Below are 57671 nucleotides of genomic sequence, written 5' to 3'. Positions count from 1 at the left end.
GGGATATAAGCGACTTCTTCTAAAGAAGTGAATCCCTCATCAACCATCTGGATCGCCAAATCATCATCGATATCTAATCCATTAACGAAGATATCAATCAGCTTTTGCGATTCTTCTTGCTGCTTAGCTTCTGCATCTTCGCTGGTCATTACATTCAAAGACCAACCAGTCAGAGTAGACGCTAAACGAACGTTTTGACCATTACGGCCAATCGCTTGTGCTAAATTATCACTCTTGACGGCAACATCCATAGAATGCGCATCTTCATCAATGACAATAGAGTCCACTTCTGCAGGTGCCATTGCGTTGATCACTAGCTGAGCTGGGTTATCATCCCAAAGTACGATATCAACACGTTCGCCATTCATCTCGTTAGAGACTGCTTGAACTCGCGCACCACGCATACCGACACAAGCACCGATTGGGTCAATACGGCGGTCATTCGTTTTAACAGCAATTTTGGCACGTAAACCAGGATCACGTGCAGCACCACGAATTTCGATAACTTCTTCAGCGATTTCTGGCACTTCAAGGCGGAACAACTCGATCATGAATGCTGGCGCGTTACGAGACAGAATTAATTGCGCACCACGACTGTCATCGCGAATTTCAAGCAACAATGCACGGATACGGTCATTCATTCTGAAACTTTCACGAGCGATCAATTGATCTTTTGGTAATGACGCTTCCGCGTTTTCACCAAGATCAATAATCAAGCTATCACGAGTCACTTTTTTGACCTGACCATGAACAAGCTTGCCAACTTTTTCCGTGTACAACGCCACCATTTTAGCGCGTTCAGCTTCACGTACCTTTTGTACGATAACTTGTTTAGCTGTTTGGGCAGCAATACGACCAAATACTTCAGACTCAACTTCTTCTTCGTAAATCTCGCCAATAGGCACACCAAGATTTTGTTCTTCAGAATCATCAATTGTTAATTCGAATGCTGGAGCGGAATAATCTTCATCTGCAACAATATGCCATTGACGGTAAGTTTTGTAATCACCTGTACGCTGATCAATAGAGACGCGAATTAATGCGTCTTCTTCAAAACGGCGTTTGGCAGCACTAGCTAAAGCAATTTCAACGGCTTCGAAAATAACTTGTTTCGGAACATCTTTCTCGTTGGAAACGGCTTCCACTACCAAAAGAATTTCTTTGCTCATCCTTTTAGCCTCTCTTCAAGGTTAATTTTTAAAATTGTGGAACAACATTTGCTTTATCGATCAAATCGATAGGCAATAAGTATTCTTCTTGATCTACGCGAATAACAATATCTTCGCTTTCGATCCCCATTAGTTGCCCTTTAAACTTACGTCGCCCATCAAAAGGCACACGCAAGCGCAAAGAAACAATAGAACCGATATAAGCCTGATATTGAGCCAAACTGAATAAAGGCCGATCTAAACCTGGTGACGATACCTCTAGGTTGTACTCCCCAGTAATTGGGTCTTCAACATCTAGAATAGAACTAACTTGACGGCTAACTCGGGCGCAATCTTCTACGTCAATCCCTTTTTCAGCATCCGTTTCGATATAAATACGAAGCACAGAATCTTTACCTAAAGATAAATATTCCATCCCCCAAAACTCAAACCCTAAACCTTCAACGACTGGTCGAATAAGTTCTTCTAAAATCGTATATTTTGCTGACAATCGTTTTCTCCGAAAACCAATTTTGTAAAACGCAGAAACAAAAAACGGGCTCAAGGCCCATTTTCATTTATAAACAGTAACAGTACAGATAACAAAAAACCCCATATAGGGGTTCTCAGCACTCTGCTCAAATAAAACTGAGAGAGCATCCTTCATAAAGAAGGTCGTCAATCCTGACACTAAACACTAAGAACAAACTGGTGCGGATACCTAAACTAGGAAAACCATGAGAAGAATATCTTTTAAAAAAGAAACTCAAATCTCGACAAACCAGATTGCTCTGCATCAATATTCCGACATCATACACAAAATACGACATCAATTCAAGATTGGTGCGGATGGGGGGACTCGAACCCCCACGAGCATAGCTCACCACCCCCTCAAGGTGGCGCGTCTACCAATTCCGCCACATCCGCAAAGCACTACACAGCTAACACAAACACTTTCAAAACCAGTATAACTAAATATTACTCAGTTACAGGTAGATCAGATGATGTTTTTTTCTTATCACCTAACTCTGGTAAACCTATAGTTTCTTCAACTTGAGGAGCTGAAGGAACAAAATCAAGCGCACCTGAAACACTTTTTGCTTGTTCACTGGCAAAAAAAGCCAGACCAAAACTAGTCAAAAAGAAAATCAATGCAAACACTGCGGTCATTTTCCCAAAGAAACTACCACCACCTTGACTCCCAAATACTGTCTGGGACGCACCACCACCAAAAGAGGCGCCAGCGTCCGCACCTTTGCCTTGCTGCAACAAAACCAACGCGATAATAACTACCGCCGCCAGTACATGCAAAACTAAAATTAGTGCTTCCATCAATTAACCTGCTGTTTTTACAATCGCGATAAATTCTTTTGCATCAAGAGATGCACCACCAACAAGAGCACCATCTACATCAGGCATTTGAAACAAAGCCGAGCTGGTTGATGCCTTAACACTTCCACCATATAGAATCTGCACTTTCTGAGAAACAGATTCCGATGTTTTGGCCAAAAAGGCCCGAATAGATTTATGAACATCTTGTGCTTGTTCTGCACTTGCGGACAAACCTGTCCCTATTGCCCATACCGGCTCATAAGCAATAACCATCTGCTCAAATGAAGCGATACCAACAACATCAACAACAGCCTGAAGTTGCTGTTCACATACTTCTAGCGTCTTGCCTGACTCTCGCTCAGCCAATGTTTCACCGATACATAACATTGGAGTCAAACCAAAATCTAAAACTGCTTTTACTTTAGAAGCTATAAGCTCATTTGTTTCACCATAAAGAGAACGCCTCTCTGAATGACCAAGCAACACATACTTAACCCCAAAGTCGCCCAACATAGAAGTAGATACTTCACCTGTAAAGGCACCTTTCACTTCTTGACTAACATTCTGCGCAGCTAAAACTATACTACTAGCAGATATCAATTCATCAACTTGCGACAAATAGGGAAAAGATGGAGCAACAACCACTTCAGAGCTAGAACCATCCATCTCAAGCAAACCGTTAATCAGTGAAACAATAGACTCTTTCGAGCCATTCATTTTCCAGTTACCAGCTACTATTTTCTGACGAATCATATCCTAACCCCTAAATTCGAGGCGCCCATTCTATGGAATGGGCGCTTTGGTTTCAAGTATTTATTGTTATTCAATACATAAAATTCATTTTATGTATTTGCTTTAGCGGAAACTACAGAATTAACTTCTTCAACTAAATAATCAACAAGCTCATCTACAGTGTCATTATCTCGACCCTCGACCATAACTCGAATCAAAGGTTCAGTACCAGAAGCCCGAAGCAATACACGGCCCAAGCCGTTCAAACGCTCATTTGCTACAGCAATTGCCTTCTGCAAAGCTGGCTCTTCATTTGGAATAAAACGCTTGGCCACACGAATATTTTTCAACTTTTGAGGAAATTTAACCAAGCCAACCAAGAGCTCATCAAGCGCCTTACCCTCTTCAACCATGGCACGAAGCACCTGAAGCGCAGCAATGATACCATCGCCTGTCGTAGTAATTGAGCGACATACGATATGCCCAGATGGCTCACCACCCAACACCCAACCATGCTGCATCAATTTTTCATTGACGTACCTATCTCCAACCGCAGCGCGACTAAAGCCAATACCCGTTTCAGAGAAAGCCAATTCCAAGCCGAAGTTACTCATCAGAGTACCAACAACACCACCACTAAAACGCCCAGTACGCATAAGATGATTAGCGATAATATACAGAATATCATCACCATCGCGCACCACACCGTGACGATCAACTAATATCAAGCGGTCACCATCACCATCTAGCGCGATACCAAGATCAGCTTCTTCAGCTAAAACATTTTTACGTAACAACTCTGGCTTAGTCGCACCACTAAACTCATTGATATTCAATCCATCAGGATTAACACCAATCGATATAACTTCCGCACCCAGCTCGGAAAACACACGAGGAGCAACGTGATAGGTAGCACCATCAGCACAATCGACAACGATTTTAAGACCGCTTAACTGCAAACCAATAGGGAACGTACCCTTACAATATTCAATGTAACGCCCTGCAGCATCATCAATACGCTTTGCACGCCCGATAAGACTAGATTCAACCACTACCATTGGCTGCTCAAGAAAATACTCAATGCGCTCTTCTATCTCATCAGAAATCTTTCCACCTTCGGCAGAAAAAAACTTAATACCATTGTCAGTATAAGGATTATGAGACGCACTAATAACAATGCCAGCACTCGCACGGAATGTTCGAGTCAAATAAGCAATCGCAGGCGTTGGCATAGGGCCAACTAAACGCACATCCGCACCGGCCGCAACAATGCCAGACTCAAGCGCAGACTCAAACATGTAACCAGAAATACGAGTATCTTTACCTATCAGAATCTTCTTATCATTTTCCTTAAAAACTTGGCCAGCCGCCCAACCAAGCTTAAGCATAAACTCTGGCGTAATTGGCGTCGTACCGACTTTCCCACGAATTCCATCTGTACCAAAATACTTACGCATTAAATCTCTCTCTCAATACGAGACATTAACGCCAACATTTCAACATGCGGCCTAACATCATGAACTCTAAAAATACGAGCACCCTTCAAATAAGCAGAAGCATTTGCTCCCATAGTGCCATATAAGCGCTCTTCAACCGGCAAACCTAAAGCTTCTCCTATCATAGTCTTTCTCGAAAGACCGACAAGAACTTCAAACCCCAGACCTTTAAACACTTCAGTATGCTTCAGCAGCGATAAATTATGCGCCAGCGTTTTCCCAAACCCAATACCTGGGTCCAAAATAAGGCGAGACCGAGAAATACCAACCGACTCACACTCAACAACCCTAGACATCAAATAACTCAAAACGTCATCAACCACCGATACATAATCAGGTCGATCCTGCATTGTTTGCGGCACACCTTTCATATGCATCAAACAAATAGGCAAATCAGTTTCGGCAGCGGCCTGCAAAGCACCATCACGCTCAAGCGCCCTAACATCATTTATAAACCCCATCCCTAAAAGAGCAGCCCCATGAATTACCTCCGTTGTACTAGTATCTACAGACACAACGATATCGAAGCGTTTTTTTATTGCTTCAACAATAGGCAACACACGATCCAGTTCTTGCTGAATAGAAACAGGCGCGGCACCAGGGCGAGTCGACTCACCACCAACATCTATAATGCTAGCACCCTCTTTAATCATCTTTTCAGCCTGACGCAAAGCAGCATCTAATGAATTAAAAGCACCACCATCCGAAAACGAGTCAGGAGTAATATTTAGTATCCCCATTACATGAGGAAGGGACAAGTCTAGCGACTTGTCCCCAAAAGGCATTAACGACATGAAAAAACCATATCAAAAAATTAACAGTTCGACGTTATTCACCTGCTGGTTTAGGTGAAGCTTGACCAGAAGTAGAGTCAAGATCATCTGACTCTGCCTCACTTTCAGAAGAACCATCACCAGATGAAGCAACAACTTCGTCATTCACTTTATCTGCATCATCACCTTTAGGAGTGTTAGCACTAGGATCAGACCAACCTTCAGGAGGAGATGGCTTTTTACCGTCCATAATCTCTTTGATTTGCTTAGCATCAATTGTCTCATACTGCATCAATGCTTCCGCCATAACATCTAGCTTAGGACGATTTTCAACCAATATCGTTGTCGCTTTTGAATAACAACGACTAATAATATCTTGAACCTCAGCATCTATAATCTTGCCAGTTTCAGGCGAGAAATAGTTTGCCTTACTTCCAGTTGGCCCAGAAATATAGCCACCATTATTATCATCTTCTTCATAGGCGAATGGACCAAGTTTTTCAGACAAACCCCATTTAGTTACCATGTTACGAGCAATACTTGTTGCGCGCTCAATATCATTTGAGGCACCGGTCGAAACACCATCAAAGCCATGAATCATTTCTTCAGCAATACGACCGCCATACAAACTACACACCTGACTTTCAAGACCACGCTTACTAATACTGTATTTATCTTCTTCAGGTAAATACATAGTGACACCTAGTGCACGACCACGAGGAATAATAGATACCTTATAAACTGGATCATGCTCAGGCATTAAATAACCAATAATAGTATGGCCAGCTTCATGGTAGGCAGTATTAAGCTTTTCTTTATCACTCATCACCATGGTTTTACGTTCAGCACCCATGAGGATTTTATCTTTTGCTAGCTCAAGCTGCTCCATATTTACCAATCGACGATTAGAACGAGCAGCAAACAATGCCGCTTCATTAACTAGGTTAGCCAAATCAGCACCAGAGAAACCAGGCGTACCACGGGCAATGTTCTTTGGTTCTACGTCATCATCACAAGGCACTTTACGCAAATGCACTTTTAGAATTTGTTCACGACCACGAATATCAGGTAAGCCTACTTGTACTTGACGGTCAAAACGACCAGGACGAAGCAAAGCTGGATCTAATACGTCCGGACGGTTTGTCGCAGCAATAACAATAATACCTTCGTTACCCTCGAAACCATCCATTTCAACCAACAGTTGGTTCAATGTCTGCTCACGCTCATCGTTACCACCGCCCATACCGGAACCACGATTACGACCAACAGCATCAATCTCATCGATAAAGATGATACATGGCGCATGTTTTTTCGCTTGCTCAAACATGTCACGGACACGAGACGCACCAACACCAACAAACATTTCAACGAAGTCAGAACCAGAAATAGTAAAGAACGGCACTTTTGCTTCGCCAGCAATTGCTTTAGCCAACAAAGTTTTACCTGTACCTGGAGGCCCACACATTAAGATACCACGAGGTATTTTACCACCAAGGCGCTGAAACTTACTCGGCTCGCGAAGAAAATCCACCAATTCTGAGGTGTCTTCTTTTGCTTCGTCACAACCAGCAACATCTGCAAACGTTGTTTTAATCTGATCTTCAGGCAAAAGGCGTGCTTTGGATTTACCAAAAGACATTGGACCGCCCTTGCCACCACCACCGCCTTGCATTTGGCGCATGAAAAACATGAAGATGGCAAGAATAAGAAGAATAGGAAAACTGGCAACTAATAGTTGAGTCCAAATACTTTGCTGTTCAGGCATACGCCCTTCAACAACCACATTATTGCTAAGCAAATCATCCATTATTTTTGGATCAGCTGCCGCAGGACGCACAGTATCAAAGGTGTCACCACTAGTTCGGCTGCCGCTAATGGTATAACCATCAACAACTACTTTCGCTATACGGCCATCTTGGACTTCTTTCACAAACTCGGAATAAGAAATTCGATTTGTGTCAGATGTCGTATTAAAGTTATTAAACACAGTTAGTAGTACAGCAGCTATAACCAACCACAACAGTATATTTTTCAGCATATCGTTCAAGAGCACACCTCTTAACGGTTATTTTAAATGTCTCTGGTAATCATACCAGAACATATCCCATTAACCTTTATATTGTCTTCCTAATAAGTAAACTTCGCGACTTCTTGCTCGCGATGCATCTGGTTTACGCGTCACAACAGATTCAAATTGAACCCGCATGGTTTTGAGGTATTCTTCAAACCCCTCACCTTGAAACACCTTCACCAGAAAATTTCCGCCTGGACGTAACACTTGAGCCGCCATATCCAAGGCAAGTTCTACAAGATACATAGCCTGAGGCTGATCAGAAGAACTGTTACCACTCATATTGGGGGCCATATCTGAAATTACAAGATCTGCTTTTTTATCTCCAATTTCAGCTAAGATTGCCTCGTATACTTCTTGCTCAGTAAAATCCCCCTGAACAAAACTCACACCAGGCAAAGGTGCCATTTCCAAAATATCTGAAGCAACAATAGTCCCGTTATCACCCACAAGCTTTGCCGCCACTTGAGACCAACCACCAGGAGCTGCACCAAGATCAACAACGCGCATCGCTGGCTTAAACAACCTGTCCTTATCGTTAATCTCTATCAGCTTATAACTCGCTCTAGAGCGATAGCCATCTTGTTGGGATTTTTTGACATACGGATCGTCAAAATGTTCCTTCATCCAATTATTACTACTTTTTGATCTTGCCACGTTTTCATCATACCTAAATCAGTCAATATTCCGCTATAATATCGCTTAACCTCTAAAGCCTCCAATAAAGAGGGTCAACTAATATGAGAAATTTTTACTATGAGCATTACAAACGCCCAAAAAAAGCAATATCGCCTAATCGGCCACGCACTTAATCCTGTGGTTATGATTGCGGGCAACGGCTTAACAGAAAACGTTCTTACTGAAATCGATCGTGCTCTTGAAGATCACGAATTGATTAAAATACGCATTAGCATTACGGATCGCGAAGTTCGCACCGCATTGATTGAAGAAATCAATAAAATAATGAAGTCTGAAACCGTACAAACCATTGGTAAAGTAGCGCTTTTCTACCGTGCAGCCTTAAAACCAAATCCAAAGCTGTCCAACCTACTTCGTTAAAACAAAACTTAGAGATAGTCTTTTTTGTTTAAAAAACAGACTATCTCTAAACTCTTCAAAATTACGGCCGATACCTTTGACAGCTAACAAAGGAGTCGTACCATGCTATTTATAGAGGCGTTAAATAGAGCAAGCACTCAACCGAACGAGAAAAAGTTGATTTCTAGAGCCAAATATCGCCCTATAATCAGCAATAAAGACTCTGTCGACTTAAGTTCTGCTGCGCACCAAGTAAAGGAAATACATCTAGATAGCCAAAACAAATCACCACTCACTGCATCAACAAGTGTTTTTGCCAACCTTATTGAGCATGTATTGAGTCATCTTATAAACAGTAATGCGCATCTACATTCTCCAGAAGAACTTAATTTAGACACAAAAGACTGGAAACTCTTTCTACAAGTCCCTCCGATGACAAAAGAGAAGGACAACAAATCAGTAGAGTATGTTGCACCAGAAGTGTTACAGCGACCACCAGCCAAACAGCTAATATTCCATATCCCAGTAAAACCGTCTTACGGTATTCCTGTAGAGATGACCGTATTATTGTCGCCTCATAATGGCTCACCGGAAGCACCAAGCATTTTTTACACGTCCCCTAAAGAAAATTGGCTACCAGTATTACGCACACCCTATCCACCAGAATTTCTCGAGCAACAAATAACTCATTATCACATACTGCTTGATCAAGATGGCGAACCAGACCAACTGTCACCACTCTATACACACATAAATCAAAGTAGAGTAATGGGCGAAGACTCTTTTTCACCTCAAACTTTTGGCTTACGGATTTGGAGAGCAAAGAACAACACTTTAACACCTGTTGTTTTAGGAGATAGTCAGATTGGCTTATTGTTTGTTGGCCATTTCAAACCGATTGAAGGCAACCCAATTAGCGAAGAAGAAAGAGCCCGACAGGCAAGCAACCTTTATACAAAGGCGTAAAGTCGCATTTCATGCAATAAAAAACCCTTCATACAATTCGCATGAAGGGTTTATTTCTTTATCGAAGAACTTAATTAACGTTTAAGGCCGAGAGCTAAACACTAAAGCTCGCACCACAACCACAGGTAGATGTGGCGTTAGGGTTTTGCACCACGAAGCGCGAGCCTTCTAAGTTTTCTTTATAGTCCACTTCCGATCCAACAAGATATTGGAAACTTAACGGATCAACAACCAAAGTGACTCCGTTACGCTTTACTTCTGTATCGTCCTCTTGATGTTCTTCATCAAAAGTAAAACCATACTGAAAGCCGGAACAACCGCCCCCCGTCACATAAACACGCAACATGAGCCGATCATTTTCTTCTTCTTCAATTAAAGATTGCAGCTTTGCAGCTGCTGCGTCTGTAAATTCAATAGGATCAATCGATTCAACCATGCTCATTCCAATACCACTAAAACCATTTCGATAAATGAATTATCCACTTATCCGAGTAATTTAGTCAAGTATTGATCAATGTTCACGGGTTGAGTGGAATCGAACTTGGGGCCATTTTTCTTCTGCCATCATCAAATTCACTCGAGTTGGTGCCAAATACGTCAAATGACCGCCACCATCAATCGCTAAGTTGTCACGACACTTATTCTTAAATTCTTCAAATTTCTTAGCATCGTCACACTCAACCCAACGAGCCGAGTTGACGTTTACCGCTTCATAGATACATTCCACTTTGTATTCGTCTTTCAAACGGTACGCGACAACTTCATATTGCAGCTGACCAACTGCACCAACAATAAGTTCATTGTTGCGTTGAGGCATAAATAGCTGGGTAGAACCTTCTTCAGAAAGCTGCTGTAAACCTTTTTGCAAAGCTTTCATTTTCATCGGATCTTTTAAGCGTACACGGCGGAATAACTCAGGCGCAAAGTGAGGAATACCAGTGAACTTTAAATCTTCCCCTTCCGTGAAAGTGTCACCTATCTGGATCGTGCCATGGTTATGCAAACCAATAATATCACCAGAGAAAGCTTCTTCAACACCCTCACGATCACCCGCTGTAAAAGACACCGCATCCGTCACTTTAATATCTTTACCAATACGGCAATGACGCATTTTCATACCACGATTATAAGTCCCTGAACACACTCGCATAAACGCAATACGGTCACGGTGTTTAGGGTCCATGTTGGCCTGAATTTTAAAAATAAAGCCGGAAAATTTTTCTTCCTTTGCTTCAACTTTGCGGGTATTAGTTTCGCGGTCAATAGGAGCTGGCGCCCATTCCACAAAGCCATCTAACATTTCACGAACACCAAAGTTAGAAAGTGCTGTACCAAAAAACACTGGCGTCAATTCACCAGCTAAATACGCATCAAGCTCGAATTCATGGCTCGCACCACGAACCAATTCGATTTCATCGACATAAGCAGCCCAATCATCACCAAGCAATTCTTTTGCCTTATCAGACTGTAGACCTTCGATTCGAATATCGTCCATCAAGGTATGGCCGCGACCACGAACAAATACATGAATCGTATCGGTATAAAGGTTATAAACACCTTTAAAGAAATCACTCATCCCAATCGGCCAAGTAATCGGTGCGGCAGCGATTTTTAGGACTTCTTCTACTTCATCTAACAATTCAATCGGATCGCGAATATCGCGGTCCATTTTGTTGATGAAAGTCAAAATAGGCGTATCACGTAAACGACAAACGTCCATCAACTTGATAGTACGGTCCTCTACACCTTTTGCACCGTCAATAATCATCAATACAGAGTCAACTGCGGTTAGCGTACGGTAAGTATCTTCCGAGAAGTCTTCATGCCCAGGTGTATCAAGCAAGTTTACGATGCGATCTTTGTATGGGAACTGCATCACAGAAGAGGTAATCGAGATACCACGCTGCTTCTCCATCGCCATCCAATCCGATGTCGCATGCTTATCACCTTTGCGGCCTTTTACAGAGCCAGCCGTTTGGATAAGCTGACCAAGCAGCAAAAGCTTTTCAGTGATGGTTGTTTTACCGGCGTCAGGGTGGGAGATGATAGCAAATGTGCGTCTATCGCTTACTTCATTAAGAAAATTCTGGTCTGCCATTAAAGTGTTCTTTTAGGTTATACGCGGGCTCTAAAACACTCGACATAAAAGCCAGTGCTCAACCCCGTTATGTTAATCGTGATTTCGTTGGCGACTATTTTCGCTGATCTCGGCTTTATAAACAATCAATGCCTATGGAATTAATCACTATTTAAACTTTCAGTCACTAACACCCTAAAATAACCATCCAATACAACCCACCGCCATGCACACAAACACAATCACCGAAAACATCAAAGGGCGAAGAGGGAAAAATCAACACCCCCTTACAAATGATTTGCATTATTATTAACAACAGCAATAAAATAACCATCTCTCTGAGTATAAGTGCAAACACTCAAATACAGTTTTAATCACTTTCAAGCTTCGATTTAAAGAATGGTAGAGCCTTAAGAATGATAGAGTCTAAAGAACTGCAGTTTAGTATCGGTGACCGTTCACTATTAACAAACTTTTCAATGACCTTTGAGGCGGGAAAAATCTACGCTTTAGTTGGCCATAATGGGTCCGGCAAATCTACCCTTTTAAAACTACTTGCTCAGCAACAAAAACCAACAGCTGGCAACATTTTACTAAATCATCAGTCTATTGCTTCATGGTCTCAAAAAAAGTTTGCTCAGCAAGTGGCGTATCTTCCTCAACAAACACCGTCTACAGATAGCCTTTCTGGAAGAGATCTTGTCAGCTTTGGTCGCTATCCTTGGCATGGTTTACTCGGACGACTAAACAAAGAAGATCAACAATATATTGACGAGGCAATGGAACTAACAGATACAGCAGGCTATGCCGATCGGTTGGTTGACACCTTATCTGGGGGCGAGCGTCAGCGTTTATGGCTAGCCATGTTACTAGCCCAACGGACACAATATCTCTTACTGGATGAGCCCCTTTCGGCACTGGATATCGCACACCAAGTTGACATGCTCAACCTCATCAAAAGTCTCAGTAAAAATCTCAATTTAGGCGTTATTATCGTTATCCACGACATTAATATGGCTGCGCGTTTTTGCGATCACATTGTGGCTCTCCACAGTGGTGAAATGATTGCTTCAGGCTCTGTAGACAGCATTTTTAATCAAGACCAATTGCAAAAAATCTATGGTATCAAGATGCATATATCTGAACATCCAGCCGGCTATCCAGTTGCTATGCCTTACTGATGGGAAAAGATTTTATAAAGATGAAACACTCAAAAATTTTAATCATATTTTTTGCTTTTTTTGCATCTAACATTCTTCACGCAGAACAAACAAAGCCACTTAGAGTAATGTCGATTGACTGGACTCAAACCGAAACCTTGATTGCTCTTGGCATAAAGCCTATTGCAATGGCGCAACAATCTGGTTACGAAGCTTGGGTTAAAGCTCCAGCCATTCCAAGCACAACTGCAGATGTAGGATTGAGAACACAACCAAATCTAGAAAGACTATCGGAGCTCAAGCCAGACAAAATTTTCATTTCACCTATGTTTACTTCACTTATTCCTAAGCTTTCCCATATCGCCCCTGTTACTAACATCACACTCTATAAGCAAGACAACATCTCTTGGGATGGTTTTAAGACCTTCACTCGTAGGCTTGGCGACGAGACAAATGCACAGGCAGAAGCAGAAACACTGATTTCCTCCTCAGAAAAAAAACTCGCCGATCTCGCGGGTCAAATAGCAAAAGACACACCACCACTACTGATGGTCCAATTTATGGACAGTAGGCATGTTCGAGTGTTTGGTGCAAACAGCATGTATAAAGTTGCAGCGAACAAAATCGGTTTAGAAACCGCTTGGAAAGAAAAGACCAACGCATGGGGATTTACTCTGGTAGGCATAGACAAGCTGATGAACACCAAAAGTCAAATCATAATAATTAAACCAATACCTGTTGGTGCTGCAGAAAACTTACAGCAAGATCTTTTTTGGCAATATTTAGTAAAACAATCAGGCCAACCAGCTTTAATAGTCGAGCCTGCATGGAGTTTTGGCGCTATCCCTTCCACAGTTCGTTTTGCAGAGTTACTCACCAACACCTTAAGCAATAAGGAGAAGCAATAATGCGAGTTTTCCCTATTAGCTTTATCGCCATATTAACCGCCTGTGTTGCATTGTTTATGGGTTGGCAGCTATCTCTTAATGATTCTTTCTTACATAACCTAACCAGTTTATTACAGCCAAACTGGCTCTCTGATAACTCAATAAAGCTCCATTTAACCTGGTGGCCTCGCCTCTTTACTACCTTAATTTGTGGTGCGGCATTAGCGACCGCGGGACTTTTAATGCAGCAAGTATTAAGAAACCCATTAGCCTCACCAACCACTCTTGGCGTCGCAAGTGGTGCTAGCTTTAGCTTGATGATGGCCACACTCTATGCGCCATGGCTAATTGAACTATCGCACAGTTTAGTTGCAATGACCGGCGGTTTAATGGCCATGGGGATTGTTTTCGCACTTTCTTGGCGTCGTGCTCTTTCGCCTACAATTGTGGTTATCTCTGGACTAATTCTTAACCTTTACTTTGGCGCTTTCAGCTCTGTCCTACTCATAATGAACCAAGAAAAATTAGCAGGATTGATGATATGGGGAGCTGGATCATTAACACAAACAGGCTGGGGAAATGTTGCCTACTTGGCGCCTAGAATTTTTGCACTTATTCTTATCGCATTTCTCTTCGTCAAACCATTAACGCTCTTACAACTGTCGGAATCTGGCGCGAAAAGCCTTGGTGTCTCACTCGCTAAGTTGAGAGTTATTTGTCTAGGGCTTGCGGTGTTATTAACCTCTTTGGTAGTTGCCACCGTAGGTATAATAGGCTTCATTGGACTAGCAGCACCGGCCATTACACGCCTAATTGGCGTTCATAGATTACTACCAAAATTTCTCGTTTCTATGCTAATTGGTGCACTTTTATTAACCCTAACTGATTTGGCTATACAACGCTTACCTGGCCTTATGTCAATCATGATTCCAACTGGAGCAGCAACCGCCGCTCTCGGCGCTCCACTCATGTTGTGGCTACTACCAAAACTGGCAATGCGTAGCCAAACACATACTGAGACGATTTTAACTCGCCATAGCGAACAAGGACGATATCTCAGCAAATACACCATCTGGATTGCTCTTGGCATTGTTTTTACAGGACTGTTTATTTTTTCAAGTTTATCTATTGGAAATAATGGCTGGAGCTGGATATTCACTACTCACAACTGGTCTGTATTGGAATGGCGACTTCCTCGATTATTAGCCGCCATTTTAGCAGGCGCCATGTTGGCGACTGCAGGAACCATTATTCAACGCCTAAGTGGTAACCCTATGGCAAGTCCAGAAGTGATTGGCATCAGCTCTGGAACCGCACTCGGTGTGATAGTCGTACTATTTTCAGGTCTTAGTTCAAGCTTAACAGGGATGTATATTGGTGGCTTCATTGGCGCTCTATGTGCTGTGGGCTTAATCATATTACTTAACCGAAAATCCGGTTTCCAACCAGAAAAAGTACTATTAACGGGTGTTGCAATAACCGCATTAATGAGTGCGGTACAAAGCATTGTTTTGGCTGGTGGCGACCCAAGAAGCTATCAATTACTTGCCTGGTTAGCTGGCACGACATATTACGTTACGACTGACGCGCTCATTCCACTTACCACTGTGACAATAATCTTAATCGCGATTGGTTTTATCTGCCACCGTTGGCTGGATATTCTACCTTTAGGTGAAGCTAGCACACGCGCTTTAGGTATCAACGTCTCGCGATCAAGAATGCTGCTATTATTGCTAGTTTCAGGATTAACAGTCAGTGCAACATTAGTTGTCGGTCCACTTAGCTTCATCGGCCTAATGGCACCGCACTTGGCTCGTTTATTAGGATTTAGCCGAGCCAAAGAGCACTTGGTAGCCTCGATTATGGTTGGCAGTACGCTAATGCTTTTCTCTGATTGGCTTGGTCGTCAGATACTTTACCCTCAAGACATTCCAACGGGCATGGTCGCCTCTATTATCGGCGGACTCTATTTGATGTGGGGATTACGCCGACTTTAAAACATCTGATATAAAAAATTGAGAATAAACCACTCAATAAATGAGAATAATAATACAAATCACATTCTTTCTAAATAGAGACGCTATGAACTTATTCCACCAGCTAGCCAACAATCAACTAAAAACACTATCTCTTGTCGTGTTACTTAGTATTGCTAGCGCATTACTTACTCTCGGTGTCATCGCATTTATCCAATACAAATTATTAAATGCAAATAACCTAACTCCAAATGTAATGTGGCAATTTTTATTGCTTTTAGTGGTATTACTAGCCATAGCAACTTGGGCTCAAATTGCACTGCATAAATTAGGGCATCAATTTGTCTATCTAAAACGCTGCCAGCTCATCAAACAATTGATCAATACAGACATTGAGCAAGTCGATAATATTGGTAGTGCTCGCCTACTCGCCTCACTAAGTACTGATATCCGCAATGTCACTGTGGGATTTGTTCACCTTCCCCAGCTTATTTATGGCGTTGTACTGTCTATCGCAGCAATGGGCTATCTTGCCTTTTTATCGATTCCGCTCTTTGGTATCAGCTTACTCATACTTTCTCTTACAGGATTAATTGGCTTTAGTCTCGTGAGTAAAATCACCTTTTATATCAAGCAAGTTCGCGAATATGACGATAGATTATATAAGGATTATCAAGCAATTATTGACGGTCGCAAAGAGCTCACGCTCAACCCACATAAAGCAAAACGCTACTTTCATCAAGAGTTTGCCCCCAATGCGCAACATTATCGCCACCAAATAACTCAAGCTGATACGTTTAATGGCTTTGCCGCCAACATTGCAAACACCTTAATTTTAGCTCTAGTTGGTTTGAATTATTACGCCGCACTAGGACTTGGTTGGGCCAGCGTTGAAGTCGCTTCATCCTTCGCTCTTGTAATTCTTTTTATGCGCGCCCCTTTAATGACGGCAATCGCTTCTTTACCTACCTTGATTACTGCGAATGTTTCAATCAAGAAACTCGAATCTTTGGCGCTTAATAAAAATACTGAGTTTATTCAACAACAAAAAGCACCTCACCCATTCAAAACACTAAGCCTGCAACAAGTCACTTATCAATATAAAACAGATTCATCAGATAAGGCATTCCAAGTTGGTCCAATCAACTTCTCCATTAAGCAAGGAGAGACCATCTTTATTGTTGGTGGTAATGGTAGCGGAAAGTCTACTTTTGCCCGCTTACTGACCGGTCTCTATCGCCCTCATTCTGGCAAAATACTTCTCAACGGTGACCCTGTTCAAGCAGAGCAATGGCCAATATATCGACTACAGTTTTCCGCTGTTTTTAGTGACTATTATCTTTTTCGTCAAATCGCCGATGGTCATGGCCATAACATTGACGATGCCACGATTAATGAATGGCTAACTCTCCTAGAAATGTCCCATAAAGTCTCACATCAAAAAGGGCATTTATCAGACACTCGTTACTCTCAAGGACAACGCAAGCGACTTGCATTACTCATGGCAGTAATGGAGCAACGTGGCTGCATTCTTCTTGACGAGTGGGCGGCCGACCAAGATCCAAGATTCAGAAAAATATTCTACCGAGAACTACTACCAAGATTAAAAGAACGAGGTGTCACCGTCATCGCGATAACTCATGACGACAAATACTTCGATGCTGCAGATCGAATTTTCAAAATGGATATGGGTGTCCTAACCGAGCTCAGCATTTCTGAACAGCAGCAAAACCACTCTATTTTTTCTCATATCATTTATTAGAAATGTAAAAATCCAACTTAAAAGAAAGGAGAGGACATGAAACAACGCTTTACACTAACCCCGCTGTCATTTGCTATTGCTTTGGCACTATCAACAAATATTGCCCATGCGGAAGAGATGGGAACACTTGTGGTAGAAGGTGATACAGAACAAAGTTCAACATCGAATAACTTTAACTATGTCAGTAAGGTTGCCCAAACAGCGACAAAAACAGACGAACAAATCACTAAGATTCCTCGCGCCGTTTCTGTGGTTACTAGAGAACAAATGGATGATCGAGCGCCGATCAGCATCTCTGACGCGCTACAATATACGCCAAGCATCCAAACCAACTTTTATGGTGAAGACAACAAACAAGATTGGTTTGTAATTCGCGGCTTTAAACAAGCCAACAACGGTCTATACCAAGACGGCACTCGCCTATATTCTTCCAGCTTTTATAGCTGGCAAATCGACCCTTTCATGCTAGAACGCATTGAGGTGTTACGAGGCCCGGCATCAACACTGAATGGCCAAACACCACCAGGCGGCGTCATTAATGTCATCAGTAAACGCGCTCAGCTTGAAGAAGATTTTGGCTCTGTTACAGGCACCATAGGTTCTAATGACCGCAAAGAAATTAACCTTGATGTCAATAAAGTCATCAATGACAAATTAGCTTTTCGCATGGTAGCAATCACCCGTGAAAATGGCACTAAGGTCGATGAGGTTGAAGCAAACCGAACACTACTTGCTCCTTCTTTAGCATGGAAAATAAGTGATGATACCAAACTGACTGTGCTAGCCAGCTACCAAAAAGACGACTCTGATCCCTATCTGCAATTTTTACCGATGGAAGGTACTCTAACATCCAATGCAAACGGTAAAATTAATTATGATACTGCTTTAGGAAACTCAGATTGGGAAACTTTCCAACGCGAACAAACCTCTGTGGGATATGAGCTAGAACATATCTTCAATGATAACTTAAGCTTCCAACAATCGGCTCGTTTTAGCCATATGGATATTAACTTACGTCAATTGTATTACGCAGCTTACGCTGCAGATTATGGTTTCAGTAGCACAAGAGACACTATTCTCCGTGGCGTCACTTATGAAGATGGCGACTCTGATGCCTTCAACATTGATAACCGTTTTATCTACAAGTTTGATGCAGGGAACACAAAACATACATTACTAACTGGTATTGATTACCAAAGTATCGATATAAATAGTAAATCTTACGCAGGAACTATTCTTGCGGCAGACGACGGTAACTTTCTATTTAATCCGTATAGTCCAAGTTATGGTAGCAGCATTTCACTATACAGCTATAATGGCACGTTAACGTCTGTGACAGATGCAGATCTACAAACCACAAAAACGAAGAATCGACAGCTTGGCTTTTATCTCCAAGATAAAGCCAACATCACAGACAAGTTCACAGTTATTGCTGGCGTACGCTACGATGATACCAGTAACGAAACCAACAACACTTCAACCAACAAAAAAACAGACATAGACCTCCATCAGTGGACAGGGAACTTAGGCGCTTCCTATCAGCTAGATAATGGCCTTGTTCCTTATGCTAATTACGCTCAGTCCTTCACCCCAATTATTGCTTTAGATGCAGATAACAATCCAGCAAAACCAGAAAAAGCAGACAGTTACGAAGTGGGTGTAAAATTCAAACCACAAAGTTTTGACGGGCAGTTTGGTATCGCGGCATATCAAGTCACTAAAGAAAATCTAAGCAGCGGATCCAGTGGTACAGCCAACTTCCGTCAGTTAGGAGAAGTACGTAATCGAGGCATTGAATTTGAAGCTGTTGCCAATCTAAACAGAGCGGTCACTTTAGTCGGAACATTGAGCTATGTCGATTCTGAAATAACCAAAGACACTAATAGTTCTAATGTAGGAAAAACACCGGCCCAAATCGCTAACAAACTAGCTTCTGTATGGGGTAACTACCGCTTTATTGACGGTATACTAGATGGTTTAAAAGTCGGTGCTGGAGTACGTTATATCGGTGAGACCTATGCGGATAACACTGAAACAAACAAAGTACCGTCTTACGCCCTTGTTGATGCCATGGCAAGTTATCAAGTTGATAATTACAAGTTCCAACTAGTGGCAAAGAACTTATTTGATAAAGAGTACATCGCTACTTGTGGTGATGGTTTCTGTTACTACGGTGATAGCCGCAACATCATGGCCAGCGTGACTTACGACTGGTAAGCGTTCTAATTGAAATGCTCTTCTAACTTTAAGAGCGCTTCTAACTTTAAGAGCGCTTCTAACTTTAAAAGCTTTTCAAATCTAAGAGCCTCAAATAATAATGTTCGAGGCTCTTTTTTTGATGAATTAACTAAATGCAAAAAGCCTCAGATACAGGCACTCCAGAAGCCCAATTATCCAGTCTAATATCCGACACAGGCAGATCTGTAGACCACGCAGCAGTAATCACGCCCCAATCAAAAGAAATACTTTGCAGACAATACTGATTGCCTTGCCAATTCAATGGATAAACCTGATCACTCAGTAAGCTAGGCAGGCAATTAATATGATTCAAATCATCTATCAAACCACTTCCACACGCTTTTAGTAGTGCTTCTTTCGCAGTCCAAAGCTTAAAGAAACCTTTGCTTCGATCATGACATCTATCAAGTTGCTGTATCTCATCTGAATGACAGACCATCTCAATCATTGACTCAAGATCATCCATTTCCCGAAAACACTCGATATCCACACCAACAGCACTTTTATCAGTAGATTCGACAAGAGCAACCGCAACTGAGCTGGTACTGTGACTAAGATTAAAGGCAATGCCTTCTTTTATAAAAGGCTTACCAGATGACGTTTGAGCGAAATACCATTCAGATGCTTTTCTAAATGGAAAGTAATGGCTCAAAATCCGTCGTTTAAAAGCATGCGCAAAAATATATTGCTCACGTAGGTGTTCAAATCGAAACATTGAGGCACGTTTTTTTTCACTGTCATCAAGAGTGCAATCTATAGGAAAAGCTTTTTTACTAAATGCGATCGTCAATACCACGCTACTTCCAAGGTTGTAATCCATCCTCTTGATTCCATTCAAAAGTATAATCCACAAAGGATTTTCGTTTAGCCAGAGAAGTACGCTTTGGCGTACCTAAGGAAATAACCCCAAGCACTTGGTCTTCCTCACCCATTTGCAACATTTGACGCAAAGCATCATCCGTTTCTTGGCTATGCCAAATCCCACCAAACCCCATTGCGTGAGCAGCTAATAATATGTGTTCGCAGGCGGCGGCTCCTGCCAACTGTTGATCCAATACCGAAACTCTCGTGTCTTGATTTATAGAGGAATAGACACAAATCATCATTGGCGTATTAATGATCTCTTCAATAAAACGTTGGAAATACTCTTCATTTTCCACTTCGCCATCGTAAATGGAGCGGAGCAAGCCCTCCAGATCTTTCATACCTTGTCCCTGGATCACCACGAATCGCCAAGGTTTTAAATTACCATGATCAGGAACCGTCATCGCAGTCTGTAAAATTTGCGCTAATTCAGCTCTATTTGGTGCCGGTTGTAAAAGACTGCCCCGTGAATAAGAACGACGCGTCATCAATGCATCAATAGCATCCATTTTCTATTTGCTCCTACTATAAAAGCATATCAAGTCATGCAAAGTTAGATGTCATAAAACACGTTAATAATAACACGCAAAGATGAGATTGATTCCTAAAAACTTAAGATGGTAATAAAAGATAGTAAAAGCTTGTGATGGGACATTTTTGTCCTCAATATAGGCTAAAACCTAGCGATTATAAGGCCTTAAAGTTGGCATCAATCTTTCATTAGGTTATTCAATTATAAAAATAATAGGATATAAATTAATGGGCATTCCTACGCTTTTTTGGCTTCGCAATATTGGTATTGGCGGCAGGCTGTTTTTAGCCTTTGTGTTGATATCTTCTATCACGATTGTTGCAAGCGGTTTGGCGACAAACACTTATTTACAGCTTAGTGATCGTCTTCTTCTACTCAAATATCAGGACATTCCAGGTTTAGATGCAGCCGCTCGACTAAACGATAAAAGTCGTCAAATTGTCGCCACGGCACCACTACTCGTTACCAGTGACGCTTCCATTTCCAGAGAAAAAACCATGAACGAGCTGAGTGCCGCCATCAGTGATATGGACTCTCTCATGCGCAATCTGCCGGACTACAACCGATATTTTCTTGAGCTAATTACACAAATTCAAAACAGCCTGACACTATTGAATCAAAGCGTTGAACGCCGTGAGGTAATAAGAAGCGAACTGGCTACACAGTCATTGCTAATTTTCCCTTTATTTCAGGATCTCATTTTTCAAGTGGATCAATTGGATCGTTCAGCTGAATTAGAGCAGGTCATTAGTCGGCTGTATTATTTTTCAGGCTTAATTGAAAAAGTCAGCAATGATGCCTCTTTTAATGAATTAGACTATACATTTTTACGACTTGAAAAGTTAGGTTCAGAGATTGCCCAATACCTTACCTTATTACCACAAGTACCACTGCCATTACGCCAATCATTGCTCGATTTACTCACCATGAGCTCTCGACAAGGCGAGCTGTTCCAACTCAAGAACGAAGAGCTGGACTTGCTCTATCAACAGAGTTTTCTTTTAGAAAACAGCCAGCAGCACATTCAACAGTTAGCAGCACAAATCAATCAATATACGAACTATACCAATACCAGTATTCGTGGCTCCCTTGAAGGCGCCATCAAATCCATCAACAATAGTATTCGTAATATTCTATTGTTGTCCCTCATCAGCCTAAGTGTTGCTTGTGCTATTTCTTGGTTTTACGTACGCCGCAATGTATTACAACGCATCATCGAGCTGCAAAGAAACATGCGTGCCATCGCCAGCTCTCAACTAGACACAAAAATACGTATTGTCGGCCATGACGAAGTCTCTAGCATGGCTAGAGACTTACAATACTTCCAGCAAACGGCGATAGAAGTAGAGAAAACCAATCAAGCTCTCGCCGCTGAAATAGAAGAAAGAGTCGCCGCTGAAGCGCAATTAAAAGCCGCGCAAAACGAATTAGTCCAAGCAGGAAAACTCGCTGCACTAGGGCAGCTTGGCGTTGGAATCACCCATGAAATAAACCAACCTTTGACCGCTATTGCCAGTCATTTGCACACTGCTGGGCGACATATGGAAAAAGACCAAGTGGATAAAGCGCAAAATAGCTTAGATAAAATTGGTCTGCTTCTCACGAAGATCACGCGAATTACCAAACACCTCAAAGCCTTCGCTCGCGTTGCCGGCACAGAACTGACGCCTGTTTGCTTAGACGCCGTTGTTCAAGATGCTATCGAACTAATGTCTAGCCAGATCATCGACCAGCATTGTACGCTTGATTATCAGACAAACTCAGCGTCATTTTATGTGCTCGCTGAACCGATTCGCCTAGAGCAAGTCATGGTGAACCTTATTAGCAACGCTGTTGATGCCTTATCAAGTGCGCCAGTAAAACAGCTGTCCATCAAAGTCTATGAACTCGACGACAAGATAATGATTGATGTCAGTGATACAGGAATCGGTATTGAAGAAAGCCAATTAGAACAAATTTTCGACCCGTTTTTTACTCAAAAAGAAGTCGGTCAAGGACTCGGTCTAGGCTTATCCATTAGTTACAACATAGTTCAAGATTTTGGCGGCCAAATTAGAGTGTCATCGACACCAGAAGCAGGCAGCCGCTTTACCTTAGAATTAAAAAAGGCAGAAAAATAAATGCTTAATACAATAAAAATAGTCATTATCGACGATGATCAAACCATCATTGAAGCATTAACCGAAATGCTCGAACTCGAAGGTTTTCAAATAGAAAGCCATAGCAGAGCGGACAAAGCCATCGCCTTACTCGATAAAAATAGCGCAGCGGTGGTACTTAGTGATGTCAGAATGCCCAAAATGGATGGAATGAATTTACTGGCTCGCCTGCAACAATTAGACAATGAATTGCCCGTCATATTAATGAGCGGCCATGGCGACATTCCTATGGCTATCGAAGCGATGAAAGAAGGCGCATACGACTTTCTAGAAAAACCCTTACAACCTGCTCAACTGATCAACCAACTGCAACGCGCCGCTGAAAAAAGACAACTGGTTTTAGAAAACCGAAAACTAAAACAAAACCTAGCTCAACAAACAGGCTTAGAAGCCTTTATCATTGGCGAATCGGCTGCCATAAAGAACATTCGCCAACATATATCCTCTTTAGCACAAGCAAACGTTGACACCATTATTTATGGCGAAACAGGCTGTGGCAAAGACGTGGTTGCCAGAGCTCTGCATCAATTCAGCCTACGCAACAAAGGCCGATTCATTGCCATTAACTGTGGCGGCATCAGCGAAAGCCTGATTGAAAGTGAGCTTTTTGGCCATGAAGCAGGCTCTTTTACTGGCGCCAATAAACGTCATATCGGCAAGATTGAAGCGGCCAATGGCGGCACGCTATTTTTAGATGAAATAGAAACCATGCCACTGCCGGTACAAATAAAACTATTGCGCGTGCTACAAGACAGAACCATTGAACGAGTTGGCAGCACCATGCCAATTCCCGTCGAACTCACGGTTATTGCGGCTAGTAAAGATAACCTTGCTCAACTAGGCGATGAAGGAAAATTTCGTAAAGACTTATTCTATCGACTGAACGTTGCTAGCCTGACCATTCCACCACTCAGAGATCGGCCAGAAGATATTCTGCCCCTGTTTCATCACTACGCACGAAAAGCCTCTGAGCATTTTTCTAGAGAGTTACCCAGCATCACACCTTCATATTTAGATTATTTGATCCAGCATCAATGGCCAGGCAACGTTCGAGAGCTAAAAAATTCAGCGGATCGATTTGTACTTGGCATTAGCGAAAATTCCCTCGCGTCGATTAAGCGCGAAGACGACATAAATGGTAGCTATGAAGAACGCATGGATCAATTCGAGCGTCACATCATTGAAGAAGGACTAAGAGCCACCAACGGCCTATTAAATGAAGCCGCCGAGCTACTGGATATGTCACGCAAGACCTTGTATCGAAAAATGAAAAAGCACCAACTAGACAAACAGCAATTTAAGGCATCAGAAGATGAAGGACAAGAATGACCCATTTTATATTTTAACATGAGACTAAAGCGTCCCAAAAAACACAAGAAACCCATAGAAAAAACCATTAACCATCTGTTTTTAAAAGATTTATCACTATTGGCATCAGCCTTGCTCTATATCAGTCAATCCTTCATACGTGTTGGATTGACTCATCTCCGACAACGGAACCTCCCGACCGGTGATAACAATAAAAAATACATCACGAGGAAAACAATAATGCCTATTAAATTATTAACAGGTTTAGTGCTCTCTAGTTCATTACTATTAGGTGCCAGCACCGCCCTAGCCGATGATTGCAGCTACCGTGGCGTTCTGGACGATAAATTCTGTGACGAAAACTACGACTTAGTCGCTGACCTACCAAAAGATTCAAGCCAATGGCGTGATCCAAGTACCCTAGTCTTTACCTACACTCCGGTAGAAGATCCAGCGGTTTACAAAGACGCATTCAGTGATTTCCAAAAATACCTCAGTGAAGTAACTGGCAAAAAAGTGGTGTATTACACAGTTCACTCTAATGCGGCAGAGGTCGAAGCTTTGCGTTCTGGCCGATTGCACATTGCTGGCTTCTCCACAGGTCCTACTGGCTATGCTGTTAACTTAGGTGGTTTAGTACCAATCGCCGTCAAAGGCACAGAGGAAGCGTTTCAAGGTTACAACCTCATCACCATCGTTCGCAAAGACAGCAGCATTACCAAAATGGCTGACTTAAAAGGCAAAGTTGTTGCTCATACATCTGCGTCATCAAACTCAGGCAACTTAGCACCTCGCGCTATTTTCCCAGCATTGGGTTTAACACCCGATAAAGACTATGAAGTGAAATACTCAGGTAAGCACGATCAATCGGTAATGGGTGTTCTATCTGGTGACTATGATGCAGCGCCAGTTGCCTCAGATGTTTTCAAGCGCATGGTTGATGCGAAACGCGTGAGCAAAGATGATTTCCGTATCATTTATACTAGCCCTCGCTTCCCAACCTCGTCCTTTGGCTACGCTTATGATCTCAATCCTGAGTTGGTTGAAAAGATTAAAAAAGCCTTCTTCACTTTCCGTTTTCCACCAGAAATGCAAAAAACCTTTGGCGGAGCTGATCGCTTCTTCCCAATCACATACAAAGAAGATTGGCAAATCATCCGTGATATTGCTCACTCATCAGGTACTGCTTACACCAAAGCTGGGCTTAAACAGCTAGCCGAAGCGGATGCTGCTAAAGCTGCAGCAGACAAACGCAAAAAAGAAGCCGCCAGTAAAAGCCAATAAGCGGATATCCCTAATCGTTTAATTCATTTTAAAAGACTTACTTTAATAAAGACCAACAGCCTGAACTATCAGGTTGTTGGACCTCTTCGCCTGTAGGAAATCATCATGTCTGTCACTCAAAACACAGCTGAGCGTTCAAACTTTCTAGAAATTCGAAATTTAAAAAAAGAATACACCGCAGGAAATCCTATTTTAAAAGGGATAGACATTAACATCACAGAACCAGGCATCATCGCCATCATAGGGCCTTCTGGAACGGGTAAAAGTACCTTACTACGTTGTATCAACCGTTTAATTGATCCTACGGATGGGCAGATTTTATTTGATGATGCTGATCTTTGCTTAGCCAAAGGGGCTCAACTACGCAAGCTTCGCCGTCAAGTAGGTATGGTGTTCCAAGAATACAACCTTGTCGAACGCTTAACCGTTATTGAAAACGTCTTAACGGGTCGTCTAGGTTATATGTCAGCATGGCAGGCTTGGCGCAGAAAATTCAGCCAAGAAGACATTAATACTGCGTTTGAATTATTAGACGCCGTGGGCTTGACCGAACACGCTAAGAAACGCGCCGATAGCCTTTCTGGTGGTCAACGTCAGCGTGTGGGTATCGCCAGAGCTGTGATGCAAAATCCTAGAATTCTATTGGCTGACGAACCAACCTCTTCTCTCGATCCAAAAACTGCTGTGGAAATCATGGAGCTGCTTGAACGCTTCTCTGCAGAAAAGAACATTCCAGCTTTGGTCAATATTCATGACGTAAAACTGGCCAGTCGTTTTGCTAAACGGATGATCGGCATGAGCAATGGCGTTGTGGTTTACGACGGCCCACCAGAAGGCATTACCGACGAGCACCTAAAACAAATTTATGGAGGTGAATCATGGCTAGTATAAATTCTTCACAAAATAGAGAAAATCCATTTAAACAGAATTGGTTTGTTACTGCTATTTGGCTGCTAATCATCTGCTATGTGGCTTATTCTTTTAACGCTATGGGTCTAAGTTGGGAACGTTTTAACGAAGGCTTAGGGCACGCCAGCAACCTATTAGGTCGCATGGTTCCGCCTAACTTTAGTCGTTGGTCTTTGCTAATGAGCGGACTAATTGAAAGTCTTGAAATTGCAGTTATTTCAAGTATTTGCGGAATTTTTATCTCATTGTTTCTAGGACTATTCGCAGCTCGTAACATGATGCCAAACTGGATCAGTACACCTGTACGAACACTTATCGCACTTTGTCGTACTTTTCACCCTGTGATCATTGCGATCTTGTTTGTTAAGAGTGTGGGATTTGGTGCTTTGGCAGGGATTTTAACTCTAGTTGTCGCATCGGTTGGCTTTATAGCCAAACTCTTTGCTGAAGCCATAGAGGAAATTTCTCTTAAGCAAGTCGAAGCAATCCGCGCCACTGGCGCTGGCTTTACTAGCATCATTTTATTTTCCGTTATGCCACAGGTGTTTTCTCGCTTTATTGGCTTCTCCACATATCAGCTCGATTCTAACTTGCGTAATTCCACCATGGTGGGGATTGTCGGCGCGGGCGGTTTAGGCGGTACATTATTCTCTGCGTTCCAACGCTTTGATTACGATTTTGTCGCGGCCATCCTAATCATCATTATCGCTCTAATCATGTTTGGTGAGTTTCTATCAAACATCGTTCGAAGCATTTTTCGCTAGTTTGACCTAGGAGCCTATTTTTATGAACACAATAGATCATCACTGGCAGCGCTTTACGCTAAAACAAAAGCTATCTCGTTATGCTGTTTACCTTGTTCTCGTTATAGCGTTTGTACAATCCATTCAATCCGTCGAAGTCATCCCTGAGTTCTTACTGGATGCACCAGAACAAATGGCAGACATGTTTTCCCGGATGTGGCCCATTGATTTCGCGTACTATCCTGTTGCCGTACACGACGCTATGGTTGAGACGCTAAACATCGCCACGTTAGGTACGCTCATTACATTGATTTTTGCGATTCCGTTAGCATTAATGAATGCCAGCAACATTGTTAATTCAGCTTGGTGCCATTGGATATCTCGATTTTTCCTAGTGTCTTCTCGCTCGGTAAACTCACTGGTTTGGGCATTACTTTTTGTCTCCATCTTTGGCCCAGGCGTAATCGCCGGCGTATTAGCGATTGCCTTCCGCTCTATCGGCTTTGTCGGCAAGCTACTTGGCGAGGCGATCGAAGAAGTGAATATGGGTTCTATTGAGGCACTAAAAGCGACTGGCGCGTCTTGGATGTCTATTCTGCTGAAAGGCTATTGGCCTCAGGTGCTACCTGCTTTCTTTAGTATCGTCTTGTTCCGTTGGGACATTAATGTCCGAGAATCTGCAGTATTAGGCTTGGTGGGGGCTGGTGGCATCGGCGTGGTACTTGATGATTCGATGAATTTATTCCAATGGGATCGTGTTGCTATGTCCCTATTAGCTATTTTTATCATCGTTATCTTGGCTGAAATTGTCGTAGTGAATATTCGTAAACGCTTAATCTAAATTCATTATCTAATCTCAGTATTTTTATCATAAAGAAGGAGCCTAAATTGGCTCCTTCTTTTACTCACCCGTTTCGTCTTAAAAGCATTACTTACCGATTAAGCAAAACGAATATTATCTAACGTCTTTTTCTCTAATGTGAAATGCTCGAAATGACGCTCGCCGCCATTACCAACTGGGGCTTGTGCGACAAAACCCACTTTCACTGTTTCTTCAACGGGTAAAGTAAAGACACGTGTCATATTGAAGTCTTCGCCGTCTACGGAATAATGAAGAGCAAAAGATTGACCAATTCGAACTACTTTTAGCCAAACGCTATTAGCGTCGATATTGTTACCGTTTGCGTCGTCAGTAAATTGGCTCATCACCACACTAACAACAGCACGAGTACCAAAGTCTGTTTTTTCAAAACAGGACTTCACCCAAGTATGGTCATTTTTCATTACCATAACAGCGGCCGCATCGTAGGTATCCACAAAATCTACAGAAACCTTAACTGTTAAAACAAAATCCCCTAACACCTCAGTGTAGTAAAAAGGTGCATTGCTTAGGTTTTCTGGGCTAATGCCTGTTTCTGATGCCGCGTCGTTGTTATAAAAAAAGTCGCTTTTTGGTGGAGCTAATAAAGTTAAACAGCCATTTTTAACATTCGCTCGACTCTCATTCAGCCACTTAAATCCTGCAAATGTTTCACTATTTACCATAAGTCCTCCGGTAACATTATTAAGATCTCTATCTACTTAATTATGCATCGACTGTTAGAACTTGCCCAGAAATGAAGCCATCAACTGAACGCTGGAAAGCCTTACCAACCAATGTGCTTGGCACAGGCTGGAAGCCAGGCATCATTTCGCCATAAACATCCCATGATTCTGCTAGAACTGTTGGGTTAATAACATTGATACGAAGACCACGAGGCATTTCAAAAGCGACACATTTTGCAAAAGTTTCAATCGCACCACTTGTTGTCGCATCAGCAATCGCATAAGGAATAGGCTTAACCGACAAAATGCCTGAAATCAATGTAAATGAACCGCCATCAGTGACGTACTCAGTACCAACACGAACGACATTCATCTGACCAATCAGCTTACTATCAATCGTTGCACGCCATTGTTGATCCGTCATTTCGTGAAAAGTTGCATACTCACAAAAACCCACTGTATTTACTACAGCATCAACTTTGCCAATGGTGTCGAACAATGCCTTTAAAGACGTTTCGCTCGTGATGTCCACGGCATGGTCTGCGCTCTCTCCAGAACGATTTGCCGTAATTACTTTATGTTCAGAAAGTCCTGTTAGTGCCGCTTTTCCCACACTTCCTGTAGATCCAATCACTAAAACTGTTTTCATTGCTCACCTCAATTGTGTGTCATGCGTTATAAATACAAATTAACTTAAAATAAGTTACTATTGGTAACTTGACGATGACATGCTATCTTTCGCCCCATCATCTGTCAACACAATACTGAGCTTATGAAACAGAAACGAATGACCGCTAGCCGACGCTTTGAACAGCTTCTTGAATGTGCCTTGGAAGTACTAAAAGAGGATGGCGCTGATGGTTTAACTTTAGGACGAGTAGCCCAAAAAGCAGGCGTGACAAAACCCATTGTTTACGGGCATTTTGAAAGCCGAGCAGGCTTATTATCGGTTTTGTACCAAAACTATTGTCAACGCCATCTACAGGCAACACAAGATGCATTAGCCGATGTTAAAGATTCAAACACAGCGGCTAACGCGCTGGCTCATTGCTACATTGAATGCGTCTTGTCCTCAGACTCTCTTTCATTAGCCGTAGATGCCGCTTTAGACGGTTCAGCAGAAACAGAAAAGGTAAAGCAAGATTGTGATGATGAGATAATGACTTTTTGGGAGGAATCCTTGCAAAAATTCGAAGGAAAAACGGCCAGTAAAATCGCCTTTATTGCTTTTTCAGGAGCCGCAAAATCCCTATCAAAAGCCGTATCAGACGGCTTTATTAACCAGAAGGAAGCAGAAGTTTTTTTGGCGAATTTACTGACTAAATAAATTAAATAAGCTGACCAGAACTCACCACACAAACACCATCAAAGCCTTGAATAGCCGACTCTAACAAAGCCTCAGCAATTTTTGGCGCAGGATTGATACGCAGGCGGCGCGGCAAAATTGGCCCAAGAAAACTCAAGACAGCCGCTCCGACACTTTCCCCAAGGCGAAATTCAGAACGCTCTCCACCGATCAACCCCGGACGAACTAACGCCAACGAAGCAAAGCTCAAGCCGATCAAGGCCTGCTCTAATTCTCCCTTAACCTTGTTATAAAAAATAGAAGAGTCTGGATTTGCTCCTGACGCAGAATTCAAAACATAGGCCTGTGAGCCATGTTCATAAGTCTTTTTGGCAATAGCAAGCGGGTAAGTGAAATCAACCAATCGAAAGGCTTCTTTCGAACCTGCCGCACGCATGGTTGTGCCCAAGGTACAAATGACGGCGTCGACCTTCCATAAATCTGGATCGTCTGGCAAATTATCAAAGTCGACCAACAGGGTTCGTAATTTCGCATGCTCTACCGATAAAGCCTTTCGAGAAAGCACAACAACCTCACTAACCCTCGAATCCTCTAACGCTAGCGTTAAAACAAGACGCCCCACCAACCCCGTCGAACCAACTAATAATAATTTCATCTAAGACCTCCTCTCTTGTATGGAATACATACCAAACAAAAATGTTAATCGACTCATCTAAATCGATGATTCAAAATCTCCAACCTTGCAAATACTTCAAACCCCATAAAAAAAGGAGCTGATAAAAGCTCCTTTTTCATTCATAACCTTTTAACGAATTACTCAGCGTTTTCGTTACTAGATAAAGCCTCAGGACGCTTAGGGAAAATGCGTCGTACCACGACAAAGAAGAGAGGCACAAAGAAAATTGCCAATACCGTAGCGGTTAATGTACCACCCACAATACCTGAACCAATTGAGATTCGGCTGTTTGCACCAGCACCAGAAGAAAGTGCCAACGGTAATGTACCCACCATAAATGCCATAGACGTCATGATAATCGGACGTAAACGCAAACGAGCGGCTTGGGCGGCGGCATCCCATACGTTCAGCCCTCGACGGTACGCCGCTTCTGCAAACTCAACGATCAAGATCGCATTTTTTGACGAAAGACCAATAGTTGTCAACAAGGCTACTTGGAAATAGACATCATTTTCTAGGCCGCGCAAATGAGCCGCCGCCGCCGAACCAATTACCCCAAGAGGAATAACCAAGATAACAGAAAACGGCACAGTCCAGCTTTCATACAAGGCAGCCAAACATAAGAACACCACCAAAATAGAAATTGCATAAAGGATCTGTGTTTGACCACTTGATAGGCGTTCTTGATACGACAAACCACTCCAAGAGCCAGTAACACCGCCTGGCAAAGCATCAGCTATATTTTGTAATTCATCCATGGCAGCCCCAGAACTTACACCTGGGGCACCAGAACCCTGAATCTCATAAGAAGCCAAGCCATTAAAACGAGTTAAGCTTTTCGGTCCATACGTCCATTCACTCTTAGCAAAAGCAGAAAATGGCGTCATCGTATTATCATTACCGCGCACATACCAATGTTGTAGATCTTCAGGAGAAGAGCGATATTGAGCTTCGCCTTGCATATAAACCGTTTTAACGCGGCCACGGTCGATAAAGTCATTAATATAAGATCCTGCCCAAGCACTGCTCAAAGTCGAGCTGATATCTGACATAGACAAGCCCAAAGCTGACGCTTTTTCTTGGTCTATATCGATATGTAATTGTGGAGCTTCTGAATCCGAGCCTAAACGAACCCCAGTTAGCAACTGACTTGTATTGGCATTTTGCAGCAAGGCATTACGCATTTCGAGTAACGTTGCACGATCTGTATTCCCTGATGCTTGAAGCTGAAAAGTAAAGCCATTACTCTGACCCAGACCTTGAATAGATGGCGGTATCAAAGAAAAAATTCTCGCATCACGAATTCCCGCAAAAGCACCATATGAACGACCAACAATCGCACTAGCGCTATTAGCAGGACCAACACGCTCGCTCCAGTCTTTTAAGGCAACAAACGCCATACCAGCATTTTGCCCGCTACCCATGAAGTTAAAACCTGAAATGGTAAAAATATCTTCAACATTATCTTTTTCTTGATTCATGAAATAGCTTTCTACGTCACGCATTACCTTGTCAGTGCGTGACATAGCAGCACCTTCAGGCAGAGACACCATAACCATCACTCGGCCTTGATCTTCTGTTGGCAAGAAGCCTGACGGCAATGTGACCATCAAACCAGCTAGACCAGCAACAATAACACCATAGCCTAGCATCCAACGAACCGGTTTCTTAATAATGCTACTAACACTACCAAAATATTTATCCGTAGCGCGATCGAAATTACGGTTAAACCAACCACCCAAGCCTTTATTATTACCACCATGATTCGCTTTTAGCAGGGTCGCACAAAGCGCTGGAGTTAATGTCAATGCAACGATTACAGACAAGGTCATAGACGCTACGATGGTAATAGAAAATTGACGGTAAATAACCCCTGTTGAACCACTGAAGAAAGCCATTGGTAAAAACACCGCTGACAAAACAACCGCAATACCCACTAAGGCGCTGGTAATTTCTTTCATGGATTTGATTGTTGCCTCTTTTGGAGACAACTTATCTTCTTCCATAACCCGTTCTACGTTTTCCACCACTACGATAGCATCATCTACTAGCAGGCCAATGGACAGCACAACACCAAACATGGTTAAGGTATTTATCGAGAAGCCAAATATCTCCAGTACACCAAACGTACCCAAAAGCACAACAGGAACAGCAATCGCAGGAATTAACGTTGCGCGCCAATTCTGCAAAAAGATGAACATAACGATAACAACCAAGACGATGGCTTCAAAAAGGGTTTTCACTACCTCTTCGATTGATATGCGTATAAAAGCGGTATTATCTACAGGGAAGGATAGTTTATAGCCATCAGGTAGGGTTGAAGATAGTCCATTCAATACTTTCTTAACGGCTTCAGATGTTGATAGCGCATTAGCTCCAGGAGCTAGCATAACAGCCATGCCTGAGGCTGGGTGACCATTCAAACGTGGAATGTACCCGTAAGACTCACTACCCAACTCAACCTTCGCCACATCGCTCAAACGAACCGTCGCGCCGCTGTCATCGTATGCCAAGATAATGTCTCTAAACTGCTCTGCTGTCTGTAATTTAGACTGAGCAGTTACCGTCACATTCAACTCTTGACCCTTTATTATTGGGTAAGCACCTAAGCTACCTGCTGCCACTTGGGTATTTTGAGCATTGATAGCAGAAGATACGTTAGAAGGCATTAATTTATATGACGCAAGCTTCAATGGATCCAACCATATACGCATAGCGTACTCTGCGCCAAACACCTGAATACTACCTACCCCATCAACGCGAGAAACAGGGTCTTGCACACTAGAAACGAGAAAGTCGGAAATATCGTTTGCAGTATCCGTATCCGTTTCATCATAAATAGCCGCAACCATTAAGAAATCAGAATTCGACTTTCTAACAGTCACGCCATTTCTCTGTACTGATTCAGGTAAATTAGAGGTAATTTGTTGAATCTTATTTTGAACCTGCACTTGCGCAATATCAGCATCCGTACCCTGTTCGAAGGTTACATTGATGCTAGTACGACCACTTGAACTACTTGATGATGAGAAATACAACAAGCCGTCTAAACCAGTCAGTTGTTGCTCTAATATTTGCGTAACGCTGTTCTCAACCGTTTCAGCAGAAGCACCAGAATACGTAGCAGAAATACTGATAGTAGGCGGCGCCACATTAGGATATTGGGATATTGGCAAATTCAATATCGATGCCAAACCAGCTAGCATGATGGCGATAGAAATCACCCACGCAAAAACCGGACGATTTATAAAAAAATGAGCTAGCATAAATTAATTCCCTTGAGCCGAAGATGCATTAGCATTCTTTGCAACAATAGCGCCGCTTTTAGGGTCTCTTGTCATTTCAACTGGTACCACCTCAGCCCCCGCTTTCACTTTCAAGGAACCTTCAACAATCACTTTTTCACCAGCCTTAACACCTGAAAGCACCAACCACTGATTACCAATAGCACGTTCAACTGTTAAAATGCGGCTTTCAATTACATTATTTTGATTAACAACTAAAGCGATAGGATTACCTTTCACGTCGCGAGAAACACCCTGCTGTGGCACTAAAAGAGCCGCATTATGAGTTAACTCATGAATCAAACCACGTACAAACATACCTGGTAGCAAAAGATTATCTGGATTTGGAAATTCTGCGCGCAAAGTCACACTGCCAGTAGATTCATTAACACTAACTTCTCGCGCTTTTAAGTTACCTTCATATTGGTATTTAGTGCCGTCCTCAAGTATCAAAGACACTTTATTAGAACCTTTTACAACGTCATCTTGAGATAAGAAATTTCGTTGCTTAAGCTGATCTAAACTGGTTTGTGCTAAATCGACAAAAATAGGATCTAAAGAGCGAACTGTTGTCATCACTGTTGCTTGGCTACCTGTCACCAATGCACCAACAGTAACTTGAGAAATACCAATTCGACCATCTATCGGTGATTTAATCTTGGTATAGCCTAAATTGATTCTAGAACTTTCCAATGCAGCTTCAGAACCCTTCTGCTTAGCGATTGCCTCTAAATAAGCAACATGCGCATCATCGAGATCTTGCTGAGAAACGTTATTCTGTTTACGCAATTGAGTGTAACGTTCATTTTTCAGTTGCGCAGACTTAAGGCTTGCATTCGCAGACTCTAAATCAGCTTGCGCTTGCTTGTAAGAAGAAACATAAGTTGAGTCATCTAATTCATAAAGTAAGTCGCCAGTTTTAACGTCCTGACCTTCCTCAAAAAAGCGCCTCTTAACTATTCCGCCAACTTGAGGGCGAATTTCAGCGACTAAACTAGAAGTAGTTCGACCAGGCAGCTCAGTCATCAAGTCTGTTTTTTGAGGTTCAATAGTGACAACACCTACTTCTGCTTTAGGAGGGGCTGATGGTGCAGCCGCTGACTTAGGGGCCTCCTCCTGACAGCCAACCAGCAACAAAACAAGTAACGCACTTGAAGCATATTTAAATTTAGACAACATTGAGGAGACTTCCTTTCGAAATATTGAGAATGATCATTCACAGGCACTATAATATAAGCAATCTACCTAATATATGACAAATCGTGCAAATAAATGAGAACTATTAAATTACCATGTAAAAGCGATCTACGAAAACAATGCATTATTGATGCCACAGAACAACACGTTCTTATTAAAGGCTTTCATAAGGCAAGTATGAGTGAGATTGCAAAAACGGCAGGGTTGAGTGTCGGCCAAATTTACCGTTACTATGCCCATAAAGATGACATTATTTGTGCATTAGTTGAACAGCTTACACAAAAAAGATTACAGTTTATGGCGTCTTTTTTAGATAAAAAAGACTGGCTAGAGCGACACTTTTCTGAAGAAAATCAAGAAACTCATAATATGAGAATAATGCATACTGAGATTCAAGCGGAGGCAACACGTAATCCAGTTATCGCCAAAATCTACAAAGAATCTCATACTCGTTTACAAAATCGCGCAGTCGTTATTTTAATGTCACGCTATCCGACTATTACAGAAAGAGAGGCCATTGCTCGTATTGAAATGCTGGTCACTTTAACAGAAGGGTTACTCGTTCGCTGGGATTTTCAAACGAGGCCCTTTACTAAAGAAATGCATCAAATTTATAGACAAACATTAGACACTATTTTGCCTGATGTAATTTAATCAAAAAGATTTAACTGGTTTGAAAATCGCCCTAATTTGAGACCAGCGGCTCACTAACATAGCAATAAAAATCAAAAAACAGCCAAAGACTTGACCTGAAGCCATGGTCTCACTAAACCAAAAAACAGCAAAAATAGCCGTCCAAACTGGCTCCAGGTTCATAATCACTGCGGCATGACTCACTGGAGTCAAACTCATCCCATAGGTTTGTAATAGGAAACGTAAACTACTTGCCACCAAAGTACTAACTAAAAACCATCCAGCCACTGCAATACTAATACTGTGCGGAAGCGTTTCTGTTAACAGAGAAAGGAAAAGTAAAAAACACCCAGCTACACTCAATTGAATGGCAGTTAATACTAGAGCATGCATGCGCATTGAAAAGCGAGATAATAAGTTTAATTGGAATGCTGAGCCTAAAGCGGCCCCCAAAAAATACAAGTGCGAAAACTCAAAATTCAGCCCATCGTTCAACGCTAAAAAGCCCAAACCAACAACCGCAATAGGTAAAGCAATCCAAATACTTAACGGCGGCCTAGCACCAAATAGAAAACGAGCAACCACTGGAACGAGTACAACACCAAGACTAGTGATAAAAGCTCCCACCCCTAAGTTTGAGCCTTGATCCAATCCAGTTACCCAAAACATCATGGTGATGCCCATTACCAAACCAACCAAACTCGCTTGCTTAACGTTTTGCCAATCTAAACCGCGAAAATACTTTTGCCCTGCAAGAAACAATACAAAGCCAGCAACAATAAAACGCACGCCCATAAAAAAAAGTGGAGGTAATCCTGCTAGCGCTTCTTTTGAAAAAATCCAACCGAAGCCTGCCAGAACAGTAACAAACACCAGTATCAGTTCGGCCTTTAAATGTGATCCTTGCTTCAAGAATATTCCTTATTAAAAAAGCTTACTAAATAAAGTTCAAAACATTAAACCAGGGAGCAAAAAGCCTGCGCTCCTAGTGATTAGCTACTAAAAGGGCAGGCTTTTCTATGAATAATTTGCTTCTGTTAAGGCCTACTTCGCACCTTTTGGCCAAGCAATAAAAATAGAAATCAAAGCAGCAACAGCCAACATCCAGCTATACTGAACATAACCCACAAGCTCTAATGGCGACACTTTAGCCAAAGAAGACGCCAATAAAATTTGCGCACCATATGGCAATACACCCTGTACCACACATGAGAAAATATCTAACAAGCTGGCACTGCGCTTCGGATCAACATTGTAGCGTTCAGCAATATTTTTTGCGACAGAGCCATTAATTAAAATAGACACCGTGTTATTAGCAGTACATAAATTAGTTAAGGCTACTGCAGCGCTGATACTCAACTCGCCCGCGCGCGTTGATCCCGCTTTTGCACCCAACGCTTTACTAATACGTTCGATAGCACCAACCAGCCACTCCAGACCACCTTGAGCTTTCATTAGTGCAGCAAGGCCACCGATCAACAAAGAAAGAATCAAAATTTCCTGCATACCTGTGTAACCAGCATAAATATCAGAAGACCAAGACGCCACCGAGTAATCAGGCTGCATAGTCAAACCAATCACACCCGCTAAAACAATACCGCTGAACAACACTAGCATTACGTTAACACCAGCGACAGCCAAGCCCAAGACGACAACGTAAGGCAAAACGCGAATCAGCTCATAGTCTTTAATATCTGTAATGTGCGCATCGCTGCTCTGGAAAAACAACCAAACTAAAGTAACCAATGCCGCAGGCAAAGCAATTTTGAAGTTCATGCGGAATTTATCACGCATGTCACAACCCTGAGTTCGTGTCGCGGCAATTGTGGTGTCAGAAATAATCGATAAATTATCGCCAAACATAGCACCACCAATGACGGTACCAACTGTCAACAACAAAGATAAATCCGCGGCTTCAGCAACGCCAATAGCGATCGGAGCAATGGCTGCAATAGTTCCCATCGACGTTCCCATGGAAGTAGCAACAAATGCAGTAATAACAAATAAACCTGGCAATAAAAGCGAAGCTGGTACCACACTCAGGCCAAAGTTAACGGTCGCATCAACACCACCAACACTTTTAGCCACACTAGCAAAAGCACCAGCCAGCAAATAAATCAATACCATGGTGACGATAGTGTTATCACCCACGCCCTCAATAAAGGTTTCGATGCGCTTATTAAAATGTCCTTTGCCTAATAAAATTGCCAAGGCAATAGCAGGCAAAATAGCAACCGGGGCAGAGATCTGATAGAAGGCAAAGTCCACACCTTCGGACTGATACCAAAGGCCACTGCCAACAAAAAGAACAAGGAAAAGTAACAATGGCAACAATGCCAAAGGAGATTTAGAAGTCATATCGTCTGAGGATTCCAGATTGAGTTAACCCTGCAACTTGTGGTTTTAGGGAAGAAAGGCCCGAATGATAGTAAAAAGTAATACATAGAACCAATAATAAATCGCGATGTCGTTGTCACAAAACGTTATAACAAAAAATACACATAAGCCTAATCATTATACAAAATAGATATAAACGATGTTAGGCCAATAAAAAACCCAGCTATTAAAGCTACCACTATCTGGCAACTTCAATACTGAGCTTTGTTGTAACTTATTAAAGACAGCCTCTCTATAAAACAGCTAATAGATAAAGAGGACTGTAAAGAAAGTTACTTTTTAAGTTTATAAGCAACCACATAATCGCCGATGGTTGTACCAATGGAACCATGTCCACCAGCTACCTGAACGACCATTTGCTCACCTTTACTATTTAAGTAAGTCATTGGTGTGGCTTGACCACCTGCAGGCAAACGACCTTTCCACAACTCTTCACCAGTAGACATGTCGTAAGCTCGCAAATAGTTATCAACAGACGCGGCCATGAAAACAACACCGCCATCCGTAATCACTGGACCACCAATACCTGGCATGCCCATTTTTATTGGCAATTTAAATGGTGTCATATCTTCAATAGTGCCGTTTTTATGCTTCCAAACGGTTTTGCCTGTTTTAAGATCGGCACCAGCCACATAACCCCATGGTGGCTGCTGACAAGGAACACCTAAAGGAGATAAGAAAGGCTTCAACTGCACCGCATACTCAGCACCTTCATTAGAATTAACACCCTGCTCGCCTTTATTGGCGTTAGTCAAATCTGCACCTTCTCGTGGCACCAGAGTAGAAGTAAAAGCAAGATACAAAGGCATACCAAACATTTGTTGGCGTTTTGGATCGACAGCAATGCTACCCCAGTTGAATACCCCGAAGTTCCCAGGATAAACAATAGAGCCTTGCTCTGATGGTGGTGTGTAGCGACCTTCATAGCGTAATTGCTTAAATTGAATTCGACACATTAGTTGATCCAATGGTGTCGCGCCCCACATATCTGCTTCCGTTAACTTAGCAGGCTTAAAGGAAAAAGCAGAAGTTGGTTGAGTTTTCGCCGCATAGTCACCAGGAATAGTACCCTGTGGCGCAAGTTCTTCGGTAATAGGAAAAATAGGCTCGCCTGTTTTTCTATTTAACACGTACACATCACCTTGTTTGGTTGGGACCACCAAAGCAGGCTGTTTACCTGTTGGCGTATCTAAATCCAACAAAGCAGGTTGCGCTGGCGTGTCCATATCCCATAAATCATGGTGAACAAACTGCTGCACCCAAGCGACCTGACCAGTTTCGAGGCTCAAAGCCACAACCGAAGTCGCATACTTTTCTTCCGCAGGAGTACGATACATACCTAACTGATCCGGTGTGCGATTCCCCATAGGGAAATACGCCAAGCCAAGCTTTTCATCCGCACTGGCAACCGACCAACTATTTGGTGAGCTTGTCGCATAAGTTTCGTCTGGACCTATAGGCGTTGTATCGTCTGGATGACCAGAATCCCAGTTCCATTTCAACTCACCCGTTTTCACGTCGTAAGCGCGAATCACACCAGATGGAGAATTCACATCATAGTTATCATTCACTGACCCAGAGACGATCACCACACCACCAGCCACTAATGGCGGCGACGTAGAATAATAATAACCAGACTGCTTAAATGGCATGTTGTGCATTAAGTCCAATTCGCCATTGTCCGCAAAGTTAGCACAGCGGGCACCCGTTGTTGGATCTATAGCCACTAAACGAGCATCAGAGGTTGGTAAGAACAATTGAGCATTACACTTCATACTGGTTAAGCTTTCCGCCGGAGCCGACTCTTTTTGAATAGGTGGAAGCGGTGTTCCATTGGAAGGAGGTAAATAAGACACACCTCGACAGGTCTGGTGCTGACGCTGACTTTCTGCAGGCACTTTCGCATCATAAACCCATTGCTCTTCACCGGTATCCGCATCTAATGCCACAACCCAGTTATGTGGAGTACAGACATAAAGAGCATTACCGAGCTTCAAAGGCGTTGCTTCGTAAGTTGTTTCCCCCACATCTTTCGGGCCTTTTTTATCGCCTGTTTGATACTGCCAAGCGACTTGAAGCTGATCGGCATTATCCGGTGTGATTTGAGCCAATGGCGAGAATCGCTGACCTAAATTACTACGTCCGTAAGCGTTCCACTCACCCTGATTAACATCACCAGTATCGGCATCAGACATGGTCACTGACCGTGTCATTTTACCTTCAACAGTCGTAGGTGACGTCATAAACAAAGGAGAAATAGTAACTAAAGCGGTTGCTACCCAAACTGGCAATAACAAACGTCCACCACTGCGGCGCTTAAATAAAGCCAATAAAATAAGAGGAACGGCGAGGATTAAGAAAAGCCCCATTCGCGTTGCGAGAGGCCACCAACTTAAGCCCGACTCCATAATCGACCAGATTAAGGTTCCAATCAATAAAAGAGCATAAATAAGGTTGGCGATTTTATTGCGCTTTCTTAACAACAAAGCGACAGCGATAAAGGCAACGCCAGCAACAACATAATAGAGACTGCCATCAAGTGATACTAACCAGCCACCACCCAACAGCAAAGCCAAACCAATGACTAAAAACAGTACCGAGAGAACAATCATATGACACAATCCCTTCGAGTTTAATTCGTTTGTTTAATTCATTTAATCTAGGAGTAAAGAAGCAAAACGACCGCAGAACAGCCATCACACCACCTATTTACCATAGATGATTACAGCTCAAAGGAAAAGTGTAGAGTATAAAATGACAAAATAGACTTTTTTCTTACATATTTATAAAGCAATACCCATGTCAATGCTCAATTCTTAGTCACATCATGGCCATACACTGCATCTAATTTAGACTGGATAACACTAGGAGCAAAGCGCCCAGCAGCTTGAAGTGCTTTTAATTTCATTCTGCCGAACACACCACCGTGCATGTGATATAAGCCAGCATTGGCTTTCGACATTTGCTGAATTTTAGTAGCACGAGGTTTACGCACTTGCTCATATTTAAGCAAAGCATCACTCAAGGCATAATTAGACAAACACTTAGCTAAAATATATCCGTCTTCAATCGCCATCGCGGCACCTTGCGCCATGAAAGGCAACATGGGATGACAAGCATCACCCAACAAAACCACTCGACCTTTGTGCCAGGTAGGCAGTTCATCGCGGCCATTTAACGCCCATAAAAACGTACTGCTCGCAGACTTGATTAACTCACTAACTTCAGGGTGCCAATCTGCAAAAGCGCGCTTTAACTCTTCGACATCACCTTCTTCACGCCATGACTCAGACCGCCAATCGCTGCGCTCTTCCACAGCTACGAAGTTCACGTAGTCGCCACCACGCAAATAATAACTCACGAAATGCCGACCAGGACCAGCCCAAACACACGCATCAGGTTTAACATCAACAGTCAGATCACTGACAGGAATAACGCCACGCCAAGCAACTTGCCCCATAAAGATTGGGCATTCTTGTCCTAGCATTTGCTCACGTACTTTTGAGCGAATGCCATCTGCACCGATCAATAAATCTGCGCAAAACTCTCGGCCATCTTCGAGCAATAAACAGACTTGCTTGAGCTCAGTATTTTCACGATAGCCAATCACCACCGCATTTAGCACCAATTCGACACCCGCCTTTGCACAGGCTGCAGCTAAAACCTGATGCAAATCCGCACGATGCAGATGCCAATAAGGCGCACCATAACGCGCTTCAGCTTGCTTACCTAAAGGCGATTTGAGGTAGTATTCGCCGGTTTTATAATCTCGAATAGCAGCATGTTGAGGTTTAAAAACAAACTGACTTAATTCAGATTCTAAACCTAGCTGTCGCAATACTTTTAAAGCATTAGGGCTTATTTGCAGGCCTGCGCCAACTTCACCAAGGCTCGCAGCTTGCTCACACACTACCACTCGAACACCTTGCTTAGCCAACGCTAGCGCAGCGCACAAACCGCCAATACCTGCACCAGCAATCACAACACAATTAACTTGCCCCACTCATCTTTCCTCTTTGTTAGCGATGCTTTTGCAATAATTAAAGGCGCCATAGTAGCGAATTCCGGCCTAAATAAAACCGACCTATGTCACTTATCATGGAACAAAAAATGTAAAAAAACTTTTCAAATACTATGGCTCGATCCTTGCTTTATTCTCTCAGTAGTGCGAAAACACTATGCATAGCCTAGTAAATCAAGGTAATGATATGGCTAGGTTCCACCTTACAAAGTAAAGAAGTCTCCCCAATGTGGGGCGGATGCACAAAAAAAGCCCACAAATGTGTGCAAGTTTAAGGCACCCACCTCCGGCTTGATAAAGAGAACGAGGTATACATGGAAAAACTAACGAGCCATTATCAGTCATCTGATTTTTTTGACGAGTTAATAGATGACAAAGGCGCCCCAAGATCTCCGGCAAAACAACTCTTGGGATATTTGGACAGTCTTTCAGAAGACGAACTAGAAAAGAGGCGCCTCACCGCAGAAGCAACGATACAAGAAATGGGCATCAGCTTCACGGTCTACACAGAGGAAGGCAATATAGACAGAGCATGGCCCTTCGATATTGTCCCTAGAACCATAGAAGCCTCAGACTGGAAAATAGCTGAAGCAGGATTAAAACAACGTCTAACCGCTCTTAACCTTTTCATCAACGATCTCTACCACGACCAAAACGTCATCAAAGACGGCATCATCCCAGAACATATCATCAAAGATTCCAAAAATTTTAGACCAGAATGCGTTGGCGTATCACCAGCCTACGGCGTATGGGCGCATATTTGTGGTACCGATCTAGTACGAGATGAAAATGGCGACTTCTTTGTTTTAGAAGATAACTTACGCGTACCTTCTGGTGTGTCTTACATGTTGGAAAACCGCGCCATTACTAAGCGAGTTCTTCCAGAACTGTTTGAAAACGAATCAATCTTACCAATCGATTCTTACACCTCGCAATTGTTTGACACCTTGGCCTCTTTGTCGCCAAGAGATATAGAAAACCCTGAGATCGTAGTGTTAACACCGGGTATTTATAACTCCGCCTATTTTGAACACGCCTTCTTGGCGCAACAAATGGGTGCTGAACTAGTTGAAGGCAGCGATCTATTTGTCGACAACGACGACTGCGTTTACATGAAAACTATTGATGGTCCAGAGCGCGTAGATGTAATCTATCGTCGCATTGACGATTTATTCATCGACCCAGAAGCGTTTGATCCTGAATCAGTCCTAGGTGTTGCTGGTCTAATGCGCGCATGGCGAGCAGGTAATGTCGCACTAGCAAATGCGCCGGGTGCAGGTGTTGCCGATGACAAAGTGGTTTACGCTTATGTCCCAGACATCATTCGTTATTACTTGAACGAAGAGCCGATCCTTAACAACGTCGAAACCTTCTTGTGCGATGACCCTGAGCAACGCGCCTACGTACTCGCCAACCTAGACAAACTGGTTGTTAAACCGGCCAACGAATCTGGCGGTTACGGTATGCTAGTCGGGCCTCATTCAACGAAGAAAGAACAAGCACTGTTTGCCGAGTTAATTACTAAAAATCCGCGTAATTACATTGCTCAACCAACGTTGAAATTATCCACCGCACCAACGCTTATATCCAAAGGTGTCTTAGAACCTCGTCACCTAGACCTTCGTCCATTTATCTTGCAAGCTAAGGAAACCTACGTCACCACTGGCGGCCTAACTCGCGTTGCCATGAAAAAAGGTTCCTTGGTCGTTAATTCGTCACAAGGTGGTGGTAGTAAAGACACTTGGATTGTTGAAACAAAGGGGCAGTAACCATGTTATCTAGAGTCGCAGAACGCTTATATTGGAGCGCACGGTATTTGGAACGCGTTGAAAACACAGCCCGCTTGGTCAGTGTTTATGACGACCTATTATTCGACCTTCCAAAAAACATCGAAGTATCTTGGTATAACTTAATCGAGATACTAAGTGGCGAAGAAATTTTCGAACAACGTTATAAAGTAAAAGACGAACGTAACGTAGTGAAGTTTCTTTTAGCCGATGACACAAACTCAAGCTCTATGCTGTCATCATTAAAAATGGTGCGGGAAAATATCCGGACCACTCGTGATGCGGTTCCTAAAGAAACATGGGAACTAATAAATGAACTAGATCTATACGCACAACAGAATATCAAGCAAGGGATTAACCGTTCAGAACGACATCTTTTCTTGAATACTATTATTGAAGGCTGCCAAAAAATCATCGGCCTCTTTGCTGGTGCAATGAGCCGTGATTCAGGCTGGCATTTCCTCATTATGGGACGTTATTTAGAACGTGCTGATATGGGAACACGTATTCTTGATGCGGCCGTGTCTTTAATGTTGAAATCTGAGCCAGAAGCAAGAATTCAACTTGGACAAGTGACTTGGTCAAAAGTATTAAAGTCTCAAAGTGCGTATTTGGATTATCGCCGCACCGTTAGAACGTCTATCAACGGAGCAAAGGCTACTACATTCTTGATGAATGACCTTTGTTTCCCACGATCTCTAGCTTACTGCCTAGGTCAAATAGGTGAAGCGGCGACAAAATTACCACGCGCCGGTTTAATTACCGCTAAGGTAGATAAACTTTTAGAATTTGATTACCCAATCAATAGTTCAGAAGATTTGGATGAAGACTTTCACAACCATCTCAATGATATACAGATTGCCATTATCGAAATAAATCACCAGATCACCGAAAACTGGTTTCATTTTCGGCAAGGAGACGCTGCATGACCATTAGAGTCGCAATACAGCACAAGACCACTTACGAGTTTGACCGTTTTATTAACGTAGCTCCTCACGTTTTAAGACTGCAACCGGCTGCGCACTCACGCACAAAAATTCATGCTTACTCGCTTAAAGTTTTGCCTGAAACGCATTTTATCAATGTGCAACAAGATCCGTTTGGAAATTTCCAAACTCGCTTAGTGTTTCCCGAAAAGACCAATAAGCTAGAGTTTTACGTGGAAGTTATCGCCGATATGACGGTAATCAACCCATTCGATTTCTTCGTTGAAAGCTACGCGGAAGAATATCCATTTGCCTACGATAAAGCGCTTAAGAAAGAGCTCGATCCTTACTTACAAGTAACTGAATCTTGCCCGTTATTGGACAAATGGCTATCTACGGTTGATCGTAAAAATACGCCGATTAACGATTTTCTCGTGGCGATCAATAGTCGCTTAGCAGCGGATATTGGTTACGGAATTCGTTTAGAGCCAGGCGTTCAGACTTGCGAAGAAACCCTGACCCTGAAAAAAGGTTCTTGTCGTGATACATCATGGTTACTGGTTCAAATACTACGTAGCCTTGGTCTAGCAGCACGTTTCGCGTCTGGTTATCTAGTTCAGCTAACGTCTGACGTGAAAGCGCTCGACGGCCCATCAGGCCCAGAAGAAGATTTCACCGACTTACACGCATGGTGTGAAGTATTTTTACCGGGCGCAGGCTGGGTTGGATTAGATCCAACTTCAGGCCTATTCGCCGGCGAAGGTCACATCCCTCTAGCTTGTACACCAGAGCCGGCTTCAGCAGCACCGATTACTGGCTTTGTTGACGAATGTGAATGTGAGTTTAGCTACAGCAATATTGTAACTCGTATCCATGAAGATCCGCGTGTGACAAAACCCTATGCAGAAGGCGAATGGGACACCATCAAAGCCTTAGGTTTTGCGGTTGACAAGCAGCTTGAAGACGGCGACGTTCGTCTAACAATGGGTGGTGAGCCAACGTTTGTCTCCATCGACGACATGGATTCAGAGCAATGGAATACCGGCGCATTGGGCGCAGAAAAGCTTAAACTAGCCAAAGACTTGCTGATTAAAATGAAGCAAGAATTCGGTGCTAACGGCCTACTTCATTATGGCCAAGGCAAATGGTATCCGGGCGAAGAAGTACCGCGCTGGGCGTTGGGTTGTTTCTGGCGCACCGACGGCGAAGCGTTATGGAATGATCCGAAATATTTAGCGCGCGTAGACAAAGACTACAAACACACCATTAAAGATGCTCAAGCTTTTGGCGAATTATTGTGTGAAAAACTAGCCTTGGATAAGCAATATCTACAAAGCACCTACGAAGACACTCTGTATTATTTATGGATGGAGCAATCGCTTCCTGCGGATGCCGATCCAACCAAAGCCGATTTAAAAGACGATTTAGAACGCCGTCGTCTAGCAAAACTGCTTAGCCGTGGTTTAAGCACCACAACTGGCTTCGTTTTGCCGTTAGAATTCGATACTGTAAACAATCGTTGGAATAGCTCCCTTTGGCCAATGCGCAGTGACGTTATTACCTTGATTCCGGGCGACAGCCCAATGGGTTATCGTTTGCCACTGAATTCTTTACCAGCGCAAGCCGAAGAAGATCGTATTCCTGAGCGTGATCCGTTTGATCCTCGCCAACCTTTGGCGAACAAAAAAGACAACGCGGTATTAGAAAGCGTTGCCAAGCAGCATTTCGCTAAAAAACCAGCAGCACCTGCCTTAGCGCCAGAAAAAACGTTGAAAAACGTGATTCGCACTACCTTGTGTATCGAACCACGTGATGGCCGCTTGCATGTATTCATGCCACCTATGACGCATCTTGAGCATTTTGTGAATGTTCTTGAGCATCTTGAAGCGGTTGCTAAAGTCCTTGATAAACCTATCGTTGTCGAAGGTTACGAGCCACCAAAAGATCCGCGCTTGCAGAAGTTCCTAATCACGCCAGATCCAGGTGTTATCGAGGTGAACATTCACCCTGCGGCAAGCTGGAAAGAATTGGTTCACAATACCGAAACTCTATATCACCAAGCCTATCTTTCTCGTCTAGGCGCAGAAAAATTCATGCTTGATGGTCGCCATACCGGCACAGGTGGTGGTAATCACGTAACGCTTGGAGGCCGTACACCAGCAGACAGTCCGCTGTTACGTCGCCCTGAGTTACTACAAAGTTTAGTAACCTTCTGGCAGCATCATCCAGGTTTATCTTATCTTTTCTCTGGCATGTTTATTGGCCCAACTAGCCAAGCACCACGTCCAGACGAAGGTCGCGACGAAGCCCTATATGAAATGGAAATCGCTTTCCAAAACATGCCGTCTGGTTTTGTTGAAGAACCTTGGTTAGTCGACCGCTTGATGCGTAACTTGCTAGTCGATATCACAGGTAACACGCATCGTTCTGAATTCTGTATTGATAAGCTTTACGCAGCTGGCAGCGCCAGCGGTAGACAAGGTTTATTGGAATTCCGTGGTTTTGAAATGCCACCGCATCCGCACATGTCTCTCGTGCAAATGCTGTTGTTGCGCTGCTTAGTTGCACGCTTCTGGAAAGAACCGTACAAAAAGCCTTTGGTTCGTTGGGGCACCAGCTTGCATGACAAATTCATGCTGCCACATTTTGTTTGGCAGGACGTTAAAGAAGTGGTCGAAGATCTTCAGCGCCATGGTTTCCCATTCAAACTAGAATGGTTAGCACCATTTGAAGAGTTCCGTTTCCCTCATTATGGTCGTCAAAAAATCGATGACATGGAAATTGAACTTCGTTGGGCAATTGAGCCTTGGCACGTTCTAGGTGAAGAAATCACCGGATCGGGGACTGCTCGCTACGTAGATTCTTCCGTCGAACGTTTGCAGGTAAAACTATCTGGCTTAACTGATGGACGTTATGTGCTTAGCTGTAATGGCCGTCGCGTGCCGATTCGTTCTACAGGTCGCAAAGGCGAATACGTTGGCGCGGTTCGCTACAAAGCTTGGGCGCCACCATCGGCCTTGCACCCAACACTAGGGACAGATACGCCACTAATATTTGATTTAATCGATACATGGAATGGCTTATCTGTGGGCGGTTGTACTTATCATGTGTCTCACCCAGGTGGACGTACGTATGACAATGTACCAGTCAATAGCAATGAAGCGGAAGCTCGCCGTGTGAACCGTTTCTGGGATCACGGCTTCACTCAAGGCACGCTATCACCACCGCCAGCCTTCAGTGCATTACGCTCTTTTTACCCGAATGGAGACGAGCCTCGTGCAATGTCACCACCAGCTGAAGAGCCAATGAATGAATATCCGCATACATTAGACCTAAGGAAGCAGTATAATGTTCTCTAATAATTAATTTTTTAGGCTCAAGCACATTATGCAACTTCAAACAGGTACTTTTATAACGTCGGTGATAGATGAGAAACCGACGTTATCTTCCGCCTATGATAAACCGATAAATGCTTATGATGAGGCCTTCACGGAAGATCGCCAACCGCGCGCACATTGGGAAGCACTGCTGCGTAACATAAGCAATCTTTCAGACGAGGAAATGCTCGACCGACAACGTCGTGCTCAGCGTATCCTTCGTGAAGACGGAGCTACCTATAATTTAACCAGCGACCCACTCACGCCAAGTGTTTGGTCGCTGGATCTTATTCCCAATATTATTCCGACCGATGAATGGCTTGAGATAGAGCAAGGTTTAGCTCAGCGCTCAAACTTATTCGATCTGATCTTAAAAGACCTCTATGGTCCGCAAGAACTGCTGAAAAACGGCATTATTCCTTCTGAGATTATTTTTAGCCATCCAGGATTTTTACGTCAATGCCACGGTGTTATGGTTCCCGGTGCTCATCAATTACTGCACCATGCGGTGGATCTAGTACGTGACCATGCGGGTCAATTCCAAGTCATTGGCGATCGTACCCAAGCTCCAAATGGCGCGGGCTACGCATTAGAAAACCGTACCGTGGTATCGCGTGTTATTCCGAACAGTTTCCGCGACAGTCAAGTGCGTCGTCTTGCAGGATTTTTCCAATCCTTCAAAAATATGCTGACGTCTCTTGCCAGTCAATGGACGGATACGCCACGTATCGTCATGCTGTCTCCTGGTGCTTACAGTAGCACCTATTTCGAACAAGCCTACTTATCAAACTATCTTGGCTTTCCATTAGTTCAAGGCAGCGATTTAACCGTACGTAATGGCGCGGTATGGATGAAATCTTTAAATGGCTTGGCACGTGTCGATGTTATTTTACGTCGTGTCGATGACGCCTACTGCGATCAAGCCGAACTAAGAGCCGACTCTTTCCTAGGAGTTCCAGGTTTATTAGAAGTAGTACGAGCAGGTAACGTCGTGCTTGCTAACCCATTAGGTAGCGGCATTTTAGAAGCGCCAGCATTAGTTAAATTTTTGCCTGCCATCAGTGAATTTTTGACAGGTAAACAACTAACTTTACCTTCTGTAGCAACCTGGTGGTGTGGTGATAAAGACGACTTAAATTATGTTATCGCCAATCTTAGTAACCTGATTATCAAGCCTGCGATTCGTAGCCATAGCAGCAACAGTATTTATGGCCACACGCTAAGCGAAAAGCAAAAACTTAATACCATAGAAAAAATCAAAAAAGCCCCGCATCTATATGCTGCGCAAAGTTATGTTCCAGGCTCTATGTCGCCTATTTGGTTAAATGGAAAAATACAAGCTAGGCCAAGCCTATTGCGAGCTTTCACCGTTGCTAACCCAACAGGCTACACAGTCATGCCTGGCGGTTTATCTCGTGCTGGCGAATCGACAAAAGATTCCATTGTCACCAATATGTCTAGCTCAAAAAGTAAAGACACTTGGATCATCGCCGCAGAGCCAGAAGCGCAAAGTAACTTAATTACTGATCAAGTTTTATTACAAGACGAAGCCTTACAAGCTAATTTACCAAGCCGAGTGGTAGAAAACTTATTTTGGATGGGGCGTTATGCTGAACGTGCAGAAATCAGTATGCGCTTACTACGTACCATTTTTAAACAGATGAATGGTATTGACCCATTACCAGAAGAAAGCCGCCGTATGTTACTTGAAATGGCGTCTACGCAAACTGGCTGCTTGCCCGGCTTTATGGAAGCAGACGAAAAGCTCCTCGCCAACCCAGAAGCTGAACTCGTTTCTATCATAACTGATGGCAGCCGAGCGGGATCCGTCAAAGCTAACCTGCAAGCTATGTTAAGTTGTGGCGAGCAAGTGAAAGAAATGCTGTCTGCCGATACTCGTATCATCATCAATGAGCTGCGCGACCATATTCATGAGCTAGATCGTGCTTATACCAATGGTTTACCTTCTGCACCGGAAGAATCGTTAGACAGTCTTGTTACCTCTTTGTTGGCGCTGTCCGGTTTGAACCATGAAAGCATGTTACGCGGACTCGACTGGACGTTTCAAGAAATTGGCCGTCGTACCGAACGTGCACTGCAAACGGCAACCTTGTTACGCTCTGCGCTCACTACGCCACTATCATCTGGACCGCAACAGCAAATTCTAGAATCCGTTTTATTAAGCGTAGAAGCCCTTATTTCCTTCCGTCGCCGCTATCGTAATCGTGCTCGCGTTGCTTATGGATTGGATCTATTGATGATTGATGGTACTAATCCACGCTCTTTACTTTATCAAGTAGAGCAACTGCGTAAATACATCAGAGAACTGCCCAGAAATGAGACAACAACTGCTGGCCTAAGCCCTGAAAATAAAATCATTTTAAAATCGCTAAATGATATTCAGCTTGCCGATTTGGAAGAACTTGCCAAGATTGATCCAGATAGCCAAAGCCGTCTAAAACTAGAGCAACTCATGACCGAGTTTTTAGCTCAACTTGAGCAATTTACCGTTCTCATTAGCGATAAGTATTTTGACCATACCGCTGGCCCGCAGTCTTTGACTGAAGCCATCAGAGGAACAAATGTATGAGGTACCGCGTTCGCCATATAACGGAATACACTTATGGAGCGCCAGTGAGCTTATGTTACAACATGGCTCACCTCCTACCGCGAGATACGCGCAATCAGCGCTGCTTGAATCAGAAAATACAAATCAATCCGCCACCAGTTTATCAAAACGATGGCGAAGATTATTTCGGTAATCAGACGTTTTATTTTTCGATTCAAGAAGCCCATAAAAAATTGGTGATTGATGTCACCACTGACTTTGAAATTTCACCATTGAATGTACTTCAATGGCAAATGCAAAGCACGCTCACTTGTGGTCAATTACGCGCGCAACTAAGTAATCCAAATACACCTGAACTGCGCATGGCAAAAGAATATCTACTGGATTCTCCGCAAATACGTTGTTCAGAAGATTTAAAGGCCTATGCTCTAAGCACTTTTACAGATGACAAACCTGTCTTACAGGCAGCATTGGCTTTCACTCATAAGATCTTCACTGAATTCAAATTCGACCCAGCTAGTACAACCGTTGCGACGCCACTTGAGCAAGTACTAAAACAGCGCAGCGGTGTATGTCAGGATTTCGCTCATTTAGCCATTGGCTGTTTGCGTTCGGTTGGCATTCCAGCTCGTTATATGAGTGGCTACCTAGAAACCTTGCCCCCACCAGGACAAGAAAAATTGGTTGGTGCGGATGCCTCTCACGCTTGGTTCGCGGTGTTTATCCCTGAATTAGGTTGGGTAGAATTTGATCCAACCAATGACCTAATGCCAAGCGATCAGCATATCGTCACTGCATGGGGTCGAGATTATGCTGACGTGACACCACTTCAAGGCGTTATTTTTGAAGGTGGCGGCTCTCAGCAACTTGCCGTTTCGGTAGATGTAAAACGAGTCTAACCAAATAGCTTGGTAAGATACGAATAAGTCTTTGCTCGGCATAGTTTGCTCGACACAGTAAGTCGATGCAAAGACGCTTTTACTGCGCTTTTTATTACAACCTCGGCCAGTACAATTATCATCCAAAAGCCATACTACATAGCATGTAGAGCCGATATAAGGTAAGCTTCGCGAAATTCTTGCATAACCTGACCTTTCAGCTTAGCACCTGCCTTTATAAAACATGAGAACATCTATGAGTTTCAACAAACTTGGGCTTTCTGCCCCCATCTTAAAAGCCATTGAAGATCAAGGCTATACTGAGCCGTCTGCAATTCAAGCTCAGGCAATACCAGCCATTCTTGAAGGCCAAGATGTGATGGCCGCAGCCCAAACAGGGACAGGCAAAACAGCCGGTTTTACCTTACCCTTGCTTGAAATTTTAAGTAAAGGCGAAAACGCACAAAGCAATCAAGTTCGCGCTTTAGTATTAACACCAACTCGTGAATTAGCAGCGCAAGTCGCTGAAAGCGTCAAAAATTACGGCCAGCATCTGTCTCTTAAATCAACAGTGGTATTCGGCGGCGTTAAAATCAATCCTCAAATGATGGCACTACGTCGCGGCGCGGATATATTGATCGCAACGCCTGGCCGCATGATGGATTTATACAACCAAAAAGCAGTACGTTTCGACAAGCTAGAAATCCTAGTGTTAGACGAAGCAGATCGCATGCTGGACATGGGCTTTATCCATGACATCAAAAAAATCCTAGCTATTCTGCCGAAGAAACGTCAGAACTTATTGTTCTCTGCGACCTTTTCACCAGAAATTCGCCAGTTAGCAAAAGGCTTGGTAAACAACCCAATCGAGATTTCCGTTACGCCACGTAATGCGACAGCGGTCTCTGTAGAACAGTGGTTGCACCCAGTCGATAAGAAACGCAAAACTGAGTTGTTAATTCAACTTATCGCTGACGGTCGTTGGGATCAGGCATTGGTCTTTTCTCGCACTAAACACGGTGCAAATAAAATCACCAAACAATTAGAAGACGCTGGCATTCGTGCTAGCGCCATCCACGGCAACAAAAGCCAAGGCGCACGTACTCGCGCTTTATCAGACTTTAAAGAAGGCCGTATTCGTATTCTTGTCGCGACGGACATCGCGGCGCGTGGACTGGACATCGAACAACTGCCTCACGTAGTCAACTTTGACCTACCAGATGTAGCAGAAGATTACGTTCACCGTATCGGCCGTACTGGTCGTGCTGGCGCAACTGGCAAAGCAATTTCATTGGTAGCCGCCGACGAACTAGATCAATTACGCGCGATTGAGCGTTTGACTCAGAAGCTAATTGAACGTCGTTACGAAGATGATTTCATGCCAACACACATGTTGCCTGATACTACATTGGATACACGTCCAATCAAGCCTAACAAGCCAAAAAGACCGCGTGAACAAACCAATGCTCCAAGACAAGGTAATGGCGCGAAACAAGGCAATGCGCCTAAGTCTGGCAATCGTCGCCCTAGCGCACCAAAAGCAGAAATGACACCAGGCCAAGGTCTTCGAAGCAAGCCTCTAGCACCAGCGCGTCGTAATCGTAAACCAGATTAATTCTCATCATCTAATCTGCTAGAATAAATAAAGCCACAGTAAGACTATCTCACTGTGGCTTTTTTGAAAAAATAATAAACGAAATTCACTAACATCAAGGACGTGTTATGGGAATAGTAATCCTCCCTCTTTTTTTATTTTGGGTAATCTGCTTTCTTTTCTCGCTTCGAATCGGCTATGTCTTATTGAAAGAAGAGAAGCTGTTTGTCTACAAGATACTACCAACGATAGCCGCCATTCTTCTCGCAATTATGTATAAGACTCACTCTATCAATCAGTTTGAAGGTAGAGAATCGCTCTGGGCATTTGAAATAATATTTTTTTTCTTGTTTAACCTAGATGCTGCACTCTTATACCTAGCTGCATTTTTAACCTACTTCTTCATCAAGAAACGTATTAAAAACCCATCAATTAAGTCCCTAATTTTCATTATCGCGTTATCTATTTCATTAGGGACACTGCTTGGCTCATTTAGTAGTGAAAGCTTCATGGAAAAACATAATATCGAGCAAACTTATTGAATTTAAATAAGCAGATATAGAAGCAGAATAACACCGAAAAATAGAAATGAAGTTAATATAGGTGAAAACCTATAAACTAAAAAAGGATAAAGTAATGGGATTGATTTTAGGGCCAATTTTGATTTTTTGGATTATTGCAGCTGGATTTTCCATTTATATGGGAAGTACGCTATTAAATGATTACCAAATATTTCAGGCATACATGATTGCTATAGCGACCACGATTTCATATGTTTTATTAAATTTGATAATCAGATACGGAAACAAGAAAGAGCTTTGGATATTTGAAATCCCCTTCTTTTTTATGACTAATAAGATAAGCCTATTGTTATTTGGTGTTTCTATCTTCTTTTATATTTGGGGGGATGATCTCAAAAACCAAGAATACGGCAATGAATTAATCTTCATTCTAAACTTTACCATAGCGTTTAGTGCCGTTATTGGAACGTTCTGCAACGAAACTTTTATGCGAGTACGTAAAATAAAAAGAACCCATTAATAATTTCATGAAAAAAATAACGAATAGCTAAAAAAAACTGAACATGTATTCAAAATACGAAAAATAAATGGTTGAAAAAATCATATAAAAATTGTTATAAAAATATTTATTCTTTGTATGTTTTTTTTACAAATCAGTAAAATAACCCACCAATACCCTCCAACATATCTAGACAGGTAATTTCGCTATGAAGCTTTCCAAACAATTAGGTTCGCTTATCGGTATCACTGTACTGGGCCTTATTCTATTAGGCTACTTTGCACTAACCACCATCCATACATCACTCATTGATAGCCGTAAACATGAACTACAAACCGTTCTATCTTTAGCAACTACACAAGCCCATTTCTATGTGGAACAAGAGAAACAAGGCAAAATACCACGCCAAGAAGCTGAACAAAAAGTCATCGAGTTGCTCTCAAATATGAATTATGGCTCTACTTATATGTGGGCCAGAGATGCAAAAGGCCTTTTGAGAGTCCATGTAAAAAACGAGCTGTTAGGAAAACCAGACCTTAGCAGACTACCTAATGGAAAACTCGCCTACGATAGTTATATAAAAGAGCTAAAAACTGAAGATATAGGCTACATAGCTAACTACATTGCCAAGCCAGGAGTAAAGGGTGATGTTTTAAAAATAAATGCTTTTGTAAACCTTCCAGATTGGAATTGGTTATTAGGGTTCGGTGTTTATATGGATGATGTAGAAAGTGATTTCTGGTCATTTGCTTTGAGCTTTATTTTAATTGGCGTTGCAGTATTTGCCTTGATCGTTATTGCAGGTGTTATGATCGCACGAAGCATTTACAAGACACTTGGCGGTGAACCTCTATACGCTATGCAAGTAACAGGTAGTATAGCCGATGGAAACCTTAACCAGATTATTGAAGGAAAATTCGAATCTGAAAGCCTATTAGGCTCTATTAGCCGAATGCAAAACGCGCTAAAAGATATGGTAGGTAATATTAAAGAAGGGTCCGAACAGCTAACAATAGCTACTAATAACCTAAATCAGCAAATGCAGACCATCACCCAAGCTTCGCAAAACTCTTCCGATGCAACCCATTCAACTGCAGCTGCTATTCAAGAATTGTCGAGCTGCATTGATAACATTTCAGTAAGCGCGAGGAATACAGCAACCAATTCTGAAGTGTCATCGTCTTTGGCGATCGAAGGTGAATCGCAAGTACAAAACGCAGCGAAAAGCATCAACGACGTATCTGCTCAAATTATTACCTCAACGAAGGAGATAGCAGGATTACAAAAACGTTCTATAGAGATAGGCAATATCGTTAAAGTGATTCGCGATATCGCAGAACAAACTAACTTATTAGCACTAAATGCGGCGATAGAAGCGGCTCGCGCTGGTGAGCAAGGGCGAGGCTTTGCAGTCGTAGCTGACGAAGTTCGTACACTCGCCTCACGTACCGCGACAGCGACATCTGAAATAACTGAAACCATTACGATCATTCAGGCTGAAACAGAAAAAGTAGCCAAAACTATGCAATCAGTTCTTCCTAAAGTGGATGCAAGTGTTTCAAGTGCAGAAGATGTGTCATCTATGCTGACTAAAATACGTTCCGGCACAGATAATACCTTAGAGATGATTCGAGATGTAGCGCACTCTGCAGAAGAACAAAATCAAGCAACAGAAAGTCTTGCCCAGCATGTCGAAGAGATTTCAGCAATGGTTGCCAGTACTGCCGAGGCCGTTTCAGAATCAAGAAACAGCATGAATAAATTAGATACTCTCGCGATTTCTCTACATAAGAGCATTAGTTTCTTCAAAGTTTAATAACGGCTCTTTTCCTTGTCTTAGAATCAAAAAGCCGCATATGAACTGACCCCCAGTAATTGGAATGTCCAACTATTGGGGGTCAGTTCATATGCGGCTTTTTTTAGATTTTAAATCAACTCAATTTATACGAGCTGATCTCTTTCAGCACATTTTCAAAACGTTGTTTGGCTTGACCAGATCCTTCATCAGTTTTATTGACCAAATCCAGAATTCGCTCTGAACGCTCGCTGACATTTTGAATGTTACGGTTAATCTCTTCAGATACTTGTGATTGCTCTTCTGATGCTGTAGCAACTCGCTCTATAGTCTGAGTAAGTAACTCAATAGCATCAAATAAGCCTTGCATCATGGTGACATTTTCACCGACCACACTAGACGTTTGTGTTGCCATGCTGGAACATTTATCCATGGATTGTAGGGCACTCTTACCAGAACCCACCAAGGCTTCAATCATAGAACGAATCTCTTCAGTCGAATTTTGTGTACGCTGAGCAAGCGTTCTCACTTCATCGGCAACTACAGCGAAGCCTCGTCCTTGTTCACCAGCACGAGCTGCTTCTATCGCAGCATTCAGTGCCAATAGATTTGTTTGCTCTGCAATGGATTCAATGGTTTGCAAGATAGTACTGATTTGCTCTGTATGACCAGTAACCGACTGCACCGCTTTATATCCGCCATCCACTTCTGAAGATAAATTGGCGATGGACTGTAGAATAGTCTGCATCCGCGCTGAACCTTGAGTACTTTGCTCTCGAATATTGTCCGTCGCTTCTGCTGACGATTGCATATCTTGAGAAATAGTATTACTCGTTAAAGACATCTCTTCTACTGCTGACGCCATAAGGTCGGTTTGATTAAACTGATCTTTGGTTTCTTGCAATGCATTTCTCGAATAGCCACTCAGCACGTTCATACTTTCTTTGGATTCAGACGCCATATCGACCATCAAATGAAAAGATTCACTCAAATGGTCTAAATGGACGTTTAAGTACTGAATAATCTCGCCAAGCTCATCTTTTGATGTATTTTCAATTCTTCCGACCAAGTTACGATCAGAAGACACATTTGATAACGCTTGGCTAATACGTTCAACGCGCTTAGAAAGAGATCGAGTAAGGGAAAATGCCAACCAAATAACAGGAGTAATTAATAGAATAAAACCGATAACTAACCCATTTCGATAAAGC

General features: G+C 42.8%; 46 protein-coding genes and 1 tRNA gene (2 of these 47 cut by a window edge). 24 read left to right on the top strand and 23 right to left on the bottom strand.

The features are described 5' to 3' along the window. The 9 genes from nusA to rlmE form a co-directional block, all read right to left on the bottom strand. On the bottom strand, nt 1-1169 hold the 5' portion of the coding sequence (gene nusA, locus BUA59_RS13890; RefSeq protein WP_072840299.1) for a transcription termination factor NusA. Its footprint begins 322 nt before the window's first position; only the first 1169 of its 1491 coding nucleotides appear in the window; the start codon lies at nt 1167-1169; the stop codon falls past the left edge of the window. Nucleotides 1170-1197: 28 nt separating this feature from the next. Next, the gene (gene rimP, locus BUA59_RS13885) at nt 1198-1659 is read right to left on the bottom strand and encodes a ribosome maturation factor RimP (protein ID WP_012068743.1); all 462 of its coding nucleotides are present in this window, start codon (nt 1657-1659) and stop codon (nt 1198-1200) included. A gap of 330 nt (nt 1660-1989) precedes the next feature. Next, nucleotides 1990-2075, bottom strand: a tRNA-Leu gene (locus BUA59_RS13880). 51 nt (nt 2076-2126) lie between these two features. Beyond that, nucleotides 2127-2480: a preprotein translocase subunit SecG gene (gene secG, locus BUA59_RS13875; RefSeq protein ID WP_072840298.1), complete on the bottom strand. Its 354-nt coding sequence runs from the start codon at nt 2478-2480 to the stop codon at nt 2127-2129. Between the two features lie 3 nt (nt 2481-2483). Continuing rightward, complete coding sequence (tpiA, locus tag BUA59_RS13870) at nt 2484-3233, bottom strand: triose-phosphate isomerase (protein WP_072840297.1); 750 nt, start codon at nt 3231-3233, stop codon at nt 2484-2486. An 89-nt stretch (nt 3234-3322) separates the two neighbouring features. Further along, a complete protein-coding gene (gene glmM / locus BUA59_RS13865) occupies nt 3323-4669 on the bottom strand; it encodes a phosphoglucosamine mutase (protein ID WP_072840296.1) in 1347 nt (448 codons plus the stop codon). Then, a complete protein-coding gene (gene folP / locus BUA59_RS13860) occupies nt 4669-5502 on the bottom strand; it encodes a dihydropteroate synthase (RefSeq protein WP_072840295.1) in 834 nt (277 codons plus the stop codon). The genes glmM and folP overlap by 1 nt, the downstream gene beginning before the upstream one ends. 34 nt (nt 5503-5536) lie before the next feature. After that, nucleotides 5537-7528 (bottom strand): ATP-dependent zinc metalloprotease FtsH, encoded by a 1992-nt coding sequence (gene ftsH / locus BUA59_RS13855; protein WP_072840294.1) that lies wholly within the window; start codon nt 7526-7528, stop codon nt 5537-5539. Nucleotides 7529-7588: 60 nt separating this feature from the next. Next, nucleotides 7589-8209 (bottom strand): 23S rRNA (uridine(2552)-2'-O)-methyltransferase RlmE, encoded by a 621-nt coding sequence (gene rlmE, locus BUA59_RS13850; protein ID WP_072840293.1) that lies wholly within the window; start codon nt 8207-8209, stop codon nt 7589-7591. A 99-nt stretch (nt 8210-8308) separates the two neighbouring features. On the opposite strand from rlmE, the gene BUA59_RS13845 reads away from it, so the two are divergent. Both BUA59_RS13845 and BUA59_RS13840 read left to right on the top strand, forming a co-directional pair. Continuing rightward, nucleotides 8309-8611, top strand: a complete 303-nt coding sequence (locus BUA59_RS13845; RefSeq protein WP_072840292.1) for a YhbY family RNA-binding protein — start codon at nt 8309-8311, stop codon at nt 8609-8611. 102 nt (nt 8612-8713) lie between these two features. Further along, nucleotides 8714-9556, top strand: a complete 843-nt coding sequence (locus tag BUA59_RS13840) for a hypothetical protein (protein ID WP_072840291.1) — start codon at nt 8714-8716, stop codon at nt 9554-9556. A gap of 94 nt (nt 9557-9650) precedes the next feature. Here the strand turns inward: BUA59_RS13840 and erpA are convergent, their stop codons facing one another. Then, complete coding sequence (gene erpA / locus BUA59_RS13835; RefSeq protein ID WP_072840290.1) at nt 9651-9998, bottom strand: iron-sulfur cluster insertion protein ErpA; 348 nt, start codon at nt 9996-9998, stop codon at nt 9651-9653. Between the two features lie 69 nt (nt 9999-10067). Next, nucleotides 10068-11654, bottom strand: a complete 1587-nt coding sequence (locus BUA59_RS13830; protein ID WP_072840289.1) for a peptide chain release factor 3 — start codon at nt 11652-11654, stop codon at nt 10068-10070. A gap of 395 nt (nt 11655-12049) precedes the next feature. Between BUA59_RS13830 and BUA59_RS13825 the strand changes: the two genes are divergently transcribed. From BUA59_RS13825 to BUA59_RS13805, 5 genes are all read left to right on the top strand, one after another. Further along, nucleotides 12050-12814 (top strand): ABC transporter ATP-binding protein, encoded by a 765-nt coding sequence (locus BUA59_RS13825; RefSeq protein WP_072840288.1) that lies wholly within the window; start codon nt 12050-12052, stop codon nt 12812-12814. Between the two features lie 20 nt (nt 12815-12834). Beyond that, entirely contained in the window at nt 12835-13701 is an 867-nt protein-coding gene (locus BUA59_RS13820) for an iron-siderophore ABC transporter substrate-binding protein (RefSeq protein ID WP_245813152.1), read from the top strand. Next, nucleotides 13701-15677, top strand: a complete 1977-nt coding sequence (gene fhuB, locus BUA59_RS13815; RefSeq protein ID WP_072840286.1) for a Fe(3+)-hydroxamate ABC transporter permease FhuB — start codon at nt 13701-13703, stop codon at nt 15675-15677. Before BUA59_RS13820 ends, fhuB begins: the two co-directional genes overlap by 1 nt. An 85-nt stretch (nt 15678-15762) precedes the next feature. After that, nucleotides 15763-17418: a multidrug ABC transporter permease/ATP-binding protein gene (locus BUA59_RS13810; protein WP_072840285.1), complete on the top strand. Its 1656-nt coding sequence runs from the start codon at nt 15763-15765 to the stop codon at nt 17416-17418. 36 nt (nt 17419-17454) lie between these two features. Further along, nucleotides 17455-19635, top strand: coding sequence for a TonB-dependent siderophore receptor (locus tag BUA59_RS13805; protein ID WP_072840284.1), 2181 nt, complete (start codon nt 17455-17457; stop codon nt 19633-19635). Between the two features lie 130 nt (nt 19636-19765). On the opposite strand, the gene BUA59_RS13800 is transcribed toward BUA59_RS13805, so the two are convergent. Continuing rightward, nucleotides 19766-20476, bottom strand: coding sequence for a 4'-phosphopantetheinyl transferase family protein (locus tag BUA59_RS13800; RefSeq protein ID WP_072840283.1), 711 nt, complete (start codon nt 20474-20476; stop codon nt 19766-19768). Next, on the bottom strand, nt 20454-21029 hold the full coding sequence (locus BUA59_RS13795) for a nitroreductase family protein (RefSeq protein WP_072840282.1): 576 nt from the start codon (nt 21027-21029) through the stop codon (nt 20454-20456). Before BUA59_RS13795 ends, BUA59_RS13800 begins: the two co-directional genes overlap by 23 nt. A 250-nt stretch (nt 21030-21279) precedes the next feature. Here BUA59_RS13795 and BUA59_RS13790 point away from each other — a divergent pair, with 250 nt between their 5' ends. From BUA59_RS13790 to phnE (BUA59_RS13765), 6 genes are all read left to right on the top strand, one after another. Next, entirely contained in the window at nt 21280-23172 is a 1893-nt protein-coding gene (locus tag BUA59_RS13790) for an ATP-binding protein (protein WP_072840281.1), read from the top strand. Beyond that, the gene (locus BUA59_RS13785; RefSeq protein WP_072840280.1) at nt 23173-24540 is read left to right on the top strand and encodes a sigma-54-dependent transcriptional regulator; all 1368 of its coding nucleotides are present in this window, start codon (nt 23173-23175) and stop codon (nt 24538-24540) included. Nucleotides 24541-24759: 219 nt separating this feature from the next. Then, on the top strand, nt 24760-25803 hold the full coding sequence (gene phnD / locus BUA59_RS13780; RefSeq protein ID WP_072840279.1) for a phosphate/phosphite/phosphonate ABC transporter substrate-binding protein: 1044 nt from the start codon (nt 24760-24762) through the stop codon (nt 25801-25803). A gap of 105 nt (nt 25804-25908) precedes the next feature. Further along, nucleotides 25909-26694, top strand: coding sequence for a phosphonate ABC transporter ATP-binding protein (gene phnC, locus BUA59_RS13775; RefSeq protein WP_072840278.1), 786 nt, complete (start codon nt 25909-25911; stop codon nt 26692-26694). Then, entirely contained in the window at nt 26682-27476 is a 795-nt protein-coding gene (phnE, locus tag BUA59_RS13770; RefSeq protein ID WP_072840277.1) for a phosphonate ABC transporter, permease protein PhnE, read from the top strand. The genes phnC and phnE (BUA59_RS13770) overlap by 13 nt, the downstream gene beginning before the upstream one ends. Nucleotides 27477-27498: 22 nt before the next feature. Then, nucleotides 27499-28296 (top strand): phosphonate ABC transporter, permease protein PhnE, encoded by a 798-nt coding sequence (phnE, locus tag BUA59_RS13765; protein WP_072840276.1) that lies wholly within the window; start codon nt 27499-27501, stop codon nt 28294-28296. A gap of 98 nt (nt 28297-28394) precedes the next feature. Here phnE (BUA59_RS13765) and BUA59_RS13760 read toward each other — a convergent pair whose 3' ends face one another. Both BUA59_RS13760 and BUA59_RS13755 read right to left on the bottom strand, forming a co-directional pair. Next, nucleotides 28395-29000 (bottom strand): DUF1349 domain-containing protein, encoded by a 606-nt coding sequence (locus BUA59_RS13760; protein WP_072840275.1) that lies wholly within the window; start codon nt 28998-29000, stop codon nt 28395-28397. 40 nt (nt 29001-29040) lie between these two features. Next, the gene (locus BUA59_RS13755) at nt 29041-29649 is read right to left on the bottom strand and encodes a short chain dehydrogenase (RefSeq protein WP_072840274.1); all 609 of its coding nucleotides are present in this window, start codon (nt 29647-29649) and stop codon (nt 29041-29043) included. A 138-nt stretch (nt 29650-29787) separates the two neighbouring features. Here BUA59_RS13755 and BUA59_RS13750 point away from each other — a divergent pair, with 138 nt between their 5' ends. Beyond that, entirely contained in the window at nt 29788-30327 is a 540-nt protein-coding gene (locus BUA59_RS13750; protein WP_072840273.1) for a TetR/AcrR family transcriptional regulator, read from the top strand. A 1-nt stretch (nt 30328) separates the two neighbouring features. Here the strand turns inward: BUA59_RS13750 and BUA59_RS13745 are convergent, their stop codons facing one another. The 3 genes from BUA59_RS13745 to BUA59_RS13735 form a co-directional block, all read right to left on the bottom strand. Further along, on the bottom strand, nt 30329-30961 hold the full coding sequence (locus BUA59_RS13745; RefSeq protein ID WP_072840272.1) for a Rossmann-fold NAD(P)-binding domain-containing protein: 633 nt from the start codon (nt 30959-30961) through the stop codon (nt 30329-30331). 158 nt (nt 30962-31119) lie between these two features. After that, complete coding sequence (locus BUA59_RS13740) at nt 31120-34248, bottom strand: efflux RND transporter permease subunit (protein WP_072840271.1); 3129 nt, start codon at nt 34246-34248, stop codon at nt 31120-31122. 3 nt (nt 34249-34251) lie between these two features. Continuing rightward, the gene (locus tag BUA59_RS13735) at nt 34252-35445 is read right to left on the bottom strand and encodes an efflux RND transporter periplasmic adaptor subunit (protein ID WP_072840270.1); all 1194 of its coding nucleotides are present in this window, start codon (nt 35443-35445) and stop codon (nt 34252-34254) included. Nucleotides 35446-35538: 93 nt separating this feature from the next. Here BUA59_RS13735 and BUA59_RS13730 point away from each other — a divergent pair, with 93 nt between their 5' ends. Further along, complete coding sequence (locus tag BUA59_RS13730; RefSeq protein WP_072840269.1) at nt 35539-36117, top strand: TetR/AcrR family transcriptional regulator; 579 nt, start codon at nt 35539-35541, stop codon at nt 36115-36117. Here the strand turns inward: BUA59_RS13730 and BUA59_RS13725 are convergent, their stop codons facing one another. The 4 genes from BUA59_RS13725 to BUA59_RS13710 all read right to left on the bottom strand — a co-directional run bounded on the left by BUA59_RS13725 (nt 36118) and on the right by BUA59_RS13710 (nt 42496). Next, the gene (locus BUA59_RS13725; RefSeq protein WP_072840268.1) at nt 36118-37008 is read right to left on the bottom strand and encodes a DMT family transporter; all 891 of its coding nucleotides are present in this window, start codon (nt 37006-37008) and stop codon (nt 36118-36120) included. Nucleotides 37009-37140: 132 nt separating this feature from the next. Continuing rightward, nucleotides 37141-38454: a Na+/H+ antiporter NhaC family protein gene (locus BUA59_RS13720; RefSeq protein ID WP_072840267.1), complete on the bottom strand. Its 1314-nt coding sequence runs from the start codon at nt 38452-38454 to the stop codon at nt 37141-37143. 311 nt (nt 38455-38765) lie between these two features. Beyond that, entirely contained in the window at nt 38766-41105 is a 2340-nt protein-coding gene (locus BUA59_RS13715; protein WP_072840266.1) for a glucose/quinate/shikimate family membrane-bound PQQ-dependent dehydrogenase, read from the bottom strand. A 197-nt stretch (nt 41106-41302) separates the two neighbouring features. Then, complete coding sequence (locus BUA59_RS13710; protein WP_072840265.1) at nt 41303-42496, bottom strand: FAD-dependent monooxygenase; 1194 nt, start codon at nt 42494-42496, stop codon at nt 41303-41305. Between the two features lie 332 nt (nt 42497-42828). On the opposite strand from BUA59_RS13710, the gene BUA59_RS13705 reads away from it, so the two are divergent. The 9 genes from BUA59_RS13705 to BUA59_RS13665 all read left to right on the top strand — a co-directional run bounded on the left by BUA59_RS13705 (nt 42829) and on the right by BUA59_RS13665 (nt 56481). Beyond that, a complete protein-coding gene (locus BUA59_RS13705; protein WP_072840264.1) occupies nt 42829-44283 on the top strand; it encodes a circularly permuted type 2 ATP-grasp protein in 1455 nt (484 codons plus the stop codon). A 2-nt stretch (nt 44284-44285) separates the two neighbouring features. Beyond that, the gene (locus BUA59_RS13700; RefSeq protein WP_072840263.1) at nt 44286-45230 is read left to right on the top strand and encodes an alpha-E domain-containing protein; all 945 of its coding nucleotides are present in this window, start codon (nt 44286-44288) and stop codon (nt 45228-45230) included. Beyond that, on the top strand, nt 45227-48586 hold the full coding sequence (locus tag BUA59_RS13695) for a transglutaminase family protein (protein WP_072840262.1): 3360 nt from the start codon (nt 45227-45229) through the stop codon (nt 48584-48586). The genes BUA59_RS13700 and BUA59_RS13695 overlap by 4 nt, the downstream gene beginning before the upstream one ends. A 28-nt stretch (nt 48587-48614) precedes the next feature. Further along, nucleotides 48615-51194: a circularly permuted type 2 ATP-grasp protein gene (locus BUA59_RS13690; protein WP_084122443.1), complete on the top strand. Its 2580-nt coding sequence runs from the start codon at nt 48615-48617 to the stop codon at nt 51192-51194. Further along, nucleotides 51191-52072 (top strand): transglutaminase family protein, encoded by an 882-nt coding sequence (locus BUA59_RS13685; RefSeq protein WP_072840261.1) that lies wholly within the window; start codon nt 51191-51193, stop codon nt 52070-52072. The genes BUA59_RS13690 and BUA59_RS13685 overlap by 4 nt, the downstream gene beginning before the upstream one ends. A 235-nt stretch (nt 52073-52307) precedes the next feature. Beyond that, nucleotides 52308-53666 (top strand): DEAD/DEAH box helicase, encoded by a 1359-nt coding sequence (locus tag BUA59_RS13680; protein WP_072840260.1) that lies wholly within the window; start codon nt 52308-52310, stop codon nt 53664-53666. Between the two features lie 107 nt (nt 53667-53773). Then, complete coding sequence (locus tag BUA59_RS13675) at nt 53774-54187, top strand: hypothetical protein (RefSeq protein WP_072840259.1); 414 nt, start codon at nt 53774-53776, stop codon at nt 54185-54187. 94 nt (nt 54188-54281) lie between these two features. Continuing rightward, nucleotides 54282-54686 carry a hypothetical protein gene (locus tag BUA59_RS13670; protein WP_072840258.1) on the top strand — a complete coding sequence of 135 codons (405 nt, stop codon included), beginning with the start codon at nt 54282-54284 and terminating at the stop codon, nt 54684-54686. A 187-nt stretch (nt 54687-54873) separates the two neighbouring features. After that, nucleotides 54874-56481: a methyl-accepting chemotaxis protein gene (locus tag BUA59_RS13665; RefSeq protein ID WP_072840257.1), complete on the top strand. Its 1608-nt coding sequence runs from the start codon at nt 54874-54876 to the stop codon at nt 56479-56481. A gap of 115 nt (nt 56482-56596) precedes the next feature. Here BUA59_RS13665 and BUA59_RS13660 read toward each other — a convergent pair whose 3' ends face one another. Then, nucleotides 56597-57671 carry the 3' portion of a methyl-accepting chemotaxis protein gene (locus BUA59_RS13660; protein ID WP_072840256.1) on the bottom strand. 917 nt of this gene lie beyond the right edge of the window, so the window shows 1075 of its 1992 coding nt (coding positions 918-1992); the start codon falls outside the window, past its right edge; the stop codon is at nt 56597-56599.

Source organism: Marinomonas polaris DSM 16579 (assembly GCF_900129155.1).
Classification (GTDB): domain Bacteria; phylum Pseudomonadota; class Gammaproteobacteria; order Pseudomonadales; family Marinomonadaceae; genus Marinomonas; species Marinomonas polaris.
Note: the sequence above shows the minus strand (reverse complement) of the source record. Positions and strands in the feature narration are given on the sequence as shown.

Bases quoted from the DNA above. Each gene is read 5' to 3' on its own strand.
- secG (WP_072840298.1), bottom strand. From the start codon at position 2,480: ATGGAAGCACTAATTTTAGTTTTGCATGTACTGGCGGCGGTAGTTATT.
- tpiA (WP_072840297.1), bottom strand. From the start codon at position 3,233: ATGATTCGTCAGAAAATAGTAGCTGGTAACTGGAAAATGAATGGCTCG.
- glmM (WP_072840296.1), bottom strand. From the start codon at position 4,669: ATGCGTAAGTATTTTGGTACAGATGGAATTCGTGGGAAAGTCGGTACG.
- folP (WP_072840295.1), bottom strand. From the start codon at position 5,502: ATGTCGTTAATGCCTTTTGGGGACAAGTCGCTAGACTTGTCCCTTCCT.
- BUA59_RS13845 (WP_072840292.1), top strand. From the start codon at position 8,309: ATGAGCATTACAAACGCCCAAAAAAAGCAATATCGCCTAATCGGCCAC.
- BUA59_RS13840 (WP_072840291.1), top strand. From the start codon at position 8,714: ATGCTATTTATAGAGGCGTTAAATAGAGCAAGCACTCAACCGAACGAG.
- erpA (WP_072840290.1), bottom strand. From the start codon at position 9,998: ATGAGCATGGTTGAATCGATTGATCCTATTGAATTTACAGACGCAGCA.
- BUA59_RS13830 (WP_072840289.1), bottom strand. From the start codon at position 11,654: ATGGCAGACCAGAATTTTCTTAATGAAGTAAGCGATAGACGCACATTT.
- BUA59_RS13825 (WP_072840288.1), top strand. From the start codon at position 12,050: ATGATAGAGTCTAAAGAACTGCAGTTTAGTATCGGTGACCGTTCACTA.
- BUA59_RS13820 (WP_245813152.1), top strand. From the start codon at position 12,835: ATGAAACACTCAAAAATTTTAATCATATTTTTTGCTTTTTTTGCATCT.
- fhuB (WP_072840286.1), top strand. From the start codon at position 13,701: ATGCGAGTTTTCCCTATTAGCTTTATCGCCATATTAACCGCCTGTGTT.
- BUA59_RS13810 (WP_072840285.1), top strand. From the start codon at position 15,763: ATGAACTTATTCCACCAGCTAGCCAACAATCAACTAAAAACACTATCT.
- BUA59_RS13805 (WP_072840284.1), top strand. From the start codon at position 17,455: ATGAAACAACGCTTTACACTAACCCCGCTGTCATTTGCTATTGCTTTG.
- BUA59_RS13800 (WP_072840283.1), bottom strand. From the start codon at position 20,476: ATGGATTACAACCTTGGAAGTAGCGTGGTATTGACGATCGCATTTAGT.
- BUA59_RS13795 (WP_072840282.1), bottom strand. From the start codon at position 21,029: ATGGATGCTATTGATGCATTGATGACGCGTCGTTCTTATTCACGGGGC.
- BUA59_RS13790 (WP_072840281.1), top strand. From the start codon at position 21,280: ATGGGCATTCCTACGCTTTTTTGGCTTCGCAATATTGGTATTGGCGGC.
- BUA59_RS13785 (WP_072840280.1), top strand. From the start codon at position 23,173: ATGCTTAATACAATAAAAATAGTCATTATCGACGATGATCAAACCATC.
- phnD (WP_072840279.1), top strand. From the start codon at position 24,760: ATGCCTATTAAATTATTAACAGGTTTAGTGCTCTCTAGTTCATTACTA.
- phnC (WP_072840278.1), top strand. From the start codon at position 25,909: ATGTCTGTCACTCAAAACACAGCTGAGCGTTCAAACTTTCTAGAAATT.
- phnE (WP_072840277.1), top strand. From the start codon at position 26,682: ATGGCTAGTATAAATTCTTCACAAAATAGAGAAAATCCATTTAAACAG.
- phnE (WP_072840276.1), top strand. From the start codon at position 27,499: ATGAACACAATAGATCATCACTGGCAGCGCTTTACGCTAAAACAAAAG.
- BUA59_RS13760 (WP_072840275.1), bottom strand. From the start codon at position 29,000: ATGGTAAATAGTGAAACATTTGCAGGATTTAAGTGGCTGAATGAGAGT.
- BUA59_RS13755 (WP_072840274.1), bottom strand. From the start codon at position 29,649: ATGAAAACAGTTTTAGTGATTGGATCTACAGGAAGTGTGGGAAAAGCG.
- BUA59_RS13750 (WP_072840273.1), top strand. From the start codon at position 29,788: ATGACCGCTAGCCGACGCTTTGAACAGCTTCTTGAATGTGCCTTGGAA.
- BUA59_RS13745 (WP_072840272.1), bottom strand. From the start codon at position 30,961: ATGAAATTATTATTAGTTGGTTCGACGGGGTTGGTGGGGCGTCTTGTT.
- BUA59_RS13740 (WP_072840271.1), bottom strand. From the start codon at position 34,248: ATGCTAGCTCATTTTTTTATAAATCGTCCGGTTTTTGCGTGGGTGATT.
- BUA59_RS13735 (WP_072840270.1), bottom strand. From the start codon at position 35,445: ATGTTGTCTAAATTTAAATATGCTTCAAGTGCGTTACTTGTTTTGTTG.
- BUA59_RS13730 (WP_072840269.1), top strand. From the start codon at position 35,539: ATGAGAACTATTAAATTACCATGTAAAAGCGATCTACGAAAACAATGC.
- BUA59_RS13720 (WP_072840267.1), bottom strand. From the start codon at position 38,454: ATGACTTCTAAATCTCCTTTGGCATTGTTGCCATTGTTACTTTTCCTT.
- BUA59_RS13715 (WP_072840266.1), bottom strand. From the start codon at position 41,105: ATGATTGTTCTCTCGGTACTGTTTTTAGTCATTGGTTTGGCTTTGCTG.
- BUA59_RS13705 (WP_072840264.1), top strand. From the start codon at position 42,829: ATGGAAAAACTAACGAGCCATTATCAGTCATCTGATTTTTTTGACGAG.
- BUA59_RS13700 (WP_072840263.1), top strand. From the start codon at position 44,286: ATGTTATCTAGAGTCGCAGAACGCTTATATTGGAGCGCACGGTATTTG.
- BUA59_RS13695 (WP_072840262.1), top strand. From the start codon at position 45,227: ATGACCATTAGAGTCGCAATACAGCACAAGACCACTTACGAGTTTGAC.
- BUA59_RS13690 (WP_084122443.1), top strand. From the start codon at position 48,615: ATGCAACTTCAAACAGGTACTTTTATAACGTCGGTGATAGATGAGAAA.
- BUA59_RS13685 (WP_072840261.1), top strand. From the start codon at position 51,191: ATGAGGTACCGCGTTCGCCATATAACGGAATACACTTATGGAGCGCCA.
- BUA59_RS13680 (WP_072840260.1), top strand. From the start codon at position 52,308: ATGAGTTTCAACAAACTTGGGCTTTCTGCCCCCATCTTAAAAGCCATT.
- BUA59_RS13675 (WP_072840259.1), top strand. From the start codon at position 53,774: ATGGGAATAGTAATCCTCCCTCTTTTTTTATTTTGGGTAATCTGCTTT.
- BUA59_RS13670 (WP_072840258.1), top strand. From the start codon at position 54,282: ATGGGATTGATTTTAGGGCCAATTTTGATTTTTTGGATTATTGCAGCT.
- BUA59_RS13665 (WP_072840257.1), top strand. From the start codon at position 54,874: ATGAAGCTTTCCAAACAATTAGGTTCGCTTATCGGTATCACTGTACTG.